Below are 57671 nucleotides of genomic sequence, written 5' to 3' on the forward strand. Positions count from 1 at the left end.
AAACCGATTAACCAATTACATCTGCAACAGCTTTTACAAAAAGCTTTGCATGTACCACAGTTAAGAGAAACGATCAGCGATGCGCCGCTTGAGGAATCAATGCTCATCGGCGATTCACAGGTGATACGTAAGTTAAGAGAATCGATTAAAAAAATTTCCCGTTCACAAGCACCTGTGTTTATCACCGGTGAATCTGGAACAGGCAAAGAGGTTGTTGCTAATCTCATCCATCTACTCAGCAACCGCAGTGATAGCCCTTTTGTTGCGATTAATTGTGGTGCAATTTCTGAAGACTTGATGGAGAGTGAGCTGTTTGGGCATAAAAAAGGCTGTTTTTCAGGTGCAACTCAAGACAAACAAGGCCTTATTCAAGCTGCCAATGGTGGTACTCTGTTTTTAGATGAAATTGCAGAACTTTCTTTGGCCATGCAAGCCAAACTGTTACGAGCTTTACAAGAAAAGAAAATTCGTCCTTTAGGCAGTGATACCGAAATCGAAGTTGATTTCCGTATTATCAGTGCTACACATCAAGACATTGAAGCATTCGTTGAACAAGGCAAATTCCGCCATGATCTGTTCTTTAGAATTCATGTGATGGATATTGTCCTGCCACCATTGCGCGAACGTGATTGTGATATTCTGATTTTAGCCAACCATTTTCTTCAGCAAATTTGTACAGAGTGGCGTATTTCAACAAAGTCTTTTACTGAACAAGCCAAAGCTTTTCTTTTGCAACAGCATTACTCAGGCAATGTTCGTGAATTACGCAATATCATTGAAAAAGCCATTACCATGAGTGATGAAGACTATATTGATATTCAACAGCTACAACCTGCTCCACATCGTGGTATCAACAAAGTCGAATCACGTGATCCTATCCAAAGTCAAGTCTTGCCTATCGTCACCGCGAATAAAGCCCAAAACATTCCAGAAGAAGGGTTGGAGCAATATTTGGAAAAAGTCGAAAAAGAAGTGTTGTTATCTGCATTAAATCAAACCCATTGGAACCGCACTTTAGCTGCTAAGAAATTGGGCATGACATTTCGCTCTTTACGCTATCGTTTGAAAAAGTTTGGTTTAGATACCGATGATGATGAATAGAAGCAACCTATAGCCATCAACATCATAATATCAACCAACTCAAGCGCTTTTGCTTTTTACATGGTTACAGCGTGGCGACATGGATGTCGTCGTTGAGTAGAGGTACTGAATCCAGCCCTTACTCAACATAAGATTTGGTCATGTCCAGTCTGAGCAACAAGCAAGCATTGTATTAGTTTACAGTACAAGCTAAAGGATCACCGAAACAACGTGATTTAAATACGTAATGTCAGATGTAGTAGCACAAACTGCTACAGTGTTATGAATTCACTTTTACATTCAACTTTATCTATCACGATGTTTTAATAGTTGATCTGCAACATTATTTAGATAGGTTTCTTCTTTTTGATCTAAAGTCCATGGATATTCCAAATTAGGCCGAATACCCTGCCCATCAATCATATTGCCATTTGGCGTATAATAATGCGAAACCGTCATTTGCAAAGCAGCCCCATTTGGCAATGGAAATAACTTCTGTACAACGCCTTTTCCATAGCTTTTTTCACCTATAACCCAAGCACGTTGATGTTCTTTCATTGCAGCGGTAAAGACTTCAGCTGCAGATGCTGAACGACCATTAATCAAAATACCTAATTTAGTATTGGACGACTCATCACCCGGTAAGGCTTGGAATTGTTGATTGCCTTCTGAACGACTTTTGGTAGAAACAATCGTTCCCTGAGTTAAAAAAAGATCAGCCGTTTCAACAGCGGCTGAGAGTAAACCACCTGGATTATTGCGTAGGTCGAATAATACAGCTTTCATTTTTTGGGTACTGTATTCTTCAATTAAACGTTTAATTTCATTGGCTGTATCTTGTTGAAAAACTTTAACTTTAAGCACTAAAACCTGATTATGCAACATAATCGGCTCTATATCAGCCACTTCTAATTTGCGATTTCTGACCACCGTGATTGCTGGGCTTTTTTCATTCAGTTGCAACTGAAAAGTTGAACCAATTGAGCCATGTAATAAATCTTCGACTTGTTGGGCATTTAAATTTTTAAGTTCTTGATTTTCAATTTTAAAAATGGTGAATCCATTTTTTAAACCGAGTTTAAATGAGTCTGAATTATCGCGTAAATTCTTGACTTTCCATTGATGAATATGACTATCAAAAGCCAATTCAAAGTCAGCAGTCGCAAGGTCACTTTCCGTATATTGCATCAACTGTTTATATTCTTCAGGACTTAGATAACGCGAATAGCGATCTAAACCACCCACCAGCCCTTTGATTGCCTGCAAAAACAGAACATCATCAGGTTTTTCCTGAACATAATTGTCTTTGACGATGCCGTAGATTTGTACAAATTGCTCAATCGATTCAATGGGCACTTCAGCAATACTTTCTTCGACATCACCATCAAAATCAAGTGCGGCAGCATTTTCTGCTGCCCGAACGGAATGGCTTCCACAGACCAACAATCCTGTTAATACAGCAATATATTTCCAAGCTTGAGCCATTCACACACCTAGTTTTTAATAATGATAATTTTATGCTTTCAATGTAATCAGATTACGGCCTTGCATTTCTGTCGGTACAGGGAGATGCATTAAACTTAAAATAGTCGGTGCAACATCTGCTAAAACCCCACCTTCAGCAATCGTGGCTGAGGTTGGTCCAACATAAATGAAAGGTACAAGTTCAGTGGTATGCTGCGTATGTACTTGACCACTTACATAGTCCTGCATTTGCTCTACATTACCATGATCAGCAGTAATCAACATATGACCATGCTTTGCCATCACTGCTTCATATAAACGACCAAGACTGATATCAACAGCTTCAACAGCCTTCACTGCTGCATCAAACACGCCAGTGTGACCTACCATATCGCCATTGGCATAGTTCACCACCAAGAGATCAAACTCACCTGAATTGATTGCATCAACCAACTTGTCGGTGACTTCTGGTGCGCTCATTTCAGGTTGTAGATCATAAGTTGCAACTTTTGGTGATGGGATTAGAATCCGTTTTTCACCTGGATACTCATCTTCACGACCGCCACTAAAGAAGAAGGTCACATGTGCATATTTTTCTGTTTCTGCAATACGTAACTGAGTTTTGCCTAAAGAAGATAAGTATTCGCCAATTGAATTTTTTAAACCTTCTGGCATATATGCCACTGGTGCATCTATCGTCGCTTGATAACGCGTTAACATCACAAATTTAGATAGATGGGGTACAACTTTGCGTTCAAAACCTGCAAAGTCTTTTTCTACAAATGCTTTAGTAATTTCACGTGCCCGATCCGCACGAAAATTCATAAACACCACACTGTCGCCATCTTGGATTTTGGCCATTTCACCAATACGGGTTGCTTTAACAAATTCATCATTTTCATTGGCTGCATAGGCTTGCTCTAAGCCCTCAACGGCTGAATCAACAACACGTAAAGCTTCTCCTTCAGTCATCAGGCGGTAAGCTTGTTCCACACGATCCCAACGATTATCACGATCCATTGCAAAGTAACGTCCAATCATGGTGGCAATACGCCCCTGATTTGGATACTGTGCAAATACCGCATCGAGTTTTTCTAAAGAAGGTTTTGCACTCCGTGGTGGTGTATCACGACCATCTAAGAACGCATGTAAATAGACTTTTGCCCCACGCTTCAAAGCAAGCTCACACATTGCAATAATATGATCTTGGTGAGAATGGACACCGCCCTCTGACAATAGTCCCATAATGTGCAATGCACCATTTGCCGATTTGGCTTTTTCTACAGCATCAATCAGAATTTCATGCTCGAAAAAATCGCCGGTCCGAATATCTTTGGTAATACGAGTAAAATCTTGATACAGCACACGACCTGCACCCAAGTTCATATGACCAACTTCAGAATTACCCATTTGTCCATCTGGCAAACCGACATCTTCACCTGAGCCAGAAATTAAACTATGCGGATGCTTGTCTTGCATCATGGTTAGATTCGGCGTTTTTGCTGCTAAAAACGCATTATCTTCGACCGCTTCACGATGACCCACACCATCCATAATCACTAGAACGTGAGGGATTTTGCCAGCAGTTGCATCCGTCATGATTTACACTCTTTACTGTTTACAAATTAATCGTTACATCTTACCGTTTTTTTACGGCAGACTCTATCCTCAGATTATGGCAAAAACAAGTTGCCATGATCTAAACTTCTTATCTATCTGAAAGATCATTGTTCAAAAAAACAGATCCATTAAGTTATCTTGCTCTATACAACAAATAACTTCCGATGCCAAACATCAATATAATTGGTAAGAATACAAACCAAGCAGGAGAAGGTGCATAGACCAAACTTGCATAACCCAAGAAGTCTTGTATGTAATAAAAACCTAGACCAACAAATAATGCGATCACTAAGCGAAAGCCCATCGATTGTTGACGTAATGGCCCAAAAATAAATGAACATGCAATCAAAACCAATGCAAGCAAAGCAAATGGTGAACCGACATTTTTCCAAAAAGCCAAAAGATAAGTCTTTGGTACTTGACTGTATTCATGCATATATTGCATAAAACTCAATAACTGCGTAGGTGCTAAGTCTTCTGGATTAATGGTCACCATATGCACATATTTAGGTTGCAATGCGAGTGCTAAATCCTCTTGATTTTTATTTACAACTTGAGCTTGACCATTGGCCAATAAATTGACTTGAGCACTTTGTTTTAAATTCCATTGTCCTTCTTTTAAGAACTGCCCTTCTTCTGAATTTAACAAAGATTTCATTCGATAATTATCGTCAAAATCGACAACTTGAACTTGTTTTAATGTCCCTTTTGAATTGGCATAATCAATATAAATAAAGCGTTGTCCTTCGCGTGTCCAATAGCCTTTCACCTCTCCTAGCGCTGCTACACTACGATGGCTTTTAATACTTTTCGCCTGTTCATTGGTATAGGGAATAACGAATTGAGTTAATAAAAACGAAAGGATCACCAAAAGCATAGCAGAACGCATGACCCAACCGACAATACGCCATAAGCTAATGCCTGCTGCTCGCATCACAATTAATTCACTGTTCGAAGCCATTGAACCTAAACCCAGTACAGCACCGATCAATGCTGCAATAGGAAGAATCTCATACAAATAACGAGGTGCACCCCATAAAACATATTGCAATGCATTCCAAGCCGTATAGCCTTGTTTTAGATCACCTAACTCACCCAAATAGGTGAATAAAATCTGTAAGCTAGCCAGTACTGCCGTAGCACCCAACATGGCAAGCAATGTGGTTTTAGTCACATGTTTTGCGACAATTCTACGTGCTAACATTATGATTTTACTCGCTGTATTTGCTTTTTAATTTTAGGTGCTAATTTCTGCTTTCTTGAAAATAGAGCGGCAGCGGCAGCATAGAATAATAACACTGCAGGATATGCCCAAACACCCACCTCATCTTTACTAATACGGGTTCGTATTGCCATGAGCGCCACAATTAAACTGGCAAAAATTAATAATGCTGGGAAAAGTTTGAGATAACGACCTTGTCTTGGGCTTACTTCACATAGTGCTGTTGCTAACATTAAGGCGACAATGATAGAAAACGGAACAAATAAGCGCCATCCCAATTCACTTGCCACAACAGGGTCATTTTTATTTTCAAGCAATTTACCAAAAGTTAGCCCTTCTACTTCATCACTTTCAAACTTAGCTTCTTTATTATTTTCTAAACGCAAACGATAAGTTTGGAATTCAGTTTGACTGTATTTTGGTGTTCCAGGGTAAATTTCATAACGGCGGCCTTGAACTAAATCGACAACACTTGCTGTTTCATTGGCAATTTCAATTCGTGTTGCTTCCTTCGCCAAAATCATAACATCAGGTTTACCTTCTTTTTCAGCACGTTGATAAAAGAAAATATCTTTAAGATTTTTGCGATCTTCGGATAAAGAGCCGGCATAAATTGTATAAGCCCCTGAGGAAATAAACTCACGTGGCCGAACCAAATCAAAGCCCGTTCGGACTGCTTGGGTAGAAATCAGTTGCTCATATTGACGGATTCCCCACGGAGACATCCAGATCATTAAAACAGTTTGTACACACAAATAAATAACAGTCAGTGGAATCAATAATCGAGCGACTTGAATACGGCTAATACCACTACCGTTCAGTACAGCCATTTCATGATCGACATATAATCGGCCAAAAACCAGCATCAATCCAATAAAGAAACCCAAAGGAAGAATTAAAGTCAAAAACTCAGGTAAACGAAAACCGATAATACTCAACAGAATACTCGGATCTACACGCCCCATAGCAGCTTGACCAAATCGTTTAATCAATTGCCCACCCATCATAATGACTGTCAATAATGTGACAACCACAAGAGAGGTCGAAACGACTTGTTTGACAAGGTAACGTCGAATAATCAAATTAATCTTCCAAATAAGGGTAATATCGTGATGTAGCGCTAGTTTACCCGAAGTTAAAATTATAAAACTAGATTGAAATTCTACCATTTGAAGTGGTTCAATGGTTTAATGATTTGAAATGTACAAAAGGCACAAAGACAACACATGAAACTTACGATCAATACGTCATTTTCAGCGTCTACATCTAGCCAGTCGTTATTTATTCTGGTGGATTCTGAAAACGCTAAACAAGCTCAAGAAATATATAAAATCAATGACTTGAGCAACATAATTGAAAACACTCAATTCAAAGCAAGTTTAAACGAAACTCTACCACTTATCGGAAAGCTAACTCAAGTTACGCAATGTACTTTAGTCGGCATAGATAAAGCCTCCGAAATTAAAGCCGCGAAATTAGCAAAAATCGCACAAACCATTATCAAAGCTTCACAAAAAAAATTCCAAAAAATCAGCATTGATATTTCGGCTTTGCCGTCTGAGTTACATTATCTATTTGCATTAAATTTGACGCAAGCTGCGTATGCTTATGATGAATTCAAATCGAAGAAGAATGAATTTACTTTAGAAAATATTGAATTTATTGCAACGCAATCGAGTCTGAGTGCAGAGCAGATCACGCTTATTCAAGCTGTTCAAAAAGGACAAAACTTTGCTCGTGACTTAGGCAACTGCCCTCCTAATATTTGCTTCCCTGAATATTTAGCAGAACAAGCACATGCTTTAGCAGCTGAATTCCCTGAGCTTTTACAAGTGACTGTACTTGAAGAACAACAACTTGCTGATCTAGGCATGCATGCTTTTCTTGCGGTAAGCAAAGGTTCTGATCGTCCAGGACGTGTGATTACGCTTGAATATAAAGCCAATCCTGATCAAGCACCGATCGTGCTCGTGGGTAAAGGTGTGACTTTTGATACAGGTGGTATTTCATTAAAACCAGGCTTAGGCATGGATGAAATGAAATTTGATATGTGTGGTTCAGCATCTGTACTGGGTACGATTCGTGCACTTTGTGAAGCGAAACTCCCGATTCATGTTGTCGGTGCAATTGCCGCTGCTGAAAACATGCCTTCTGGTCATGCAACTCGCCCTGGTGATATTGTAACCACCATGAGTGGGCAAACGGTTGAAATCCTGAATACTGATGCCGAAGGGCGTTTAGTCCTTTGTGATACCTTAACCTATATTAAGCGCTTTAACCCTGCATTAGTGATTGATATTGCAACACTGACTGGTGCTTGTGTGGTGGCTTTAGGTTCAGTCGTTTCTGGTTTATTTACACCAGATGATGAACTTGCAGAAGAAATTACAGCAGCAGGACACACTGCATTTGACCGTGTATGGCGTATGCCCGTATATGACGATTATCAAGAACAACTTGATTCGCCATTTGCCGATATTGCCAATATTGGTGGTCCAAAAGCTGGCGCAGTTACAGCAGCCTGTTTCTTACAACGCTTTACCCGTGACTATCGTTGGGCGCACTTAGACATCGCTGGTACAGCATGGAATTCTGGTGCAAATAAAGGTGCAACCGGCCGTCCAGTACCATTGTTGATGCAGTTAATAGCCAACCGTGTACAAAAGAATGGCTAAAATTAGCTTTTATTTATTTGAAAAAAGCCCTGAGCGACAGGTAGAAAGTGCCTGTCGTTTATGTCGTAAAATTTTACGAAATGCAGCCAAAGTTTGGTTGCATTGCCCTGATGTAGAAATGCAGCAACAACTGGATGAACGTTTATGGAGTTTTGATCCGACCAGTTTTATTGCGCATGGAATTGATCAAATTGATGCACCGATCTGTATTTCTTCAAGATTACCTGAGTCTTTAGACTGGATTGTGTTTAATTTTAACAATCAAGCACTTGAACAAGTGACACAATTTAGTCACATTATAGAAATTATTGAAAATGCTGAATCAGCAAAACAAATTGGTCGAGAGAAATATAAAGCCTATCGACGAATGGGTGTTTCGCCTCAAACATTTAAACTTTAATTCTTCATTCTCATTTTATATCAAGGAGATGCGTGGTGACATTAAATGTCGGTCAAGATTTTAAAAAGCGCTGGTTAGATACGCCTGAAGCCGTACGCCAAACTTTTGTAGATGACCTTAACCGCATCTGTGACCTTCTCAGCCCTACAACAAATGTACAGGACTGGCTAAGTAATGACCAACGCCAAATGCAAGTGGCGCAACTCCAAGTTGAACAAGCCTATGCTGAGCTAAAAGCCCAGCTGATTGAAGAAGCACGTATCCGTAGACAATTGGCACTTGAAAAATCTTTAGCTGAAAAAAGAGCATTACAGCACGCATATAATTTAGAACTACAACAAGATGAAATTCAGCAGTTTGAACATCAAAAATTGACCTTACAAAATTTACGTCAACAAATTGATATTGAAATTTCAGAATATAGTGAAAAATACACTAAAAATCCTGATTATCCAGCAATAGATTATGCCAATGGGCAATTCCGCATCACAGATGCACAAATGACTTCAGAGTTGGAAAGTGTTCGTCTACGTCTTGAGTTAGAAGCAGAAACGCTAATCGAAGAGAGCTTAAATGCTTTACGTAGCAAACTGCAAACTGCGGCAAAAGAAGAGATTGAATATATTTTGGCAAATTCGAATTTCTCGGCAGACAAAAAATAATAAAGTTTATTTATTTTAATCGGATATCCAAGTTTACTTGTCACGAAAATGCAATATTAATGTCACATGATAGTCATCTCGGATGGCTTTAATGCTTATGTGTACAGGTTAAAAATATTTTAAGTGATCAATTCAGTGAATTTTTATTTTCAAGATAAAAATTTCCAATCACTTGAATCAGGATGAATAAAATGGATCTGCTTAACCATATTTCGAACCAAATTGCGCGACTACATTCAGGTGAAAAATGGACTGTTTCTATACAAGACTTACTGATTAGCCGTGTAGATTTTCAATCACTTTCAGTATTTCTTTCTCGGGAGTCTGAAAAAGGGATGTTCTCACTGACAGATACACACAAACTAAAATCACGCTTTGAACATACCTCTTTGACCATTATCAAAAACTAATTAAGCCTGATACTTTGTCTCTTTCTCAAAGCAAATTCTAAGATAAACCAAAGTCTCATTTCGGCTTTGATTTATCTAAATGTAGTGTGGAAAAACAAGACCTCAACAGATAATTTTTGAAATTAGCTTTGCTTCAACCCTCAAGGTCTCATTGTTGTTTTGATCAATTTCAACCAAATATTTTCCATTGGAATAAAAAATAGAATTGTCTTTTAAAGCAAAACTCATCACACCTTTTTTTAATACAATCATTTCACCAGAAGCTGTCATTTTGATCAACTCCCACGAATTTGGAATCATCCCAGGATATTTTTCGCCCGCCTTCTGATTACGTTCTAAATTTTGCTGAGCCTTAATCAAATTACCTTCAACAAATAGTTCTTCTTCTGACTTTTGCTGCGATTTGGCTGGATTATTTCCAGACGTTGTTTTTAATGATTCACCTGTATAGCGTTGAGTAAAGAAATCTAACCACCCTACAATCGCACGAATAATTTTAAAAGGAGCAACAATAATATCTTTAAATGTCGTTAAGGGAGATTGAGGAGAACCATCACGGGAATAGGGGCGTTTAATAAAATACAAATTACCCAGCCCATCCATTTTTGGTTTAAAGAAATCAAACTTTGGATCTGAAGCGATTGTTTGCAACGCGCCTGTTGCCATATCCAAATGAAAAATTTCTTTGGGACTATAGGCAATACGGTATTCACCATAGGCTAAACCACACGAATCATAATATAACTGCATGGTATCTCGTGGATCAAAACATGGATTTGAATCCTGACAATCTCCTTCGGTCAAATACTGTGTTCGATTGGCGTCTAAAGGTAGAATACAAATATGTCGTTCATAGCCCTGTGTGTTAACAGATAGTGCTAAACGCTTTTTGGACTCATCATAAGCCATGTCCTGCACCACAAAATCATTCTTTCTTAACACTAAGCCTTCGGTTTCTTGTAAATCTGTCAATGATTTGATGTTGATCGAAGTGCCTTCTTGCAAACAAGCAGTATAAATCATTTTATGATCAGCGGTCAGAGCTACATCTGTTGGGAAAATATGGGTTAAATCCACCTCATCATCTTGTGAAGATGTTCGCATGAACTGTGCACCCGTACCTTTGGTTTTCCAATCTTTACGTTGTTGAATCTCAACTAAATTCTTTTTATATAAGTCAATGGATTGGCATTGAACCGTAATACTTTTATTTCCATCCAATAAATACAAATTTTGATTCGATAAATAAAGCAATGCTGCCATGTATATTCCTTAATTTTACCTGCACCTGCAATGACGTGTTTCTCAATATTCCAGTTACAGTGTTTCTTGTAATTTGATTAATTTTCAATATAGCACAAGGTGATGTTTAGCGATTTGTATTGGTTTTCATCAATCTTTCTATTGTACTAACTTTCAAGCGCAAAAAAAGCCTTTCACGAGAGAAAGGCTTTGATCTATATACTGCATTATATTGCGCAGATTAAGGCTGTTTTAAATATGGCCACGCTGCTTTTAAATAAATAAACATCGACCAGAGTGTCAAAATGACAGCGGTATATAACAAAGCATAAGCCAATATTTCAAGCGGTTGCCAATTTAATAAAAACACCGTGATCGCAATCATCTGAAAGGCTGTTTTATATTTACCTACCGTGGAGACTGCTACATTGGTACGCGCACCTAATTCAGCCATCCATTCACGTAGTGCTGAAACTGTAATTTCACGTGAAATAATCACAATTGCAGCAAATGCCATAGTGATTGATGGTTGCCACTGCACTAACACAATCAGTGCTGCTGCCACCATTAATTTATCTGCAACTGGATCTAAAAACCGCCCAAAAGCTGAGGTCTGATTTAAAGTTCTTGCTAGATAACCATCAAACCAATCTGTGACTGCAGCAACAACAAAAATTGCAGTCAAGATAATATGACGCGTCATACCACCTGTATGTCCAGCCACTCCAATTGCAGGTGGCCAATAGGCAATAATTAAAAAAACAGGAATTAACGCGATTCGAGCAAGCGTCAAGATATTTGGAATATTCAGGATACGACCTGTAGTCATAGACACCGCCAGTGAGTCCCCTACTTACCCGAATGAAGGTAAATAATAATTTAGAGTAAAGCTCTATTTCCTTAGTACTTTAAACGATTCACATTAAACTGTCGACTAGGTAAATACCGTAACCGTCTGTCTTGCAATCGCAATGAGTCGATTTTGTTCATCCCAAAGATAGGCATGTTCAGTTGCATATCCATGCTCAGCAAAGTCTGTAAACACTTTATACTTAAACCAATCATTCAACTGATTTTGTAATGGATGGATAAACGTCACATGCCAAGTTAGTGTACTTGCAGGTGCTGGCAATTTAAACATCGGCAATACACCAGGTGGCCAAACATCCATTAAGGTCATGATATCTGAAACATTCATTGCTCGATTGGCATGTAGCTCAGGGTCAAAACGACACCAACCTGAAAAATCAGGCTGCTTACTGCCTGACATTGGATAATTCCCTTCAGTCCATGCCAGCTGGAAGTTCTTTACACACTCAGGAAAGGGTAAATATTTAGGGACAATATTAATCTGGTCAAGTGGCGGAAAATCAGGGGCTTGAGGCTCTAAAGATACTTGAATTTTAGAATCGCGTTGGCTACCAAAACTTGCAATTAAAATACTTTGCACAGCCTCATTCTGCCACAGTCTGACTTCAATTGTAGTGACTGATTTACCCTGTCTCAAGATTTCAGCAGTTAATTTCACTGGTGTTTCTTCAACAGGCCCAGCAAAAGTGACACTACAACTCAACAACTTTTTAACTGGATCGTGAATGGTTGCAATTGCTTTATAAACCAACATACCCGCTACAAGACCGCCAAAGATCGTGCGCCCCTGCAACCACCCTTGAGGAATATCAATCCACTCTTCTTGTTCAATCTGCTGAAATAGTGATTCTAATGACATGATCCGTCCAATTTTTCGATCTTTGCTGTACTGTTTCATATTTGACGCGAGATGAAAATGATCAGTGACTCATGCGTCAATGGTTGTTTTGGCAAATGCTACTCATCATCGAAAACAATAACGACGTTATTCATGCAACACTTTATAAATCATTCGTGCCATAACATCACCCAAACCTGGAACATTTTTTAAATCATGTTCAGAAGCTTTAAGTACCCCCTGAATCCCACCAAAATGAGTCAGTAAATCACGACGACGTTTTGGACCTAAGCCCGGAATAGCCTCAAGTACCGATCCTCCACGACGTTTATCTCGCTTAGCACGATGCTTGGTGATTGCAAAACGATGCGCTTCATCACGGACTTGCTGAATCAAATGCAGTGCTTTATGGTCTTCGGGAAGCTGAATCTTAGTGCCGTCGGTAAAATGTAGTGTTTCTAAACCGGGTTTACGTCCTTCACCTTTGGATACACCCACCATAAATGCATCTAAGCCAAGCTCTTGCATAACATCCATCGCCATATGAAGTTGCCCTTTGCCCCCGTCAATCAGTAACAAATCGGGTAACATGGCTTTTTTATAACGGCGTGTTAACGCTTGCCGCATCGCGGCATAATCATCACCACCTGTAATATCTTCAATTGCAAATTGACGATAATCTCGCTTACGTGCTCCGCCTGCATCAAAAACTACACATGATGCAATGGTCGCTTCACCCATCGTATGAGAAATATCAAAGCATTCAATACGATCTATAGGACGACCACAGACTTGTTCTAGTTGATGAAAGCGTTCATTTAATTCTAAATGATTGGCTAGTTTTCCTTTAATCGCATGCTGAACATTCATCTCAGCCAATTCCAGCCATTCAGCACGAGTTTCTCGAACATTATGTTTAATCTGAATTTTCTTTTCAAATTGCTGATGTAAAGCTTCTTCCAATTCTTTTCGATCTGTAACATTTACATTAACAATGAGTTCGGCTGGAACCTCGTCTGCAACTTGGAAATAGAAATTGGCGATAAAATCAGACAGCATTTGACTCAAATCATCATCCAACATATCTGGAAAATAACTTTTCCCGCCCAGCATTTTCCCATTACGTACATGCATAATCTGTACACATGTCACACCCGCTTGATAGGCAATCGCAAGAATATCAGCTTCACCTTTGACTTTATAAATGGCTTGTTGTGCTTGTACATCACGGAGTAAGGCCATACGATCCCGAAAAAAAACTGCTTTTTCAAATTCTAGATTTTCTGCTGCCTGTTCCATTTTTTGGATCAATTCTTGGTTCAGCTCTTTGGTATCACCATTTAAAAAACGAATCGAATTTTGTACATCTTCATTATAGGCTTCAGGTGAAATCAAACCCACACAAGGCGCAGTACAACGTTTAATCTGATATTGTAAACATGGAAGTTTGCGTTGTGAAAAATAGCTATTTTCACATTGCCGGACATTAAATAGTTTTTGTAGTACTAAAAGTGTGTCTCTTGCATTATAAGCACTTGGATAGGGTCCAAAAAACTTACCTACTTGATGTTTGCCTTTGCCTCGTCCTGAAGCAATCCGTGGATAAGGTTTATCTGCGGAGACAAAAATATAGACATAAGATTTATCATCGCGCAACATAATGTTATACGGTGGGCGATGCAGTTTTATCAGATTCTGTTCGAGTAATAAGGCTTCAGTTTCAGAACGGACTACGAGAGTTTCAATATTATAAATACGTGCAACCAAAGCCTGTGTTTTCGGGTGTTCAATGGTTTTTACAAAATAACTCAGTACGCGATTTTTTAGATTTTTGGCTTTTCCGACATATAATAATTCACCATCTTTTCCCAGCATTTTATACACACCAGGTAGCGTCGTCATATTGGCTAGAATCTTTTCGATATTTTCACGTGCGTTTTCGTTCACAGTAGGCTTTTAAATTTGGACTATAAATGGATGATGTAGTTAGATCATGCATTTTTCAAGTCTACTTGAGTGAATTACTTTTTCTTTCTATTGAATAAGATCTTGATTTTTATTTTTCAAATGACTGATAGATAAGCAACTTATCCTTAATATTGCAACTAAAATCTAAACAATCGTATTACTGTTGATCTGACAGATTAGATTATGAATATCTTTTGTGATCGATTCACATAAAACATCAACTTTCTTATAGAAATGAAATAAAACCAAAATTTCGAGAAATATAACCACTCTATAAATATTTGAGTTCTTCAGTATCAAATGTTACTCATCCACTAAAAAATATTTCATCCAATGACCAAGGAGCATAAATATAAGAACTCCCTCTCTAGTCAGATAATATTATGCAGCTCCTTCTGTAGAAGTACTATTAACCAAAAGCTTTCTGCCATTCATATTGTATTTTTCCGCTATTAAACCTTCATATCGGAAATGTTTTGTTTGGTATATTTATGTGCAAGAATCAAAAAAAGGATTATTTACAACCTTACTGAAAGCCTGCTGATCTCTTGGAGAAACAAGGACCTGTTTAATTTTCCCATCCTTGATATATTCAATTTTCAAACGATCTAAAGATAATGCAGGTGATGAAATCGAATTATTAGTTTTACTTATTTTCTGAATATTTGCCAATGGAATACGCCATTTTAAGAATAGACTATGAATCGTCAGTATTTCATCTTGAATGATATAACGTGTATTTAAAACTGGCCACCAAATCACCGCAATGGTTAAAATATAAACGACCGAATGCTCAGGATATTCAACCATTGTGCCCTTAGCATACATGGTAAAGAGTAACTGAATGAGTAGGCCTGTCATCGCGATTATAAAGCCTAAAATCCACCAATCAATTTTAGTATGAAATTTTTGCATAATGTGCTTCAAAGTTCCCCCATACAAAATACTATTTTACCTGAATTCTGACTAAAACATGACTATAAAATCATTGATTTACATAATAGAAAACGCCCTTACGAGCGTTTTAATTCTTGACTAAATTTCTAAAAAATCAATTTTTCAAATAACGATCAAAAATTTCAGAAAAATCATAATTTTCGATTTGTCGAATACGCTGATTCGCATAGTCTTCAACTTGTTGTGCAGTCTGGTTAATGATTTCAGGTAAATTTAAAATTGCCTGCTCACTGAGCTCTCGCAAGTTAAACATTTTCTGAACATTGTCAGTACTTTGTAATAGCACATTACGTTTACGATTGATTTCTTTGCAGGTCTCACCAATGGTGAATAATGCTTTATATAGATCACGAATTTTCTCTATTTGCTTTTTATCAATATCAATAGAGAAGTGCTGATCACCTAACTGAAACTTAATTTCAGCATCTAAATCCACGGTACCTGCTGTTTCTAAAAGAACATTTTTCACAGGATTATGTTTGTACAAATAGCGGTACAACATGCGCTTTTTACTGATTGCACTTTTACCATCGAGATGCATAAAGGCGACATTAGTAAAGCAATATTCATCTGTTTTACTTTTGATTACAAAGAAAATTTTCTCGTTATCTTCATGAAAAATATAATCATCAATATCTGTTTTATTGAAATCATGCGGTTCAATAATTGTTCCAATATCACTCATACCCATCATTTCTGAGGCTAAATTTTTAAACATTTTGTGTTTTCCAGCACTTTTATAAATTATGAAAGTAAATTAAAAAAATCGAGCGTTAAACTCAAGTCAAAATTTGTTATTAAAAAACGCCCTGACGGGCGCTTCAAATCAAACCATTTTTTCAAAAAATGCAATGATCTGTGACATATATGGTCGAATAAAAATCAGGAAGAAAATCCCTAACATCAAGAACCACTTTAAAAAGTAATACAACTGACGATTGGATTTTTTCAAGGCTTTGGCTTTAATACGAATTTGATACACATAACCAAAAACTTTGTTTAACCCTCCTGTTTGATCCCCTGCTTCATTTGGAGAGCTGGCAGCAGTCATCACTTTTTTACCGAACCAGTGATTAAAGCGCTGCATAAATCTTGTTTTTAATGGGCGCTCTACATCAGCAAAAAAGATAATACGATTTTGGTCTGTAGTATTTTCTGCATAATGAATATAAGTTTCATCAAAAACCACACTTTCACCATCACGCCATGAATAACGCTGACCATCTACATCAATAAAGCAACGATCATCATTTGGCGTAATGAGCCCCAAATGATAACGCAATGAACCGGCATAAGGATCACGATGGCGTACTAATCGACTATCAGGTGCAAGCTCCGTAAACATTGCCGCCTTGATAGTTGGCAAATTTTTCAGCAATTCAGTTGTTTTTGGACAGAGTTCTGTTGCTGATGGATGCGCTGAATCATACCATTTTAGGTAAAAACGCTTCCAACCTGTTTTAAAAAATGAATTAAAGCCTAAATCATCATATGTACTTGAAGCCTTAATTCCACCTTTGGCATATAACGCTTGCGCCTCTTCACGAATCATTTCCCAGTTTTCATCTAACACTTTTAAATCTTTAAAATGTTGCGTGTCGATATACGGTTGATTCGGCACTTTTGAAAACATATACATGAGAAAGTTAATTGGTGCGAGTATCGTTGAATGGTCAAAAAATTGACGATAAAACGAATGTCGCACTTTACCGCGATTTTGGATATACAAAGCAGAAATCACAAAAATCGCCAATATGATCCATTTAATCATACAGCACTCTTTTCATTAATCAGGTTAATCAAGCAACATGTGCTGATAGAATTTTAAATCTCAAAAAGGGAGAATGTTTCTACAAATTATAACAAATCTATAAATCAAAAAGCCAATCGCATTAAAGCCTAAACTTTATAAACTACCTTACACAGCTTAAAATTGTTTAATAAAACACTCAATTGACCAAAATGACTAAAAATTCATTGGTAAAACCAGTCTATTACAATGTTCTTTTTCGATATAAAAGTCTTATCTTATGATTAAAAAAATTAATTTAAACATATGCTTCATTACATCATTTGAAATAACTACCTATTCAACACATAAATGGATAAGTTTCTGCAACAAAAAAATTGATGACCCTTGCGTCACGGCTTGATACAACTTGTTAGGTTATTTTTAGATATAGTTATCGTAAGATTAGTGAAGTCGAAATGTGTGCGGGAATTGCATACACACTTCAAAACATCAACTTAAGAAGTCCTCCAAAAAAGGAGATCAGGGCATGATCCACGCTGGCAATGCCATTACCGTCCAATTGCTTTCGGACGGAATTGCAGAATTCCGCTTTGACTTACAAGGTGAGTCGGTTAACAAATTCAACCGTGCAACGATTGAAGACTTTAAAGCTGCTATTGAAGCTGTAAAAAATAACAGTGAAGTGAAAGGTCTAATCGTAACCTCTGGTAAATCAACATTTATCGTTGGTGCAGACATCACTGAGTTTGGTGAAAATTTTAAGCAAGGTGAAAGTGCAATTGTAGAATGGGCAATGCCTGTTCACGAGATTTTTAACGCTTTTGAAGATCTAGAGATTCCTAAAGTTGCTGCGATCAATGGTATTGCATTGGGCGGCGGTTTTGAAATGTGTTTGGTATGTGACTACCGCGTAATGTCAAATGCTGCAACAGTTGGCTTACCAGAAGTTAAACTGGGGATCATTCCTGGTTTCGGTGGTACTGTTCGTCTAAGCCGTTTGATTGGTATTGACAATGCGGTTGAGTGGATCGCGACTTCAGCAAACAAACGTCCAGATGCTGCACTGAAAGACGGTGCTGTAGATGCAGTGGTTGCGGCTGACAAACTCCAAGAAGCTGCGATTGATCTTGTTAAACAAGCAATCTCTGGTCGTTTAGACTGGAAAGCAAAACGTCAAGAAAAATTAGAGCCTGTTAAATTAGACATGCTTGAACAAATGATGGCGTTTAACTCATCTAAAGGTGTAGTCCTTGCGAAAGCAAACCCTGCTCAATACCCAGCACCAAAACTTCTTCTTGATTCACTTCAAGCTGGTGTAAGCCAAAAACGTGATGAAGCGTTAAAAATTGAAGCCGAAGCGTTTGCTAAAGCTGCTATTACACCACAAGCTGGCGCATTGATCGGTTTATTCATCAATGACCAAGTTGTAAAAAAAGCATCTAAAAAACATGAGAAAGGTGCTCACCCGGTTAACCAAGCAGCTGTTTTAGGCGCGGGTATTATGGGTGGCGGTATTGCTTACCAAGCGGCAAGCAAAGGCACACCAATCATCATGAAAGACATCGGTAACCCACAGCTTGCTTTAGGTATGTCTGAAGCAAATGGCTTATTGACTAAACAAGTTGAACGTAAAAAGATGACACCTGCAAAAATGGGTGAAACACTTGCACGTATCCGTCCTACTTTAAGCTATGACGAGTTTAAAGAAGTCGACATCGTGATTGAAGCAGTCACAGAGAATCCTAAAATCAAGGAAGCTGTGTTACGTGATACAGAAGCAAAAGTTCGTGAAAATACGATCATTGCTTCAAATACTTCTACGATTTCAATCACGCGTCTTGCAAATGCATTGACTCGTCCTGAAAACTTCGTAGGCATGCACTTCTTTAACCCAGTTCACATGATGCCTTTGGTTGAAGTGATCCGTGGTGAGAAAACATCTGAAGAAGCAATTGCGACAACTGTTGTTCTTGCTCAAAAAATGGGTAAAACACCAATCGTTGTAAACGATTGTCCTGGCTTCCTTGTAAACCGTGTATTGTTCCCTTACTTTGGTGCGTTTGACCTTCTGCTTAAAGATGGCGCAGACTTCCAACAAGTTGACAAAGTCATGGAAAAATTCGGCTGGCCTATGGGACCTGCTTATTTGATCGACGTTGTGGGTATCGACACTGGTGTGCATGGTGCTGAAGTTATGGCTGAAGGTTTCCCAGACCGCATGAAGCCTGACTATAAAGGCGCGATCGAAATCATGTACGAAAACAAACGTCTTGGTCAAAAAAATGACATCGGTTTCTACAAATACGAGCTTGATCGTAAAGGTAAGAAAGCGAAATCTATTGATCCAACTGCGTATGAGCTTGTTGCAACGATGGCAACAACTGAAAAGCACGAGTTTGATGCTCAAGAAATTATTGACCGTATGATGCTCGCGTTCTGTAACGAGACTGTTCGTTGCTTAGAGGACAACATTGTTTCTACTGCTTCTGAAGCAGATATGGCAATGATCATGGGTGTAGGTTTCCCTCCATTCCGTGGTGGTCCAGCGCGTTACATCGACCAAACAGGTGTTGCTGAATATGTTGCGCTTTGCGACAAATATGCACACTTAGGTAAGGCTTATGAAGCGCCACAAATGTTGCGTGACATGGCTGCAAACAACAAAAAATTCTACGGTTAAGGAGCAACGTGAATGGCTACTTTAAATCCACGTGACGTTGTCATCGTTGATGGCGTACGTTCTGCAATGGGTAAAACCAAAAACGGTATGTTCCGCAATGTACGTGCTGACAGCTTATCTGCTGAATTGGTTCGTGCTTTAGTTGCTCGTAACCAGTTTGATGTAAATGAAGTTGAAGATTTGATCTGGGGTTGTGTGAACCAAACCCTAGAACAAGGTATGAACATTGGCCGTAACATCGTGTTATTGGCTGACTTGCCGAAGACTGTTGGTGGTCAAACTGTAAACCGCCTCTGTGGTTCTTCTATGCAGTCAATCCATACTGCTGCGGCGCAAATTGCAACCAACCAAGGTGATGTATTCATCATCGGTGGTGTAGAGCATATGGGTCACGTTGGTATGATGCATGGCATCGATCTTAACCCAGAAGCATCTAAGCATTATGCGAAAGCATCTAACATGATGGGCTTAACTGCTGAAATGTTAGGTCGTATGAACGGCATTAGCCGTGACGAACAAGATGCGTTTGGTGTTGAATCTCATCGTCGCGCTTGGGCTGCAACTCAGGAAGGCCGTTTCAAAAACGAAATCGTGGGTGTTGAAGGTCATGATGCCAATGGCTTCAAAATCCTTTGCGACATCGACGAAGTAATTCGTCCAGATGCAAACCTTGAAGCATTCAAAGCGTTACGTCCAGTATTTGACCCTAAAGGTGGTACTGTGACTGCTGCGACTTCTTCTGCATTGTCTGATGGTGCATCAGCAATGTTGTTGATGTCGGCTGAACGTGCTCAAGCTTTAGGTCTTAAGCCACGTGCTGTGATTCGCTCTATGGCGATTGCAGGCTGTGATGCTGCGATCATGGGTTATGGTCCTGTCCCTGCAACACAGAAAGCGCTTAAACGTGCTGGCTTAACGATGGAAGACATCCAAACCATCGAGTTAAACGAAGCATTTGCTGCTCAAGGTCTTTCTGTAATGAAAGGCTTGAACATCTATGACAAGCAAGACAAGATCAACTTAAACGGCGGTGCGATTGCATTGGGTCACCCATTGGGTTGTTCTGGCGCACGTATCACCACTACATTGTTGAACGTGATGGAACAACAAGATACGCAAATCGGTCTTGCAACCATGTGTATCGGTCTTGGTCAAGGTATCGCGACAATTATCGAACGTGTTTAATTCTTAATTAAATACCAAGATATAAAATCCCCGCTTAATGCGGGGATTCTTTATATTTATCAATCTCTACAATTAATCTCTGATACAAGTCCTTATATTCTTTTACACTAACTAAATCATTTTTTCTATTCGCGACATAGGCGCTTAATTTATCCAAGTCCAAAAGTTCAATATTATTATTAATATTTTGGTAAGGTGATAAAATACCTAACTCACCCAAATACTCTTGATGCTTAAAGAGAAGTTTTTCGAATTTTTTTAGTAAACCTATCTTATCATTACTATTATTCAAATACTCTGTAAATATAGCATTAGATTCCACTTCATAAGTATTTTGCCTTCTCAGACTCACCCATAGACTTTGGAATACATTATCCTCTTCATGATTATGATGTAAATCTTTCTTTTCCCAAACCAAATCGTTATACTTATTATCAGGTTCAATAGATTTACTATAAAATGTTAAACCAAGAGGCTCAGGATAGCGATATGCATTTTCTGACAATCTTAAGGTATAAATATTATATCTTTGTATATCACAAAAATTATCTAGAGAATATAACATCAACTCATCAAAATATTGCCTCCCTTCTAAAATAATATAATCATCAAACAATTTTATTAGATTATCTCTTTTATTCTCATAATCTTCCGGATTAGAATTTATTTTAATTATATAAAATCCATCTTGACTTAAAATATCTTGTACTTTATTCCCATTTATTATTTGACTCTCCCACTCCTTAGACAATTCAAAATCAACATTATAGTCAACACAATAAGTTAATTTCAAAAGATCAGTTTCAAATGTTTTAATTTTTGAAATATGCTTATCAAATAATTCTTTTAAATAATCTGCATGTCTATATTCGAAATCCACATTCCAAAAATCTCTACTTATATTTAAAATCTCTTTAGCATTACTACCATATATATCAACCAGATAGTCAAAATAACTATAACTATGAAGACTATAGCCTCTATAATCATTTATTTCTACTTTTTGACCTTTAAATAAAAACTCATATCTACCCTCATTATTACTAGTTTTAGCTTTTATATAAAATGCTACATTTTTTTCCTTATCCCAAATCACATCTGGTATTACTTCCTTTATAAATCCAAAAGTATAAATTGGTGCATTTTTTAAAATTCGCTCATATATTTTTCCTTTTTGATAATCACCCCATTTTTTTTCAAAAACATCTATATCTATCAAATTAAAATCTTTATTATTCTCTACTTTATCTAGATCAAAATTACTTCTGATATAAAAATTTGTCGTTGTGCCAACTTTTCTAGTATCACTGATATTTTTTGTTATAAAACAATAACCTTGCTTTCCACCTAAGGGTGAAAACATTTCAATATCTAAACTCTCATGTGAAAAATAGCTATACGTATTAAATCTAATACTTTGCATTTCATCAGATAAATCTTTTGTAAGCAGAAATGCGCTATGTAAACCTATGCCAAACTCACCCGAAGGTCGCATCCACTGAGGCATTTCATTAATAATTTTCTTTTTATGAATATTTTTGCTCGATCCTGCCATAGTCTGCATATAGCCAAGATCAATCATACTCATTCCAATACCTTGATCTATAATCTGAAACTCCCAAATACTATCCAATGTTCCTTCAATATTTTTAACCTTATTAATTTCTAATCGAAGCGGATATTTTTGGAGAATTTTTAGAAAGTCTTCATGGTAAGGATGTAATTCTTTAAGAATTTCTTGATCTTCTTCAAGCCATATTCTTAACATTGTTGCATCAATAGAGTTTTGAATAAGTTCACGATAAATACTGTACTCATCACTATACAAGTTTGCTCCTTGTAATAGCTCCATAGCATTTTTTTCATCCAACTTAAATTTCATTGGCTTATTATTTAGAAGTAATTTTTCTTTCTTAACCCCATTTTCGTATTTTATCTCCATTTTTACATCTAATTGTTCAATAGTAGGTAATGAGCCAAATTTCAGACTTGGTACAATTAAATTCCATTGTGACATTTGATTTTGAAATTCTTCACGTATCCATCCAAACCAGTTTTGAGTTTCAACATAAGACATTTCATCAGGACATTCTGCGACAAGTTTTACAGTTCGTTTATCAAGCTGAAATTCACGTAAAGATAGATGCTTATCATAATGATGCTTACTCACTGAAGGCATATTACTAACGTGCTTTGCCATCACAGGGCAAAAACGATTATCATCTAAATCAAATAAATCACCTAAACGAAGTAAACATCCTATAAAACGTGGGTGACAATCTTCCGTACCTAAACCAGTTTGTTTATAAGGAATTGTTTCCATCAAAGTATCAAAATTCATTCCATGAGAAACACAAATTTGTCCTAAATAACGATAAATTCGATTTGGTAATAGTTCAGTTCTAGGTGAAGTTATTCCCAAATCCTTAAAAGGATCCTCAACAATTTTACCAACTCGTTTATCATGACCTCTTCTAAACCACTCCGCGACTAATTGACGATATTGTTCAATTCCATCAAAAGGATGATCAACAGTGCCAATTGCTGATAACCAATTTTGTTCAACATAAGCTTGACAGAATTTTTGAAGATCATGTCCCTTTTCATTCGCTATCGTTTGGATCATGAAATTAAAATCTGGATTGGAATGTACTTCTTTAGCATTTTTTGCATCGACTAACATTCCAACATCATGCCAATATGCTGCTTCAAGAATTAACCATGTATCTGTAGCACTTAATAATTCAATATCGTTACCTAGAATTCGTTCAATATTGACTAAAATTTGCTGTGAATGTGAAGCATTATGATTGCTAAAATGTGGATAAAAACCACCAATATTTTCTAAAGCTTTACCTACAAGCTTTTGATCAAATTCCCACTGCGACAGTAAAATTTTTACATTGTCATCTTCTTCACATTTCTTTTTTAAATGGGCAATTAAATTAGTGCTCATAGCTATTCATCAATTATTATAAAGTTATTGATATACTAACAAATATTCTAATTAAATCACTATTTAGGCGATTATTCTTTTCACTCAAATTTAGATTCATAATTAACAAAAAGCCAATCAATAGATTGGCTTAATGAAATAATGAAAATTTTAAATAACGAATCACTTAGGCAGAGCACTTCGCCATTTATCACCTAACATCAAATCTAAACGGTCAGCATCGATATTCAACTTAAAAGTTCCATTACGAACTGCTTCTAAAGCTTTCTCGCGATTCATACCCATCGAAAGTGGTTCCATCATGGTAAACAAACCTGATGTCGGGTCAGAAGACTGCAAACCAGCAGCCACAGCTAAAACATACTTTCTAAGTAATGGTGAAGAAATTTGATTTATATTCGGTTCAGAGGCTTTGGGCTGTATATCAAGCGTAGTAAAATTATCGCCAATCACATAATTTTGGATCTCATTATCTTTTTTAATGATCTGATGCTGTAACGCCTTACGTACATCTTTATCTTCTTGATAAGGAACAACACCTACAGCTTCTTGACGCAGTTCAGAATCCGCCATCACTTTAATCGTAGGCAATGAGGCAACTTCTTCTGCCTGTACAGTGGGTAACCAAACAGAAAGAGCAGTTACAAGTATCGAAACTTTGATAAAGTTCATACATTTCACCTAAAAAATAAATCATCGTATATATTCAATAAAATGATTCAATACATTTAATATTGTCTATTAAACAGGCTATAACAAATTATAGCGAGATTCACTAAAGCTCAGATAAACGGTAAATACTGTTAAAATTCTGAAATAAAGATTAAATAGGTTTTGCTCATTCAACAGCTTAAATAGAGCCACCAATAATTTTTTTTCCAACTGGTCCGTTTTAGTTTATAAGAGGTCTATTATGAATCTTGCTAAAGTTGCTGAGATAACTCAAGTAAGCCCGCGTATGTTACGTTATTACGAAGAGCTAGGATTAATTCGCCCGCAACGAACAGCGAATCACTATCGAGCTTATAATCAAGCAAACATCGAGGATATTCAAAAAATTAAAGTTCTCAATGATGCCGGCATGCATTTAAAAGACATTAAATTATTATTGCCATGTTTCGATTTGGGTGAGGAAAAATTTACCTTATGCCCTGTTGCCAAAGAAACATTAAAAATAGAGTTAGAACATATTTCAGAAAAATTAGTCAAACTCAAAAAATCTCAAAGCCTATTAACATCTTTTTTAATGCAAGGAAAAGCTGAAGAAACCAAGCGTTAATCGAGATCAATCTTATTGAAGCGCCTGGACCCGCTCTTTTTCTTCACTATTCATATCTTTCCAAGCTTTTCGATTATTCCAAAACCAATAGCCATTTTTATCCTGTGCAACGCATCCCATATCAGATTTGGTTTTAAAACTTGCATAATCTGCACCCTCAAGTTCGCCAAAACGTTCTTCATAAATATGCTGCTTGTCTTTTGCGTAGCAATCTCCGAGTAGTTCAAAACTACTGGCATCTGCACCCTCTAAAATCGAAAACATGCCCCCATCCAGCATGCTAAAGTAGTGATAAACATGCCGTTTATCTTTATACAAATTAGAAGGGTTTAACTGCTTAAAGCTCGCTAAATCTATAGTGTCATTCAAAGAAGGCCCATCTTCACCACCAAAACCCAAATGTCGATAAAAACGCTCACCCATGATCGACAGGCTTTTGCTGGGCAGAACATGTTCAGATAGAAACACGCTACAACGATTTGCATAAGGAAACTTTAACGCCAATTCTCGTTGAGGATTGATATATAAATTGTCCCGCACAAGGCTCCATTGCTGTTTTTCCTGCTCAGCATTTAACCCCGCTTGCTTTTCCTCCACGACACATTGGTCATACTCAATTTGTTCAGCACATAAAATAGGGGCTAAGCCTAAAAAATGCTTCCATCCATAAACCTTTTTATAAGTATCGGCATCCAGCATTGTGTCTTGATCAATTTGATAAACACCAAAATGATAGCGATATAAAGCAACGCTTTTACAATCTTGCTGAACGAGAAATGGCGTCTGGTAGACATAGCCAATCCCACCCAGCAATAGCAGTATAAACATTGTAAAAAGCAAACATATTTTTATATTTTTCATTCATCTACTTCTAAAATTTACAAGGCTTCTTCTAATACTTCCGCATTTTGCTCTTTTTTCTGATTGATTTGGCTATTCAATTTCAGCACATCCTGAAACAACTGGTTAAACTGTTTCACTTGAGCATCGTCTTTAAACAAAATTTGATTACCCTGCTTCTGCCACTCATATTTTTTTAACAAATCAAACATGGTTTCAGCTTTACCTAAAATTTGTAGCTCATTTAGGATTAGGGTATTTTCAGGGTCAAGTTCAACATTCTGTTCGAGCTTATCCTGTAAGGGTTTCTTGAGGTCCTTGCGCAAATCTATTTTTTTTAATTCGTTTAAAGCCTCGGTTTTATTTTGTCTATTTTTTTGCTGATATTGCTGCATTGCTTGTCGTACAGTCACCAGCATCTGTGTTGTTTCTACATAGTTCTGTTTACGGTCTGCATCCAAACGATTTACATCTAAAAAATGATCCCATTTGGCCGCTGCGAGCTGATTTAAATAAGTGTTCCGTGTATCAACATTCTTGGCCCAATATTTCAATAAAAACTCAGACAAGGTTTTGTAATCACCTTTGAGCCGATTATCATGAATATCAATATTTACGGGTTTAGAACGGTCTTGGGCTTGTTCAGAAAGTTGCCGCATTTTTTCAGTCATCACCAAATCAAATGCTTGGCGATTGGCGTCTTCATTCTTTATTGAAGTATGGTCATAGTAGAAAAATCCAATAACAGCCAGAAAGATGATACCGAAAACAATCAAAAGTCGACGCATACCAAACTCCGAACATCCTTATAGATTACTTAGAATATCCTAAGCGACTCTTTTTTGTATATTAATTATGCAAAATAACAATAAATAACCTTTGTTGAATCACCTTAAAATAAGACTGCTTAAAAGTTTCACTTTAAATTTATGCAAACAAACCCCATCATAATCCAAAATTAGATTGTAGAGATTTCCCATGCGCGTAGATATTTGGTCAGATGTGGTTTGCCCTTTTTGCTATATCGGTAAAAAACGTTTAGAAGCTGCTGCTGAACAAGCAGGTATTGAGCTTGAAGTCCATTGGCACAGTTTTGAACTTGATCCTGAAGCACCTACGCGTCAAGAAGTTTCAAACTCTGAACGTCTTGCGCAAAAATATGGGCGTAGTATCCCTGAAGTCGAAGATATGCAACGCAATATTGCAGCAATGGCAAAAGAAGAAGGCATCCAATTTAACTGGGAAAATGCCAACTCAGGAAATACCTTTAACGCCCATCGGATCATTCACCTTGCACAAAGTAAGGGTTTAGGTTCAGAAGCAGAAGAAGCTTTTTTCTATAGCTATATGACTCAAGGTTTACCGATTGGTGAACGGGAAACAATTGAAGATGTCGCATCTCGTATTGGCTTAAATCCAATAGAAGTTGATGATGTTCTAGACTCTGAAGAATATGCTGACTTTGTAAAATTCGATGAACAAGTTGCTCATGAACAATTAAAAGTAACAGGCGTACCATTCTTTGTCTTTGATCAACGTGTGGCTTTAGCGGGTGCTCAACCACGTGAAGTCTTTGTACAAGTGTTAGAAAAAGCCCTTGAAACTGCGAATGATGCTGAAATCGAGCAACAGGATGGCCCTGTTTGTGCTGATGAGTCTTGTGAAGTTCCCAACAAATAAAATCAGCTACTGGAGAAATTCCTTGAAGGAGTTTCTTCAGTATTCAATAAGCATAATAATATTTAAGAAAATGATTAAAAAACCAACCGAAACAGATCATAAAAAATATACTGAATGATTTCTATGTCTTATTTTTAATGAGTCATTTTTTAAATTTTACGTGCCATTTTTGCAATACAGCGTTGCAGAAAAGCAACTATTCATCACCTTTTTCTTAGACTAAGATCAATAAATATTTTTCGTTCCCACGAAATTCATGCGCTGTAGTTTCTTTTTTAATTTTCTTATTTTTTAAGACACAACACCTCCTCTTTTGGAGGTGTTTTTGTTTATGCCGCAATAAAATAGGCTTTGAGGATAAAATTAAAGTTATCCACAACAGCGTATAATTTTTCTTCATTCTCGCTTTTCAAAAGTGCATTGCTACTATAGTCAACCTGTCAAAAACTCATACACAAGAATATAATTTCTCTTGATTAATATTTTCAACTAAATCAATTGCCTTAGGAAATAATTTGTTTGATTATAAAAAGCTTGCAATGCCGTACCATACATTCAAAGCTTAAATACCTTTGCGTAGGCGATGCCTCACTTTTCAGAGATGAAAAGATACCGTCTTAACTGTCAAGCAAATTATTTAAGGATTCATGCCTTATAATTTGCCTGATAAGGTTGTTGGTTTTTAAGAACACCATAGCAAAGATGAATTAACTTTCGCATAGCAGCAGCAATCGCTACCATTTTAGTTTTCCCTTTCGCTAAGAGCCGTTCGCTCAACTCTTTAATGTGAGGATTGTACCGAGTTGCAACAATGGCAGCCATATATAAACCCGATCGAATTTTAGGTGAACCGGCTTTAGATAAGCGACTTTTTCCAAGCACAGAACTACCAGATTGTCTATGAATGGGAACTAAACCCACAAATGCAGCAGCTTGGCTTGCTTTTTCAAAAGAATGAGCACGTAAAAAAACAAGCATTAATAAACTGGTACGCTCAGCAATTGCTGGAATGCTTTCAAGAAGCTTTTGATCACGTTTAAGCTCATGGTCTTGATCAATATGGTTTTGAATTTGTGTATCTAGATTCTGAATTTACCGAGTTAATGATTTAATATTAGTCTTAATAGACTTTAAAATTGGTACAACTATTAGAGTGGAGTTTGCTTTTTCCAAACGATTTTGTTCACGTTTTAAGCCGTTCGCAAGACTTGACCTTCTATCTAATAAAGCATTGAGCAATCGGATATTATCAGGAGTGGGTTGCCATAAATGTAAATCTACAGTCATTGCAAATCGCGCCAATACTTCACTATCGATTTTGTCAGTTTTATTAAGCTTAGAGATACTTTGAGCAAAATATCGAGTACGGGCTGGGTTAGCCACACAAACTTGAAATTTTAAATCAAATAAAAATTGAGCTAACATTTCATGATAGACGGATGTTGCTTCCATTAAGGCTCTAGTTTCTTCAGCAACAAGACCAAAACGATTTAACCATGATAACAATTGATGAAATCCTTTATTGCTATTGGAAAAGCATTTAGTTTTTATTTTTCCACTAGAGTCATCAAGAAATAAACAACAATCGAATTTAGCTTTAGAAACATCAATGCCAAGATAAAACATAGCTTCACCTAATTATTGATTGAATTAATATTAAAAAACCACAGTCTTTTCTTGTGAATGCAGCATCAAAGTGCTTAGTTACCGTCCAGATTTATGTCAGTGGTTAGGTGTAAATTGTAGGTTTAATCTTTTCAGGAAACTCGAAGTTTTGATGACAAACCAAACTCTACAATTTACGTGTAGTGATAGCTAATCACTACAAAGAACAAGATACAAGATGACAAAAATCTTTCGTTTAACAGGGCTCTTGCGCTGCAAACAAAGCAGTGCTTTATTTTTGCTCATATACCCCCGCCCAACGGCGACATCCATGTCGCCACACTGTAGGGCAACTATTTATGATTCAAAAGCACAAAAAATGAATTGATAACCCATAGTTTTTAAAAAGTTCATAAAAGATACATGCTTCATGTCTAATCAATGACTTGAAGCAAATCACTTGCATGAATAATTATGCAGTTTGACTATATTTAAAATCGCTTATCTATTCTTGGATAAGTGTAGATTTTGTCTCCAAAGAATTTTTAGCGTAAAAGCTTTACCATAATTGAGCTTTGGATAAAAAAGCGCTTATTTATTAAAAAATAGCTTAAGTCACGCTTTGATTCGCGATAATGTGGATAGAATACGCTTCATTTTAAATAAATTTATGTTTTTTGTACTTAAAATAGCGATTCCATTGAAATTTAGTGTTTTTTTAAGGCATAGTTATATCGAAAATGAAGTACTGAATGACTCAAAGTTTAAGAAGTGGGCATATGAATAAAATATCAATCTTCTCAAAACTACCTTATGTCTTAATATTAGGCGGTTTTTTTGGGAACACTGCGTTTGCAGAAGTAAATAGCAGTCTTGAAGCGAATGCTAAAACGGGGAAAGTCGATCAGCAACCTTCTTTAGCCAGCGCCAAAGAAAATGAGATGGGCTTGCTCAACTATATTCCAAAAATTGTTGACTCAACACCGACCATTTTCCCAGAACAATCTAATCAAGTTATTGTTCCCCCAACGGATGCAACAGAAGATCAAACTTGGGCCGACAAAAAGCAGAAAAAGATTAGCAATTGGGCAGACCGTACAGCCAATAAAATGGACAACTGGTTTGGAAAAACTGATCCTGCACATCCAGCGTCAGCAACGTTGCGGATCATTGTTGATAATCAATGGAATAAGCATGATGGTTATGATGTCAATCCTCGGATACGAGGAAAAGTTAAATTACCCACACTTGAAAACCGTTTAAGTGTGGTCTTTGGTGATGATTCATTAGATGATGAAATTACAAATAATATAGCGATCAACAATAATCATGCTGATGGCGATCCAGATAAACGAGTGGATGGTAAACAAATTCGTGATGATAACAGCTCGATTGCTTTACGTTGGTCACAGCTTTCTAAACGCTTACCTTTTGACTTAGATGCAGACCTTGGTATTCGTTCAGGTGATGATATCTATGCACGTTTAAAGGCTCAAAAGGATTGGAAACTGGGGAATGATTTTACTTTTCATGCGGAACAGATTTACCGCTATGGGATCGACAGTGAAAACTATTTGAGAACCAACTTAGAGCTGACCCATGCTCGCCCCAATCAGCCCTTTATTTCCAACCAATTCTATGTGACGTATGCAGATGAACAAGACGATGATTTAACTTGGGATAACCGTACTTATCGACAACATCAGTTCTTTAAAAATAATCGCTTTAACTATGGTATCTATACTGGCGGTTATTATAATAATAATGACCTTAAGCTCAACAGTTGGGGGCCTTTTGTTTCTTGGCGACAACCTGTTTGGCGTGAATGGTTTTACGTACAAGGCGACTTAAATTATTTTAATGATCGTCGTGAAGATCGTAGCCATTTCCCAAGCGCTTTGGTACGTTTAGAAGCGTTATTTTAAGCATAAGCTGAATCTTTAAGCTGAACTGTGGATAAGTTTCGACTTATCCACTGATGTTGGTAAAATGCCTGCCACACCCTTTTAATTCAATGGGGCAATTGAAAACAATTCAAAAGTAAAACTATAAGCGGGACCAAAGTCGCTAGAATTGGGCATATACATTGTTTCATAAGTCATTCGCCCAATCGCCCTAACTTCTTTATCGACTAAAGCATCGTCTATTTTAAGGCTTGGATGTACCGCTATCGGTAACGCCATTCCCCCTTTCCCATCGCTAGCAGCAAGTTCATAGTTCTGGCCATTTTTTTTCAATATACCCATCACAGCAGCCTGTGTATTTTGTCTTAAGAACATGGCGTTATGTACTGAAATATCTGTGGTATTTGCATTACGCTTTTCAACTGGTGGAAGTTCATATGCCATCACAACTGTTGTAGCTAAACTGAGCAATACAAAACAACCTATACATTGAATTCTTTTAAAATTATTCATTGAATGTGTTTATATAAAAAAGCCTATCTTAAAGATAGGCTCTGTTAAAACAAATTACGACTTATTTAAGCAATAAATTGTTAATACGTTTTACATATTCAGCAGGATCATCAGGTAAACCACCCTCAGCAATTACTGCCTGATCAAAGATCACATTGGCTAAATCATCAAACTGGGCTGAACTTTCAAGTTTTTTTACTAAAGGATGTTCAGGGTTAATTTCCAGAATTGGTTTAGATTCAGGTACAGCCTGACCCGCTTGTTTTAACATACGAATTAACTGCGGCGAAAGCTCACCATCGCTGGTCACTAGACATGCTGGTGAGTCCACTAAACGCGTTGTCACACGCACTTCTTTGGTCTTGGCTTTTAATGAATCAGAGAGTTTTTCAACCACAGGTTTAAACTGTTCTGCGGCAGCTTCGAGTGCTTTTTTCTCTTCCGCATCTTGTAAATCACCAAGATCGACTGCACCCTTTGCAACATTTTGCATAGGAGTGCCATCAAAGTCATGCACAAACTCCATCGCCCATTCATCAACACGATCTGCCATAAGCAAAACTTCAATGTCTTTTTTACGGAATAATTCAAGTTGCGGAGAGTTTTTCGCAGCCGCTAAGCTATCGGCAGTCACATAATAGATAGCTTTTTGCCCTTCTTTCATACGTGCTTTATAAGCTTCCAATGATGTTGATACCTCATCATTGCTCGAAGTAGAGAAGCGTAAAAGTTTTAGAATACGTTCACGATTACCAAAGTCTTCACCTAAACCTTCCTTGATCACTGAACCAAATTCAGCATAGAAAGTTTTAAATTTGTCTTGATCAGCTTGATCTTCTGATTTTGCTAAAGCATCCAATGTTGTCAATACACGACGTGCATTACCTTCACGGATGGTTTTCACATCACGGCTTTCTTGTAGAATCTCACGGCTTACATTAAGCGGCAGATCAGCACTATCCACCACACCTTGTACAAAACGTAGATAATTTGGAATCAGATTATCTGCATCATCCATAATAAATACACGTTTTACATAAAGTTTGATGCCTGCTTTAGCTTCACGCGTGAAAATATTACTTGGTGCTTTACTTGGAATATAAAGCAATTGGGTATATTCAGTACTGCCTTCAACTCGGTTATGTGCCCAAGCCAATGGTGCATCAAAGTCATGAGTTAAATTCTTATAGAATTCTACATACTGCTCTTCAGTAATTTCGCCTTTGCTACGTGTCCACAAGGCACTTGCTGAGTTAATCGCTTCCCATTCATCTGTTTTAACATAATGACCTGGTTTTTTCTCTTCACCTTCAGCTGCTTCTTCTTCCTGCCAAACTTCCTTCTGCATTTCGATAGGTAAGCTGATATGGTCTGAGTATTTATTGATAATTTGTTTAACTTTATAAGATTCTAAATAATCCAGTGCGTCATCACGTAAATGTAAAATAATCGACGTTCCACGTGAAGCCTTCTCAATTTGTTCGACTTCAAAGTCACCCGTACCACCACTGATCCAACGTACACCTTCTGATGCATCTAAACCTGCACGGCGAGATTCAACGGTAATTTTATCAGCAACGATAAAACCAGAATAAAAACCTACACCAAACTGGCCAATCAGTTGTGCATCAGCTTTTTGGTCACCAGATAACTTTGACATAAAGTCTTTGGTGCCTGATTTAGCAATCGTTCCTAAGTTATCAATTGCTTCTTGTTGGCTTAAACCAATACCGTTGTCTGAGATGGTGATTGTTTTCGCATCTTTATCTAGGCTTACACGAACATGTAAGTCTGGATCATTCTCATAATATTCAGGATGGTTAATTCCTTCAAAACGTAACTTATCACATGCATCTGAAGCATTTGAAATCAGCTCGCGTAGGAAAATTTCAGGGTTAGAATAAAGTGAATGCGTCACTAAATGTAAAAGCTGAGCCACTTCTGCTTGAAAGCTATGCTTTTTTGAACTGTGTTGTACGTTCTGTTCACTCATAAAATCACTCCGTAAATTCATAACGCTTTTTTATTGAATGCATTAGAAATGGAGTGGTTTAAGCATATTTCAATAGGCAAATTTAATTTTTTTTAAAATGGACCTTGTTGGTAAACTCGATTCATATAAATCTCTAGTTTTTGCTGGCGCATCTGATACGCATCGGTTAAACAACGTAGATTGTCCTGACATTGATTGCGCAGTTGTAACCATTTCACTTGCTGATCCTGTATCACACCCCGTGTTCCCATCGGAACAAGTTTACGGATAATGGTATAGGTGGTCGCCATTTTGACATCTGCATCGTTTAAACTGCGATGCTCACAAATGGCATGTTCGCTTTTGGTCTGAGCATGCTCACAATTAAAACTTGCTGCATTGGCTATTGTGCTGCTACTTAACCCTACCAATATTATAAAAATTAAATTTTTCATATCATGTCAAAGTCTTATTGATGTTCTGATAGATTAAATGGATTTAATCAGCGCTTATATAGCTAAAAATAACTATTTTTTATTGCTTCTTGTTTCAATATATAAGGCTCTGTAAAAATAAAAAAACTCGGTAAATTTACCGAGTTTTTTATGAGTCTAAAGCGAACTTAGAATCTATAGCTATAACCCAAAGTATAGATAACTGGATCAATATCTAAATCAAATTTTGCAGCAGTAGTATTACCCGCTTTAACAGTCACTTCTGGGCTTAATTGAGCATAACGGGCATCAAAGAAAACACCCCAGTTTTTTGCATCAGCAGGTTGGAAGTTAAAACCGATTTGACCAGCAAAACCAAAATCATCTTTAACTTTAACCTTAGTGCCCGCCAATGCCCCAGATGATTCCTCATCCCATGCAAGGAATGCTGTACCACCAACACCAATATATGGTGTAAAACGTGTAGAGTTTTTGAAGTTATATTTAAACGTTACAGTTGGTGGTAAGTGTTTAAGGTTAACTGCTTTTTCACCATCTAATTTCACATCGTGGCTAATTGGTGTAGCTAATAAAACTTCCGCAGAGAAAGGTGTTTCACCAAAGATATATTCTACAGAAGGCGTAAAAGCATATTCATGGTCTGCTTTCACAGTACCAACACCAGCAACTTTGGTGTCTTGTGTTGGTGCAATCACCGAACCACCAACCTTGACTTGCCAATCTGCAAATGAAGCAGAAGAAATTGCCATTAATGCAATAAGAGCAGTTTGCTTTAACATTATAAATACCCCAGCGTTGTTATTAATAAACATTAAACATAGGTATTAATAATATTGCAACATTTATTTAAATTAAGAATTAATATATATTTTCAAGTAACTGTTATACAATAAAATTTATTTTAATCATATCAAAACAGTTGGTTTTAAAACCCAACCAAATTAATCAGGATTATTGAGTGAAATTTAATATAAAATGGATTCTTTATTATAAATTAATAATATCTATAAAATAAATTTAAACCTCATTTTCAGGGCTGTATCTTCAGAGAAAAATCTTGCCTCCATGTCCTAGATGATAGATTCAGCCAATCAGATTGGCATCTCTGAATTTTTTATCGAGAAAGATAAAAGTGTATTGAAAACAGAGAGTTCATCGAAAAATTGGTTTTTTGTTATTTTTATAAATTAGGAAATTAAATCAACCTATACTGTCAATAAAACATCAATATAAAGTTATGTTACATAGTCTAAATCATATTGTTTAAAGATAAACAGTTCATTTTAAGATAAAAGAATTAAAGTATTTTAATCAATAAAAAAATATAGTAATTTATATATACAAACGAATTTCATTATAACCTTTTGGAATCATAGTACCTTGCTTAATATCATTTACTAAATTATTCCATTTATTTTCAACACAGTTCTCCAAAGGTTCTGGATAATTTCCTGTTCGATTAAAATTTTCCCATCCATCTATTGAAACCCCTAAAAACTGTTCAATTGACTGTATCGCTTTATCTAATGATTCATATTTAAGATTAATATCTATCCCTGTATCCTCATCACTTTCATCATAATAAAAGTAGGATATTAATATTTGTTCTTTGTCCAAAAAACCAATTACTCTCATATAATTCCCATACTCTTCTAATAAAACTCTATCTACTACAACAGGTTTGGTCATACCAACTTCAATATAACTCACTAATTCACATATATTCATATTTACTTTTTCCAATAATTACAATGATATCTTATTACCATCAGGTATCTCTATGCAGTGATCCTGAAGTATTTTTATGAATTGAGGCAGTATGATCACAAAGGTTTATAACTCACCTTTATATGTATCTCTTTGATCAGCCAAATCCCCACTCACCTTATTATTTAGGCTTAGATAATTGATAATCTTGATCTGCTGATCTTAATTCAGGCATATTATTTAAGATTTTTCCTGCTGTTTAAATATCAAAAACTAGAATACTCCCATTTTTACAAAGAATATCAACCCATCTATTTAAATGATTTTAGTCGAACAGATATAAAAAAGGCTGTTTAGATCTCATCATAAACAGCCTTAACTAAAAAAATAAACGCTACAGCACCATCGCAGCAATCCAACCAAACACCAATAATGGAATATTAAAATGGATAAATGTTGGAACAACCGTATCCCAAATATGATCATGTTGCCCATCTACGCCCAAACCAGCAGTAGGCCCCAAGGTCGAATCTGAAGCTGGTGAACCCGCATCTCCTAATGCTGCCGCAGTACCAATCAGAGCAACGGTTGAAAGTGGAGAGAAGCCGAATTGTACACATAAAGGAACATAAATGACTGCAAGTACAGGCACACTTGAAAATGATGAACCAATTCCAATCGTTACAAATAAACCAATAAATAACATCAAGAAAGCAGCTAGCGCTTTATTGTCACCAATCAAATGAACAACACCGTTGACCAACTGATTAATATCCCCAGTATGGGTCATCACGGATGCAAACCCCGCAGCAGAGATCATGATAAAACCGACCAATGCCATCATACGCATCCCTTGTACAAAAACATCATCCGCTTCTTGCCATTTAAAAATCCCTGCGGCAGATAAGACAGAAAAGCCCACTAATCCGCCAAGGATCATTGAGCCTGAATACAATTGAGAGATCAGGGTTAAAATGATTGCCAGCAATGCCATAAGAATAGTTTTCTTGGCAATCACAGGGGCTTCTTGCTTGGCTTCTTGCTCTAAGGCTATGCCATCAGCTTTTAATACCTCAACATTTACCGCACGAAGTGGTTTATCTAAATCAATCGTGGTAATTGGTGCAACATTACGATCAACATAAATACGCGGTTTACGATAACTGACAAAAACGGCAAATAAAGTACCAATCACCATACCCAATACAGGAATAGCCATCCCCATAGGCATCATGCTTCTTTCAACATGCAGATGATAAGCAGCGCCAATTTTGTTGATATTCCCCATCAGAATTTGTTCAAGAAAAATTGCACCAAAGCCTACAGGCAAGAAGATATATGTGCCGACTAAACCTAAGGTCAGTACACATGCTGCGGCACGACGGTCGAGTTTCAAGTGATTCATCACTTTTAAGAGCGGTGGAACAAGCACAGGAATAAACGCAATATGCACAGGAATTAAATTTTGTGAACAAATCGCGGCAATCAGTAAAATACCCAATAATAAGAATTTTACTTTGGTTGCTTGTTTCTGCGTGGCTTCCATACCGAGTAAGCCGATCAGTTTATAGGCCAATAAATCAGGCAAGCCTGACTTTGAAAGTGCCAAAGCGAAAGCGCCTAATACCGCATAGGCCAAGGCAACTTCTGCACCATCACCCAAGCCCGCATTAAATGCTGTAACAGTATCTGACAAGCTTAAACCTGCAACCAACCCACCTATAATTGCTGAAATAACCAATGTTAAAACAACAGAAACTCGTGCCAGTGACAAGATAAACATCACGGCAATCGCAATAACGACAGCATTCATGGAGAAATTTACGAAAATTTGAAAGCCGATATTTTATCAGATTCACTTCAATGAAGCTGTAATTTAGTCGAACTGGTCATAAAATGAATAGGCCATTTGAAAACATGGCCTATTTTTATAAGAGCTCACATCACTTTAAGCGAATCAACTCTCACTATTTTTGAGTGCAAATGTTTCAATATATTGTGCAATCTCTTGTGGTTGACTAAGTACTGCCCAATGGTTTGCATCAACTTCTACACGTTCAAAATCTGTTGCCCATTTAGGCACTTCATCAATCAATTCTGGACTTACAAATTTATCTCTTAACAGTACAACCGCCTGTACAGGACATACTGCATAACGCTCACGTGGACGAGTTAAACGTGGAAGAAAGTTAGCACGGTATAGTCCGATACCATGTTCACCATCTTTTGCAATATTTTGGTTTAAGGGTAAGCCTTTCTTTTTCTCAAGTTGCGTTAAAATTGCGCCCCAGCGTTGTGGGCTAAAAAAATGCCAAACGGTCGGGGCAAGAAATGGTAACTGGAATGCAACGATATACCAAGATTTAAATAACTGCTTAAAAAATTTAGGCTTTTCATGTAAAAACTGTTCACGCATCCAAAAAGCCGCATGATCTAAACAAGGTCCAGACATAGTGGTATAAGACAAAATACGATTTTTAAATTTAGGTTCAGTCACAGATTCCCACGACTGAATCGAGCCCCAATCATGCGCTGCAAGATGAAAATTACGATTGGGCAGTAGCTCATTTACCACGCACTCTAAATCCAAAGATAAGCGTGCTAAAGCATAATCACGAATTCGTTTTGGTACAGAAGACTGCCCTGCCCCACGTACATCATAAGTAATGATGTAAAATTTTGAGATCAATTGTTCAATAATCGGTTCCCAAACTTCTTGATTATCGGGATAGCCATGCACCAAAACCAACGCAGGGTTTTCAGCATTACCCCATGTTTTTGCATAAAGTTTTTGTTTGTCTTGGGTGGATATCCAATAAGTTTGCACTTGCATTGAGTCACCTTTTATTGTTTTACCATTGGCTGTGATTTCGTTGTAAAGGGCATTTAGATCAATGCCACATTCCATTCTGTTCTTTATTATGGTTTAAAAATCGATAACTAGAATTGACCATGAATGCGCTAATCAAAAAACTACAGACAATCCCATTTGTTTCCAAATTTATGTTGAATCATTTTTCTCCATATAAAGGTGCAGGGATTGAAATCGAAAAAATTGATCTAAAAAACTATCACGTTCGGGTCAAAATGCCACTGACGCATAGCAATCAAAATATTGTTGGCGTGCACTTTGGCGGTAGTTTGTATTCAATGGTTGATCCATTTTATATGCTTCTTTTAATGCATCATTTGGGCCCGAAATATATGGTTTGGGACAAAACCGCAAACATCAATTTCCTTTCCCCTGGTCGCAGTACGGTTTATGCAGATATCCGTTTAGATGCGATTGAAATCGAACATGTGAAGAACTTGGCCGAAAACTATAGTCCAGTCTATCGTAACTATACAGTGAATATTTTTGACGACTCGGGCTTAAGAATTGCTGAAGTACAAAAAACGGTGTATATCCGTCGTAAAAACCCTCACCCATTAAAACGCTAAAGTCTGTTTGAATGAGCCATTTTAAAGCCAAATAGTCAATAAATTATGTAATAGTGAAGAGATGCCGAACTCTTCTAAAATTAGATATTGATAAAAAAATAAGCGCATGACGTTATAAACGTTGCGCTTATTTTGATTTGGTTTTAACGACTATTTATTTTGCTCAATTGCAGCACCAGCACCACCACCGATCGCACCACCAATGGCAGCGCCGGCATCACCGCCGAGTACACCTTTACCAATGACTGAGCCAATACCTGCACCTATACCACTATATGTTGCATTACGGTTTGAACCATTGTTGGCTTTGCTTCCTACAGCAGCACCACCACCTGCACCAACAGCAGCACCCACACCATTACCAGCATGATTACCTATACCACCACCAACAGCACCACCAAGTGCCGCGGAAGTAATACGCTTATCATTTGCTGACATGTTTTCACAACCTGTAAGCATCACAATAGGTAAACTCACACACATCATAGTCATTACTATTTTTTTCATGTTATTCATCCTTTCTATCTGAACTTACAAATGCAATTAATTACAACTGATTTTATGAAAACACTAATTTATGGATTAAATTAAATTTTCATGTTGCTATTTGTAGTCTTTAATTATCAAAGATGCACAGTCGAATTTAAATAACATTCATGTTAATAAGAAATTATCATTGAATGACGATGTCCTCATAAAGCATTAACTTAATCACAAGATTTTTAAAACTAAAAGCATCATTCTATTCTTTTAAATTTTTCTTTGAGAAAATGATAACTTGCATAAACAAGCATTAAGATTGCCAGCTGGCTGAATACCAAGAAAAGCATAAAAAAGAGTTCAGCAAAGACAACACCAAGTTGATAGTGATACAAGGATTGGAATAAATAACCATTTCGACCTAAACCTATGGTCATATCTTGTTTCGCGAAATGCCATTGCATCATCGAAAAACTAAACCAGATAAATCCAATAACACATACAACCATAATTACCCCATCCAACAACTTAAATTGCATTGTCTGAGTGGTTGTTTGAGGTGCAGTTTCACGCTCTTCTTGCCAAATCATGCAAAATAAAAAAACGGCCCAGATGCTGCTCAATAGCGAAAAATATGCAGTAATCGATACTGTATAAAAACCCAAGGGGCCAAACATTCCCGTTTGAACCTTTAATTTTTCTGTGATGAATTGAAATACATTATGCTGCCAATTCATTTCTGGCTGAGCTGGTAAAAACATCAACAAACAGGCGGGAACCAACATGACTGCCAGTAAAACCATCAATGTATGTCTAATTTTTATTGCCATTTTAAATGCTTATGACTTGAGTCTACTCAGTATATAAAAAAAGACGCCCTAAGGCGTCTTCTTCATTTCAAAAGCTGTTTAACTTAGAAAGTATCTTCATTTAAAGCTTGAGAGAATGCTTGATCAACTTCAGAGAAGTCATTTACAAGCTCATGCTCTGCAGCTTCTGCTTCTTGACGACGACGTTCTAAATGGTATGCAAGACCAGTACCAGCTGGAATCAAGCGACCTACAACAACGTTTTCTTTCAAACCACGTAACTCATCTTCTTTCCCTGTTACAGCAGCTTCAGTTAACACACGTGTTGTTTCCTGGAACGATGCAGCAGAGATGAACGAATCAGTAGAAAGCGATGCTTTCGTAATACCCATCAATTGACGTTCATACTTCGCAGGGAATTTGTTCTGAGCCAATACTGCTTGGTTTTCACCCACAACGCGGATGTAATCCACTTGTTCACCTTTGATAAAGCTTGTATCGCCACCGTCGGTAATGTCTACTTTACGCAACATTTGACGAACGATTACTTCAATATGCTTATCGTTGATTTTTACACCTTGTAAGCGGTAAACGTCTTGAACTTCGTTCACGATGTAGTTGGTTAATGCAACTTCACCTTTCAAACGTAAGATGTCATGTGGATTTTGTGGACCATCAGAAATGGTTTCACCACGGTTAACATGCTCACCTTCAAACACGTTAATGGTACGCCATTTTGGAATCAACTCTTCATAAATTTCAGAGCCATCATCTGGTGTAATCACTAAACGGTTCTTACCTTTGGTTTCTTTACCAAAGCTTACAACACCTGAGATTTCAGCAAGAATTGCATGTTCTTTCGGCTTACGTGCTTCGAACAAATCAGCTACACGTGGTAGACCACCGGTAATATCACGAGTACGTGAAGTTTCTTGTGGTACACGACCAATAACGTCACCAACACCAATCGTTTCACCATCACGAACAGTAACGATCGTGTTCTGTGGCAAGAAGTAGAACTGTTCGCCGCCATCTGTTGTATCCAACACGATTGCAGGACGCAAATCTTTACCAGAAGCAGGACGCGCTGTTACAGGTAAGATTTCAACAGTCGTCATACCCGTTGCATCATCAGTTTTAGATGTTGCAGTTACGCCATCCGAAATTTGGCTGAAGCGTGCTTTACCAGCAACTTCTGTCACCAATGGATGTGTATGCGGATCCCAAGTCGCAACAATACCGCCGCCTTCTACAGGTTGACCATCTTTAATCAAGATAGACGCACCGTATGGAAGTTTATAACGTTCACGTTCGCGACCTAAGTCATCTGCAATACCGATCTCACCTGAACGTGAAACAGATACCAAATGGCCTTTAGCATGTTGAACAGTTTTAACGTTATGAAAACGAACCGTACCTTTATTACGTACTTGTACGCTATTTGCAGCAGATGTTCGGCTTGCAGCACCACCCACGTGGAATGTACGCATGGTTAACTGTGTACCAGGTTCACCAATTGATTGTGCAGCCATAACACCAACAGATTCACCTGGATTTACCAAGTGACCGCGAGCCAAGTCACGACCATAACATTTCGCACATACACCGAAAGTGGAAGCACAGTTTACAACTGAACGTACTTTAACTTCATCAACACCAGCATCTTCAATATATGCAGCGATTTTTTCATCAATCAATGTGTTACGTGGAAGAACAACTTCATCTGAACCCGCTTTTTTCACGTCTTCAGCAGTTACACGTCCTAATACACGTACACTTAATGGCTCAATAACGTCGCCACCTTGAATGAACGGAGTCATTACAAGACCTTCAAGCGTACCGCAATCTGGCTCTGTAATAACCAAGTCTTGTGCTACGTCTACAAGACGACGAGTCAAGTAACCAGAGTTCGCAGTTTTAAGTGCTGTATCGGCCAAACCTTTACGTGCACCATGTGTTGAAATGAAGTATTGAAGTACTGTCAAGCCTTCACGGAAGTTCGCTTTAATCGGCGTTTCAATAATCGAACCATCTGGTTTCGCCATCAAACCACGCATACCCGCAAGCTGACGAATCTGAGCTGCCGAACCACGGGCACCTGAGTCAGACATCATGTAGATACTGTTGAATGATTTTTGCTTCTCGTCTTCGCCCTGTTTATTTTTAACAGTTGTGAAGGACAAGTTATCCATCATCGCTTTCGCAACTTGGTCGTTGGTACGCGCCCAAATATCGACAACTTTGTTGTAACGCTCACCTGCCGTTACGAAACCTTGCTCAAATTGTTGTTCAATTTCACGAACTTCAACTTCTGCTTTTTCGATAATTGCTTGTTTTTGTGGTGGAATCAACATGTCTTCCATACCCACAGAAACACCTGAACGTGTTGCTTGACGGAAGCCCAAGTACATCAATTGGTCAGCAAAGATAACAGTATCTTTCAAACCTAATTTACGGTAGCAAGAGTTAATCAATTTAGAGATGTTCTTTTTCGTCATCTCAACGTTGATTTGTTGGAAATCCATACCTTCAGGCACAACTTCCCAAAGTAAGCAACGACCAGGCGTCGTATCTACAACAATTGTTTGATGCTCACGGTTACCGTTTTCATCAATCACTGTTTGGTGCACACGTGCTTTTACACGCGCATGTAAGTCAACTTGACCAGTTGCAAGTGCACGGTTTACTTCATGAGTATCCGCAAACACCATGCCTTCACCTTTGGCATTGATTGCATCACGTGTGATGTAATACAAGCCCAAGACAACGTCCTGAGAAGGTACAATGATCGGCTCACCATTTGCAGGTGACAAGATATTGTTAGTCGACATCATTAACGCACGAGCTTCTAATTGAGCTTCAAGTGTTAATGGAACGTGAACCGCCATTTGGTCACCATCGAAGTCGGCGTTAAACGCAGCACAAACGAGTGGATGTAAACGGATCGCTTTACCTTCAATTAAGATAGGTTCAAATGCTTGAAGACCTAAACGGTGAAGTGTTGGCGCACGGTTCAACATGACTGGATGTTGACGAATTACAGATGCAAGAACGTCCCAAACTTCAGGGGTTTCACGCTCAACCATTTTCTTCGCAGCTTTAATGGTTGTTGCTTGGCCAGAAGCTTGTAGCTTAGCAAAGATAAAAGGCTTGAATAATTCAAGAGCCATTTTCTTTGGAAGACCACATTGGTGTAAACGTAAAGTTGGACCTACAGTAATTACCGAACGACCAGAATAATCGACACGCTTACCAAGTAAGTTTTGACGGAAACGACCTTGCTTACCTTTGATCATATCTGCCAAAGATTTAAGCGGACGTTTGTTCGAACCAGTAATTGCACGACCACGACGACCATTGTCCAATAACGCATCCACAGACTCTTGTAACATACGTTTTTCGTTACGTACGATAATGTCTGGTGCAGCAAGGTCAAGAAGACGTTTTAAACGGTTGTTACGGTTGATCACACGACGATAAAGATCGTTCAAGTCAGAAGTCGCAAAACGACCACCTTCAAGCGGTACCAACGGACGAAGATCAGGTGGAAGTACAGGAAGTACATTCATCACCATCCATTCAGGCTTGTTGTTCGACTCTTTGAACGCTTCCATCAACTTCAAACGTTTAGAGGCTTTTTTAAGCTTCGTTTCTGAAGTCGTGTTCGGAATTTCTTCACGTAAACGAGAAATTTCAGCTTCAAGATCGATGTCTTTCAACAAATCTTGAACTGCTTCTGCACCCATTTTCGCGCTGAATTCATCACCATGTTCTTCTAACGCTGTGAAGTATTCTTCATCGTTAAGAAGTTGGTACTTTTCCATTGGCGTCATGCCAGGATCAGTGACCACGTAAGATTCGAAGTACAATACACGTTCGATATCACGTAAAGTCATATCAAGTAATAAACCGATACGGCTTGGTAATGATTTCAAAAACCAAATATGCGCAACTGGAGAAGCAAGCTCGATGTGACCCATACGCTCACGACGAACTTTTGCAGTTGTTACTTCAACGCCACATTTTTCACAAATGACGCCTTTATATTTCATACGCTTGTATTTACCACACAAGCATTCGTAATCTTTTACTGGACCAAAGATTTTGGCACAGAATAAACCATCACGTTCTGGTTTAAACGTACGATAGTTAATGGTTTCTGGCTTTTTAACTTCACCGTGAGACCATGACTTAATCATTTCTGGTGACGCAAGACCAATACGGATACGGTCAAACTCTACTGGAGCGTGACCATCTGAATCCGTCTTTTTGCGCATGATATCGAGCAAGTCTTTCAATTTTTTTCTCCGTGTGTCGAAGCGCTTTTCAGGCTACGACTGGGTCACAAATATTGTTTTTTCACTGAGATTTGGCATCTCCCCTACCCCCTCTTTCTTAAAGAAGGGACATTCCCCCCTTTAACAAAGGGGGAATGGGGGGGATTTAGTCACCATTTTTCAGTTCAATGTTGATACCTAAAGAACGGATCTCTTTGGTCAATACGTTAAACGATTCAGGCATACCCGGATCCATATAATGGTTACCATCTACAATATTCTTATAGATGCGAGTACGACCTTCAACGTCATCCGACTTCACAGTAAGCATTTCTTGAAGTGTATAAGCAGCACCATAAGCTTCTAGTGCCCAGACTTCCATCTCACCGAAACGCTGACCACCGAATTGTGCTTTACCACCAAGCGGTTGTTGAGTTACAAGTGAATAAGAACCAGTAGAACGCGCATGCATCTTGTCATCAACCAAATGGTTCAACTTGAGCATATACATATAACCAACAGTTACTGGGCGGTCAAAACGCTCACCTGTACGTCCGTCATACAATACTGTTTGACCTGTACGTGAGATACCACCAAGCTCAAGCAACTCTTTGATCTGACTCTCTTCTGCACCATCAAATACTGGCGTAGCTAAAGGAACACCTTTACGCAAGTTACCTGATAACACCAAGATTTCTTCATCGGTCAAGCTATCAAGATCTTCTTGCTCGCCACCAACTTTGTTATAAATCTTGTCTAAGAAATCACGAAGCTCAAGAACAGTACGTTGCTCTTTCATCATCTTGTCGATCTTATCGCCAAGACCTTTTGCAGCCATACCTAAGTGAGTTTCAAGAATCTGCCCCACGTTCATACGTGATGGTACACCCAATGGGTTAAGTACGACATCAACTGGAACACCATGGATGTCATGCGGCATGTCTTCAACAGGCAAGATGTTTGATACAACACCTTTGTTACCGTGACGACCCGCCATCTTATCACCAGGCTGGATACGACGTTTTACAGCTAAGTAAACTTTAACAACTTTCAAGACACCTGTTGTAAGCTCATCACCTGTAGAAAGTTTGCGTTTTTTCTCAGCAAATTTCTCATCGATCTCGTAGCTCTTCTCTTTCAAGAACACTTGAATTTGAGTTAAGCGTTCAGCAATACCTTCATCTGTTGGTTGAACTTCTAAAAGATCAACAAGCTCTAAACCAGACAATACATCTTCAGATAGCTTATCACCACGCTTCGTAGTACCGCCGCCATTCGACTCTTGGCCTTTTAACAAACGGATAATACGTTCACGAGCAGCTTCTTCGAAAATTTTGAATTCTTCTTTCAAGTCTTTACGGTAAGCATCAAGTTGCGCTTTCTCAATCGCTTGAGCACGTTCATCTTTCTCGATACCGTCACGTGTAAACACTTGAACGTCGATGACTGTACCTTTAACGCTTGAAGAAACACGTAAAGATGAATCTTTAACGTCTGCCGCTTTCTCACCAAAGATTGCACGAAGTAATTTTTCTTCAGGAGTTAATTGTGTTTCACCTTTAGGTGTCACTTTACCAACAAGAATATCACCCGCTGCAACTTCAGCACCGATATAAACAATACCTGATTCATCAAGTTTAGATAACGCTGCTTCACCTACGTTAGGAATATCGGCAGTGATTTCTTCCGCACCTAACTTCGTATCACGTGCAACACATGATAATTCTTGAATATGAATTGAAGTTAAACGATCTTCTTGAAGAACACGTTCAGATAATAAAATCGAGTCTTCGTAGTTATAACCATTCCAAGTCATGAACGCGACACGCATGTTCTGACCTAGTGCTAATTCACCACCATCAGTTGATGGACCATCAGCAAGAACGTCACCACGACCGACTTTATCGCCCATGCTCACAAGCACTTTTTGGTTAATACATGTATTTTGGTTTGAACGCGTGTATTTGATCAAGTTGTAGATATCTACACCTGCTTCACCCGCGATCATTTCATCTTCATTGACACGAATAACCACACGTGATGCATCTACAAACTCAATGCGTCCACCACGTTTCGCAATCACACATACACCAGAGTCGTGCGCTACGTTTGCTTCCATGCCGGTACCCACAAGTGGTTTATCAGCAAGCAATGTAGGAACAGCCTGACGTTGCATGTTTGAACCCATCAAGGCACGGTTAGCATCATCGTGTTCAAGGAATGGAATAAGAGATGCAGCGACAGAGACAACCTGTTGAGCCGATACATCCATATGCGTCACTTTTTCAGGCGGCATACGAACGAAGTCACCTTGGTGACGTACTGAAACGAAGTCTTCAGTTAAATGTCCATCTTTATCCAATGCCGAATCGGCCTGTGCAATCACAGTACCAACTTCTTCAATTGCAGATAAATATTCAACATCATCTGTTACACGACCATCAACAACGCGACGGTATGGTGTTTCCAAGAAACCGAAGTTGTTCGCTTTTGCATAAACAGAAAGCGAGTTGATCAAACCAATGTTTGGTCCTTCAGGCGTTTCAATTGGACATACACGACCATAGTGAGTTTGATGTACGTCACGTACCTCAAAGCCCGCACGTTCACGTGTCAAACCACCAGGCCCAAGCGCAGATACACGACGTTTGTGTGTAATTTCTGACAATGGGTTGTTTTGATCCATAAACTGTGACAATTGGCTTGAACCAAAGAATTCTTTGATTGCAGCAGCAACTGGTTTCGCATTGATCAAATCTTGTGGAGACAAGTTATCTGTTTCAGCTTGGTTTAAACGCTCTTTAACAGCACGCTCAACACGAACCAAACCAACACGGAATTGGTTTTCTGTCATTTCACCAACAGAACGTACGCGACGGTTACCCAAGTGATCGATATCGTCGACTTCACCTTTACCGTTACGAATTTCTACCAATGTTTTCAGTACATCGATAATGTCATCGTTAGAAAGAATACCTTCTACTTCACGAGACTTCTGATCTGTACCCACTTCGTAAGGACGACCCAAACGACGGTTAAACTTCATACGACCCACAGGCGATAAATCATAACGCTCTGTAGAGAAGAATAAGTTATTGAATAAGTTTTCAGCCGCTTCTTTCGTTGGTGGCTCACCTGGACGCATCACTTTGTAGATTTCTACAAGTGCTTCTTCACGGCCAGATGTTGTATCTGCACGTAAGGTGTCAGCAACAAAAGAACCGCGATCGATGTCATTGGTGAACAGGATATTAAATTGTTTAATACCACCTTCAGCAATTCTGACCAAAATCTCATGACTTAATACAGTGTTAGCAGTAATCACTTCACCATCTTTAAGCACGATATCTTCAGCAGTAATACGCTCATACAAATATTCATCTGGAACTGGAAGTTTAGTTAAACCAGCAGCTTCCATTTGACGTACATGGCGAGCATTAATACGTTTACCTTGTTCAACAATGGCTTTACCATCATTGTCCACGATATCAAATTGAGCCATTTCACCACGAAGACGTTCAGGCACAAGGTCAATCTGATAGCTACCCATATCAAGATATACAGGTACTTTTTCGTAGAACATATTCAGAATTTGTTCATTGCTATAGCTCAATGCACGTAACACAACAGTCGCAAGCAATTTGCGACGACGGTCAATACGTACAAAGACTAAATCTTTAGCATCAAACTCAAAATCTAACCATGAACCACGATAAGGAATAATACGTGCTGAATAAAGCACTTTACCGCTTGAATGCGTTTTACCTTTATCATGGTCAAAGAATACGCCTGGTGAACGGTGTAATTGAGATACGATTACACGCTCAGTACCATTGATGACAAAGGTACCATTCTCAGTCATGAGTGGCATTTCACCCATGTACACTTCTTGTTCACGTACGTCTTTAATAGATTTCGTTTCACGATCTTTGATGATCAAACGAATTTTAACGCGCATTGGTGCCGCAAAGGTTGAGCCACGAAGAATACATTCGCGAACATCAAACTCTGGTTTACCAAGACTATACTCAACGAATTCTAAAGCAGCATTGCCCGAATAACTTTCAATAGGAAAAACTGAACGAAATGCAGCTTGGAGACCGATATCTTCGCGATTTTTTGGAGTTTTGCCATCTTGCAAGAATGTTCTGTACGAGTCGACTTGAATCGAGAGCAGGTACGGAGCATGCATGACTTGGGGCAATTTACCAAAATTCTTACGGATCCGTTTCTTTTCGGTATATGAGTATGCCATCTGGAGTCCTCGGAAAGTAAACTAAGTCCGCCTGCAGAACGAACTTAGAAGGAATTACGCAGGTCGATATGACCACCACTTTTATACAAATGCTGCAAATTTCAGTGGTACAAAACGCTTAACAATATTTTTAAAGTGGAAAAATATTGGTAAGCGTTTGATTATGTTTATTTATTTTAAAAATTGATGGTTTTTCTACCAATCAATCTAAAATCGAGCCGGTTATTGTAACGCAAAAAGGCTGATGACCCAAGAGCCATCAGCCAATTTTTGGGGTCAAATTAAAATTCGACCCCTAGCGAAATTACTTAACAGTAACTGTAGCACCAGTTTCTTCAAGTTTTTTCTTAAGTTCTTCAGCTTCTTCTTTAGAAACGCCTTCTTTAAGATTTGAAGGAGCGCCTTCAACTAAGTCTTTAGCTTCTTTCAAGCCAAGACCAGTAACTTCACGTACTGCTTTAATTACAGCAACTTTGTTAGCACCGAAAGAAGTCAATTCAACATTGAATTCTGATTGCTCTTCAGCAGCAGCAACAGCAGGACCTGCAGCTACAGCTACAGCAGCAGCTGATACATTGAATTTCTCTTCGAAAGCAGAGATAAGTTCAACAAGTTCAAGAACAGTTTTTTCAGCAACTGCGTTTAAGATTTCTTCGTTAGTTAAAGCCATGAGAATAACTCCAAATGGATATTGAATGGTGTGTGAAATTTATTAAGCTTATGCAGCTTCTGACTCGTTTTTCTCTTTGAGCGCTGTAATAAGGCGACCCAATTTCGAAATAGGAGCTTGAAGAACATTGGCAAGCATAGTAAGTGCTTTTTCTTGGTTCGGAAGATTCGCGATAACGCTAACTTCAGCACCTTGATAAAGTTTGCCATCAAATGCAGCAGCTTTAAGTTCAAATGCTTTGTTAGTTTTAGCAAATTCTTCAAACAAGCGAGCAGCTGCGCCCATGTCATCTTCAGAAGTTGAAAAAGCTAGAATAGTTGGACCAACAAGGTTTTCGTCTAAGATATCAAATTGAGTACCTTCGAAAGCACGTTTAGCCAAAGTGTTACGCACGATACGTGTCTTAACACCTAACTTACGAGCTTCAACACGAAGTGTAGTCAATTGTTCAACTGTTAAACCTTGGTAGTCAGCAACAACAGCAGCAAACGCGGTAGAAGCAACTTCATTTACTTCCGCAACGATCTGTTTTTTGTCTTCGATAAGAAGAGCCATTGTAAAACCTCCTAACGGTGATTTATGCAATCCACGGACTGCACTCCCAATTCGTAAATCAATCTCTTGACTTACACGCGGAGGAGGAATCAATCACACCACCGCGTCTACTCAGACTGGTATTTTAAGAAGCGAATCCGAAGACTCCCCTCGCCTGAGGTCTTTGACGCTGATAAATTTACATCTATCAATTCAAAGTCCGCCTGATGATTAACAAAGCAATGCTTTATCAATCCACAAGAAGAAAAGCTCAACCTCAATAGAAGTCATCACTCTTTCTTGCGTAAAATTTGAAGTAACACTTCAAATTTCACTCAGGACTTTAAAATTCTTTTATCTCAATATAATTATTGAAAAATAATTATTTAGAAACGTTTTGTACATCAACAACAAGACCAGGACCCATAGTTGAGCTCAAAGTGATCTTTTGGATGTAGATACCTTTAGAAGTCGCAGGTTTTGCTTTCTTAAGGTCAGCGATAAGCGCTTCAACGTTTGAACGAACAGCTTCAGCAGTGAAACCTACTTGACCGATCGCAGCATGGATGATACCCGCTTTGTCTACACGGTAACGTGCTTGACCAGCTTTTGCATTTTTAACTGCAGTTGCTACGTCAGGAGTTACAGTACCCACTTTAGGGTTTGGCATTAAGCCACGTGGACCAAGGATCGTACCCAACTTACCAACAACACGCATTGCATCTGGAGCAGCAATCACAACGTCGAAATCTAAGTTACCCGCTTGAATGCTTTCAGCAAGATCATCAAAACCAACGATGTCCGCGCCTTCAGCTTTAGCAGCTTCAGCAGCAGCGCCTTGAGCAAACACAGCAACACGTACAGTTTTACCAGTACCTGCAGGAAGTGTAGTCGCGCCACGAACAACTTGGTCAGATTTACGAGGATCAACACCTAGATTTACCGCAACATCCAAAGATTCTTTGAATTTTGCAGCAGGTAGGCTGCTAAGAACTTGTACTGCTTCTTCCAAAGTGTAAACTTTGTTTGCTTCAATAGCTGCAGCAATGGCTTTTTGACGTTTAGTTAACTTTGCCATGTCTTATAGCTCCACTTCCAAGCCCATAGAACGCGCAGAACCAGCAATGGTACGTACACGTGCGTCTAAATCAGCACCAGTTAAATCTGGTTCTTTAGTAGTCGCAATTTCTTCTAACTGAGCGCGAGTCAACTTACCAACTTTAGTTTTGTTTGGTACAGCAGAACCCTTTTGGATACCAGCAGCTTTCTTAAGAAGAATCGCAGCAGGTGGAGTTTTCATGATGAATGTGAACGACTTATCGTTGTACACAGTGATCACTACAGGAATTGGAAGACCTTGTTCAACTTTTTGTGTCGCAGCATTGAATTCTTTACAGAATGCCATGATGTTAACACCACGTTGACCTAGTGCAGGACCAATCGGTGGAGATGGATTCGCTTTACCAGCTGGAACTTGCAGCTTGATATAGCCGTCAATCTTCTTAGCCATTTCAAATTACCTCTGGGTACAAACGCCTTTTAGAGCTCCCCAACATTTCAAGTAACGATACCGTTACAACAACAATGCCCGATCCATAACAAATCGGGCGCTTTCAAACAGTGCAAATTAAATTGTTTTTTCGACTTGGCGAAATTCCAATTCAACTTGAGTTGGTCGATTAAATACATTAATCGTCAACGTTAAACGTGATTTTTCGTACTGAACTTCTTCCACCACACCTTTAAAGTCTGTGAATGGACCGTCAGTAACAAGTAATTCTTCACCCGGCTCAAACATCGTCTTAGGACGAGGTGCTTCGCCTTTGTTGTGTACACGTGCAAGAATCGCATCAGCTTCTTTTTGCGTAATTGGTGCTGGCTTTTCAGCTGTACCACCGATGAAACCTAATACTTTTGGACATTCTTTAACAATGTGCCAAGTTTCATCATTCATTTCCATTTCGACTAACACGTAGCCAGGAAAGAATTTACGCTCTGATTTACGTTTCTTACCATCCTTCATCTCTACCACTTCTTCGGTAGGAACAAGGACTTCACCAAAACTATCAGCAACAGCGCTACGCTGGATTCGATCATTAAGTGAACGCATCACTTGTTTTTCATAACCTGAATAGGCATGAATAATGTACCAACGTTTCATAGCTCTCTTACCCGATAATAAACTTCATAAACCAACCGATGATATAGTCAAAACACCACAAAATAATTGCGGCAACTACAACAACGAGGAGAACTTGCCATGAAGTGGTTACTGTTTCATGTTTCGTAGGCCATGTAACTCGACGCAATTCGATACGAGAGTCTTTAAGCAAACGAACAAAGCCTTTGCCTTGATGGGTGGCGTATAATAAACCTAAAGCTACGATGATACAAGCTAAAATTACCCCAATACGCACCCAGACACTATTTGCAGGTGCCCAATACGCTGGAAGATATTGATTTGTCATCAACGCACCGCCAAATAAAGCCAATGCAATGATCCACAAAATAAAATCAAATGGAGAACTTGTCTTCACCATTTCAGCAGAATTGTTGCTTTGAGGAATTGCCGCGCCGCCCATTGCGTCACGTGATTTATCATTCGACATTTTTGTACTCGTCGTAGGTTTCGCGACTTATTATATGACCAGTTTAGCCGACATCAAGTTTTTTATTTAAAAAATGGCAGGTCAGGAGGGACTCGAACCCCCAACATTCGGTTTTGGAGACCGACGCTCTACCAATTGAACTACTGACCTATAAACAAACCGAGAGCCTAAACTCTCGGTTAGAATAAACATATTAGCGGTTATGCAGTTACTTTAGCAACTACACCAGCACCAACTGTACGACCACCTTCACGGATCGCAAAACGTAGACCTGGGTCCATTGCGATTGGGTGGATAAGTTCTACTGACATTTCAACGTTGTCACCTGGCATAACCATTTCAACGCCGTCTTGTAATTGGATTGCACCAGTTACATCAGTTGTACGGAAGTAGAACTGTGGACGGTAACCGTTAAGGAACGGAGTATGACGACCACCTTCTTCTTTAGAAAGTACATATACTTCTGCGTCGAATTTAGTGTGCGGCTTGATTGTACCTGGTTTAGCAAGTACTTGACCACGTTGTACGTCTTCACGCTTAGTACCACGTAAAAGAACACCACAGTTCTCGCCCGCACGACCTTCGTCAAGAAGTTTACGGAACATTTCTACGCCAGTTACAGTTGTTTTAACTGTATCTTTAATACCAACGATTTCAACTTCTTCGCCGACTTTAACGATACCAGACTCTACACGACCTGTTACCACTGTACCACGACCAGAAATAGAGAATACATCTTCGATTGGCATCAAGAATGCTTTATCGATAGCACGTTCTGGTTCTGGGATATAAGAGTCAAGCGCTTCAACAAGTGAAAGTACAGCTGATTCGCCATATTGACCAGCATCACCATTAAGTGCAGCAAGTGCTGAACCACGGATGATAGGCGTGTCATCACCTGGGAAGTCATAAGTAGATAGAAGTTCACGAACTTCCATTTCTACCAATTCAAGTAATTCTTCATCATCAACAAGGTCACACTTGTTAAGGAATACAAGAATATAAGGTACGCCTACTTGGCGAGAAAGAAGGATGTGTTCACGAGTTTGTGGCATTGGACCATCAGTCGCAGCACATACAAGGATCGCACCATCCATCTGAGCAGCACCAGTGATCATGTTTTTAACATAATCGGCGTGACCTGGGCAGTCTACGTGAGCGTAGTGACGAATTGGAGAATCGTATTCTACGTGTGAAGTATTAATTGTAATACCACGTGCTTTTTCTTCTGGTGCAGAATCGATTGCTGCGTAGTCTTTAGCTTCACCGCCGTAAGTTTTTGCACAAATTGTTGCAATTGCAGCAGTTAAAGTTGTTTTACCATGGTCGACGTGACCAATTGTACCCACGTTTACGTGTGGCTTATTACGTTCAAACTTAGCCTTAGCCATTTGCTCTTCCTCGTTTATGTCGAACACGAGTTAAACAACTCAGCATCGACAATCGTCTAAAAAACTAGACACCTAATACTTGAAAAGCAGACTAATAAGCCTGCTTTTGAGAAACTGGTGTAGAATAATCTACCAAATTGTATCTGGAGCTCTTATCGAGATTTGAACTCGAGACCTCTCCCTTACCAAGGGAGTGCTCTACCACTGAGCTATAAGAGCATCATCTTCGATGGAGCGGGAGACGAGGGTCGAACTCGCGACATGTAGCTTGGAAGGCTACCGCTCTACCAACTGAGCTACTCCCGCTTAATGTTGGTAATTAACCACTTATCGAAGTAATGGTGGTGAGAGAAGGATTCGAACCTTCGAAACTTTCGTGGCAGAGTTACAGTCTGCTCCCTTTGACCGCTCGGGAATCTCACCTTTACACTTACTTTCAGTGTCGTTCTTCAACATTATAACACAAAACCTTAAGATGGTGCCGGCACACGGATTCGAACTGTGGACCTACTGATTACAAGTCAGTTGCTCTACCAACTGAGCTATGCCGGCGTTTCTTAGTGTTTCGTACGTTTCGTATCGGAACGGTGTGCAGTTTAGCAAAACTCAGAATCCTTGCAAGTGTTTTTTGCAAAAAAAACCTCAAAAACTCATAAAATCAATCCGTTTGACGATAATTCAACCGCTTTGATCACTGCGCGAGCTTTTATTTGGGTTTCATTCCACTCTGATTCAGGATTTGAATCGACAACCAAGCCTGCGCCAGCCTGTACATAGACCTTATTTTCACGAATAACACAAGTTCTGATCGCAATCGACATGTCCATTTCACCATGCCAACCCAAATAACCCACTGCACCACCAAAAATTCCACGTTTTACTGGCTCAACTTCGTCAATAATTTCCATTGCACGAATTTTTGGCGCACCTGAAAGCGTCCCTGCTGGAAAAGTTGCCTTAAAAACATCCAAAGCATCGACATCATCCAACACTTCACCTTGTACATTGGAAACAATATGCATGACATGTGAATAACGTTCGATCACCATTTGATCAGTCACTTGCACTTTACCGATTTTCGAGACACGCCCCACATCATTACGACCTAAATCAATCAGCATTAAATGTTCCGCAATCTCTTTTTCATCGGAAAGTAAATCTTTTTCAAGTGCCAAATCTTCTTCTTTGGTTTTTCCTCGTGGACGTGTACCTGCAAGCGGACGTACAGTCGCGATCCCATTTTCCAGTCGAGAAAGAATTTCCGGTGAAGATCCGACGATATGGAACGGCTTTTGATCTAAAAGGGTCTGCCCTTGTACCAAAAATAAATACGGTGATGGATTGAGATGTCGTAATGCACGATAAACCTGTAAGGGCTCACCATCAAAATCCGACACCATACGATGCCCAGGGACAACCTGCATTACATCACCAGCACGAATGTATTCTTTAACTTTCTCGATCGATTCAAGGAATTTGTCGTGTCCAGTCAGTGACTCAAAATGCGGAGCGCTATGTTTTTTGGCAACCAAGCTAATTGGCATAGCCAATAATGCCTCAATCTCATCCAGCTGTTGCTGAGCCTTGGCATAAGCCTCTTTATCATTAACATCTGCATGCACAATTAAAAACAAAGTATCTTTTAAGTTATCAAATACAATGACGGTTTTAGATAACATCATCCATAAATCAGGTAGTCCAACTGGATCTGCCTCAGGCACATTCTTTAACCGTGGCTCAATATAGCGTACTGCATCATAACCAAAATAACCCACCAAGCCGCCGGTAAAATTAGGCAGTGCAGGTAAATCTTGTTGTGTGGGTACTTTAAACTGCGCTTGAAAATCGCGGATATATTGAAATGGATCTGCGCATGGCTGGGTATCTATCGAGCCATCTACCGATTTTATCGTGAGCTGTCCTGCATTACAGGAAAATACGATTGACTCACCCAGTCCAATAATTGAATATCTTGCCCAGTTTTCGCCACCTTCAACAGATTCAAAAAGATAAGCTTGTTGATGCTGTTTTAAACGTGCAAATACAGATAATGGCGTATCCGTATCGGCTAAGCGTTGGCGATATACGGGGATAAGGTTATAACCCGCTGATTTTAATTGTTCAAACTGCGCTAAGGTTGTCATCAGGAATTCTCTCTATTTTCGATAATACTAAGTATGGATGTCTCTGCATTTCACTTAGTGACGCCATCGAAAAGTGCGTTTGCTATTCATTCCTCTTCCCTTTTTTTCGCAACAATTTAAATATACAGGTATTAAGCCAAAAGCTCTGTTAAATCATCCACTACTTGTTGTGGCTGACAGAGTTGAATATCTTCACCGTGATTATAACCATAGCTGACCACAATACAATCAACCTCTGCACGGCGTGCAGCCTCCACATCATTACTTGAATCGCCGATCATCAAGGTTTTGTCAGTTGATGACTGATAAGTTTCAACACAATACAATAATGGTTTTGGATGTGGTTTACGCACTTCAAAACGATCACCACCTATTACATCGACAAAATAGTGATCCATTTGCAAGTCTTCTAGAATTTTTCGTGCGGGTTGCTCTGGTTTATTGGTCACACAAATCAATTTCTTATTGTTTTTAATTCCCCATTCTAAAAATTCTAAAATTCCAGAGAATGGCTTGGTATCGACACAAGGCTCTGCATTGTAAATTTCCAAGAATGTATCTAAAAGCTGTTGATGCAGTACAGGATCCACTTCACCTTTTAAATACTTCAATGTACTTTCACAAAATAATGAAGTGCCTTTACCAATCCAAACCCGAACCTGTTGTTCAGTGACGTGGGGTAAGTTCAAACGCGCTAGACTTAAATTCATGGCACGATATAAATCAAATGCTGAATCAACCAAGGTCCCATCCAAATCAAATAAAATCAGTTCGCGTTGGTCTAGCTTTGCCACATTCATGATTTACACCTAAATCGAGTTTTAAATTTAAAAACGAAAATACAAAAAACAAAGGCATGCGATTGCATGCCTTGAGTTTAGCGCATTTGCCAATTATTTGAACAATAGCCATGCAATAATTGCCAAAATGATCAAAATCACCAGTGTTGCCAAACCTAACTTTGCATTTTTCTGGGTTTCAACATGTTCGTCTGCCACAAATTCAGGTGCTTTGACCTGCTCTACTTTGAGCTGTGTAGCCGCATGAATATCCACACCTTCTGGAATTGGGGCAGGTTTAGGGATTGCTACACCAGAGGGCATACCTTCACGGTTGATTTGAAC

At 38.5% G+C, this 57671-nt stretch carries 47 protein-coding genes, 5 tRNA genes and 1 pseudogene (2 of these 53 cut by a window edge); 11 read left to right on the forward strand and 42 right to left on the reverse strand.

Translation table 11 applies throughout. From position 1 onward, the window contains the following. A protein-coding gene (locus AC2G3J_RS18480) for a sigma-54-dependent transcriptional regulator (RefSeq protein WP_336952336.1) crosses the window boundary here: on the forward strand, positions 1-1101 show its 3' portion. Its footprint begins 315 nt before the window's first position; 1101 of the gene's 1416 nt are visible here — the last part of the coding sequence; its start codon lies beyond the left edge, outside the window; its stop codon occupies positions 1099-1101. 285 nt (positions 1102-1386) lie between these two features. Here the strand turns inward: AC2G3J_RS18480 and AC2G3J_RS18485 are convergent, their stop codons facing one another. The 4 genes from AC2G3J_RS18485 to lptF form a co-directional block, all read right to left on the reverse strand. Beyond that, positions 1387-2565 carry a S41 family peptidase gene (locus AC2G3J_RS18485; protein WP_483770420.1) on the reverse strand — a complete coding sequence of 393 codons (1179 nt, stop codon included), beginning with the start codon at positions 2563-2565 and terminating at the stop codon, positions 1387-1389. Positions 2566-2595: 30 nt separating this feature from the next. Then, complete coding sequence (gene gpmI / locus AC2G3J_RS18490) at positions 2596-4143, reverse strand: 2,3-bisphosphoglycerate-independent phosphoglycerate mutase (protein ID WP_336952339.1); 1548 nt, start codon at positions 4141-4143, stop codon at positions 2596-2598. 154 nt (positions 4144-4297) lie between these two features. After that, positions 4298-5368 carry an LPS export ABC transporter permease LptG gene (gene lptG, locus AC2G3J_RS18495; protein WP_419326997.1) on the reverse strand — a complete coding sequence of 357 codons (1071 nt, stop codon included), beginning with the start codon at positions 5366-5368 and terminating at the stop codon, positions 4298-4300. Continuing rightward, on the reverse strand, positions 5368-6468 hold the full coding sequence (gene lptF / locus AC2G3J_RS18500) for an LPS export ABC transporter permease LptF (protein ID WP_336952342.1): 1101 nt from the start codon (positions 6466-6468) through the stop codon (positions 5368-5370). Before lptF ends, lptG begins: the two co-directional genes overlap by 1 nt. A 144-nt stretch (positions 6469-6612) precedes the next feature. Here lptF and AC2G3J_RS18505 point away from each other — a divergent pair, with 144 nt between their 5' ends. The 4 genes from AC2G3J_RS18505 (at position 6613) to AC2G3J_RS18520 (ending at position 9533) form a co-directional block, all read left to right on the forward strand. Further along, a complete protein-coding gene (locus AC2G3J_RS18505; protein WP_419326996.1) occupies positions 6613-8061 on the forward strand; it encodes a leucyl aminopeptidase in 1449 nt (482 codons plus the stop codon). Then, positions 8054-8461, forward strand: coding sequence for a DNA polymerase III subunit chi (locus AC2G3J_RS18510; protein WP_004718406.1), 408 nt, complete (start codon positions 8054-8056; stop codon positions 8459-8461). Before AC2G3J_RS18505 ends, AC2G3J_RS18510 begins: the two co-directional genes overlap by 8 nt. 32 nt (positions 8462-8493) lie before the next feature. After that, entirely contained in the window at positions 8494-9123 is a 630-nt protein-coding gene (blhA, locus tag AC2G3J_RS18515; protein ID WP_419326995.1) for a cell division protein BlhA, read from the forward strand. A 191-nt stretch (positions 9124-9314) separates the two neighbouring features. After that, positions 9315-9533, forward strand: a complete 219-nt coding sequence (locus AC2G3J_RS18520) for a hypothetical protein (protein WP_336952344.1) — start codon at positions 9315-9317, stop codon at positions 9531-9533. A gap of 102 nt (positions 9534-9635) precedes the next feature. On the opposite strand, the gene AC2G3J_RS18525 is transcribed toward AC2G3J_RS18520, so the two are convergent. The 7 genes from AC2G3J_RS18525 to lpxO form a co-directional block, all read right to left on the reverse strand. Beyond that, the gene (locus AC2G3J_RS18525; RefSeq protein ID WP_419326994.1) at positions 9636-10796 is read right to left on the reverse strand and encodes a hypothetical protein; all 1161 of its coding nucleotides are present in this window, start codon (positions 10794-10796) and stop codon (positions 9636-9638) included. Between the two features lie 220 nt (positions 10797-11016). Beyond that, positions 11017-11604 carry a CDP-diacylglycerol--glycerol-3-phosphate 3-phosphatidyltransferase gene (gene pgsA / locus AC2G3J_RS18530; RefSeq protein WP_004718416.1) on the reverse strand — a complete coding sequence of 196 codons (588 nt, stop codon included), beginning with the start codon at positions 11602-11604 and terminating at the stop codon, positions 11017-11019. 105 nt (positions 11605-11709) lie between these two features. Further along, positions 11710-12504, reverse strand: coding sequence for a thioesterase family protein (locus AC2G3J_RS18535; RefSeq protein WP_336952346.1), 795 nt, complete (start codon positions 12502-12504; stop codon positions 11710-11712). 126 nt (positions 12505-12630) lie between these two features. Further along, entirely contained in the window at positions 12631-14430 is a 1800-nt protein-coding gene (gene uvrC / locus AC2G3J_RS18540) for an excinuclease ABC subunit UvrC (protein ID WP_483770421.1), read from the reverse strand. A 510-nt stretch (positions 14431-14940) separates the two neighbouring features. Then, positions 14941-15366: a PH domain-containing protein gene (locus AC2G3J_RS18545; RefSeq protein ID WP_336952348.1), complete on the reverse strand. Its 426-nt coding sequence runs from the start codon at positions 15364-15366 to the stop codon at positions 14941-14943. Positions 15367-15502: 136 nt separating this feature from the next. Beyond that, positions 15503-16126 (reverse strand): PH domain-containing protein, encoded by a 624-nt coding sequence (locus tag AC2G3J_RS18550; protein ID WP_336952349.1) that lies wholly within the window; start codon positions 16124-16126, stop codon positions 15503-15505. A 108-nt stretch (positions 16127-16234) separates the two neighbouring features. Beyond that, entirely contained in the window at positions 16235-17179 is a 945-nt protein-coding gene (lpxO, locus tag AC2G3J_RS18555; RefSeq protein WP_483770422.1) for a lipid A hydroxylase LpxO, read from the reverse strand. Between the two features lie 508 nt (positions 17180-17687). On the opposite strand from lpxO, the gene fadB reads away from it, so the two are divergent. Beyond that, a complete protein-coding gene (gene fadB / locus AC2G3J_RS18560; RefSeq protein WP_004818537.1) occupies positions 17688-19841 on the forward strand; it encodes a fatty acid oxidation complex subunit alpha FadB in 2154 nt (717 codons plus the stop codon). A gap of 12 nt (positions 19842-19853) precedes the next feature. Next, entirely contained in the window at positions 19854-21026 is a 1173-nt protein-coding gene (fadA, locus tag AC2G3J_RS18565; protein ID WP_004718442.1) for an acetyl-CoA C-acyltransferase FadA, read from the forward strand. A gap of 34 nt (positions 21027-21060) precedes the next feature. Here the strand turns inward: fadA and AC2G3J_RS18570 are convergent, their stop codons facing one another. Beyond that, positions 21061-23982, reverse strand: a complete 2922-nt coding sequence (locus tag AC2G3J_RS18570; RefSeq protein WP_419359040.1) for an HD domain-containing protein — start codon at positions 23980-23982, stop codon at positions 21061-21063. A 162-nt stretch (positions 23983-24144) separates the two neighbouring features. After that, the gene (locus AC2G3J_RS18575; protein WP_483770423.1) at positions 24145-24654 is read right to left on the reverse strand and encodes a hypothetical protein; all 510 of its coding nucleotides are present in this window, start codon (positions 24652-24654) and stop codon (positions 24145-24147) included. Positions 24655-24895: 241 nt separating this feature from the next. Here AC2G3J_RS18575 and AC2G3J_RS18580 point away from each other — a divergent pair, with 241 nt between their 5' ends. Further along, on the forward strand, positions 24896-25261 hold the full coding sequence (locus AC2G3J_RS18580; protein ID WP_419359044.1) for a MerR family transcriptional regulator: 366 nt from the start codon (positions 24896-24898) through the stop codon (positions 25259-25261). A gap of 12 nt (positions 25262-25273) precedes the next feature. On the opposite strand, the gene AC2G3J_RS18585 is transcribed toward AC2G3J_RS18580, so the two are convergent. Then, complete coding sequence (locus tag AC2G3J_RS18585) at positions 25274-26089, reverse strand: DKNYY domain-containing protein (RefSeq protein WP_419359045.1); 816 nt, start codon at positions 26087-26089, stop codon at positions 25274-25276. 50 nt (positions 26090-26139) lie between these two features. Further along, positions 26140-26889 carry a hypothetical protein gene (locus AC2G3J_RS18590; RefSeq protein WP_419326989.1) on the reverse strand — a complete coding sequence of 250 codons (750 nt, stop codon included), beginning with the start codon at positions 26887-26889 and terminating at the stop codon, positions 26140-26142. A 190-nt stretch (positions 26890-27079) separates the two neighbouring features. On the opposite strand from AC2G3J_RS18590, the gene AC2G3J_RS18595 reads away from it, so the two are divergent. Next, positions 27080-27781: a DsbA family oxidoreductase gene (locus tag AC2G3J_RS18595; RefSeq protein ID WP_004818526.1), complete on the forward strand. Its 702-nt coding sequence runs from the start codon at positions 27080-27082 to the stop codon at positions 27779-27781. Positions 27782-28426: 645 nt separating this feature from the next. Here AC2G3J_RS18595 and AC2G3J_RS18600 read toward each other — a convergent pair. Next, positions 28427-29407: pseudogene (locus AC2G3J_RS18600) on the reverse strand (IS110 family RNA-guided transposase). Between the two features lie 758 nt (positions 29408-30165). On the opposite strand from AC2G3J_RS18600, the gene AC2G3J_RS18605 reads away from it, so the two are divergent. Further along, positions 30166-31311, forward strand: a complete 1146-nt coding sequence (locus AC2G3J_RS18605) for a hypothetical protein (RefSeq protein ID WP_336952361.1) — start codon at positions 30166-30168, stop codon at positions 31309-31311. A gap of 81 nt (positions 31312-31392) precedes the next feature. On the opposite strand, the gene AC2G3J_RS18610 is transcribed toward AC2G3J_RS18605, so the two are convergent. From AC2G3J_RS18610 to AC2G3J_RS18640, 7 genes are all read right to left on the reverse strand, one after another. Further along, the gene (locus AC2G3J_RS18610) at positions 31393-31803 is read right to left on the reverse strand and encodes a hypothetical protein (protein ID WP_336952362.1); all 411 of its coding nucleotides are present in this window, start codon (positions 31801-31803) and stop codon (positions 31393-31395) included. 61 nt (positions 31804-31864) lie between these two features. After that, positions 31865-33796: a molecular chaperone HtpG gene (gene htpG, locus AC2G3J_RS18615; RefSeq protein WP_336952363.1), complete on the reverse strand. Its 1932-nt coding sequence runs from the start codon at positions 33794-33796 to the stop codon at positions 31865-31867. Positions 33797-33888: 92 nt separating this feature from the next. Continuing rightward, on the reverse strand, positions 33889-34230 hold the full coding sequence (locus AC2G3J_RS18620; protein WP_336952364.1) for a lysozyme inhibitor LprI family protein: 342 nt from the start codon (positions 34228-34230) through the stop codon (positions 33889-33891). 167 nt (positions 34231-34397) lie between these two features. Further along, positions 34398-35009 (reverse strand): OmpW/AlkL family protein, encoded by a 612-nt coding sequence (locus tag AC2G3J_RS18625; RefSeq protein ID WP_034617314.1) that lies wholly within the window; start codon positions 35007-35009, stop codon positions 34398-34400. Positions 35010-35562: 553 nt separating this feature from the next. Beyond that, the gene (locus AC2G3J_RS18630; protein ID WP_419326988.1) at positions 35563-35958 is read right to left on the reverse strand and encodes a hypothetical protein; all 396 of its coding nucleotides are present in this window, start codon (positions 35956-35958) and stop codon (positions 35563-35565) included. A 373-nt stretch (positions 35959-36331) separates the two neighbouring features. Continuing rightward, positions 36332-37750, reverse strand: a complete 1419-nt coding sequence (locus AC2G3J_RS18635; RefSeq protein WP_483770424.1) for a Na+/H+ antiporter family protein — start codon at positions 37748-37750, stop codon at positions 36332-36334. A gap of 144 nt (positions 37751-37894) precedes the next feature. Then, positions 37895-38770, reverse strand: coding sequence for an alpha/beta fold hydrolase (locus AC2G3J_RS18640; protein WP_419326987.1), 876 nt, complete (start codon positions 38768-38770; stop codon positions 37895-37897). A gap of 119 nt (positions 38771-38889) precedes the next feature. Here AC2G3J_RS18640 and AC2G3J_RS18645 point away from each other — a divergent pair, with 119 nt between their 5' ends. After that, a complete protein-coding gene (locus tag AC2G3J_RS18645) occupies positions 38890-39378 on the forward strand; it encodes a PaaI family thioesterase (RefSeq protein ID WP_336952368.1) in 489 nt (162 codons plus the stop codon). A 150-nt stretch (positions 39379-39528) separates the two neighbouring features. Here the strand turns inward: AC2G3J_RS18645 and AC2G3J_RS18650 are convergent, their stop codons facing one another. The 19 genes from AC2G3J_RS18650 to AC2G3J_RS18740 form a co-directional block, all read right to left on the reverse strand. Beyond that, positions 39529-39885, reverse strand: coding sequence for a YMGG-like glycine zipper-containing protein (locus AC2G3J_RS18650; protein WP_336952370.1), 357 nt, complete (start codon positions 39883-39885; stop codon positions 39529-39531). Positions 39886-40115: 230 nt separating this feature from the next. Further along, positions 40116-40688 (reverse strand): hypothetical protein, encoded by a 573-nt coding sequence (locus AC2G3J_RS18655; protein WP_336952372.1) that lies wholly within the window; start codon positions 40686-40688, stop codon positions 40116-40118. A gap of 83 nt (positions 40689-40771) precedes the next feature. After that, positions 40772-44965, reverse strand: coding sequence for a DNA-directed RNA polymerase subunit beta' (rpoC, locus tag AC2G3J_RS18660; protein WP_336952374.1), 4194 nt, complete (start codon positions 44963-44965; stop codon positions 40772-40774). 145 nt (positions 44966-45110) lie between these two features. Continuing rightward, on the reverse strand, positions 45111-49199 hold the full coding sequence (gene rpoB / locus AC2G3J_RS18665) for a DNA-directed RNA polymerase subunit beta (RefSeq protein WP_004718475.1): 4089 nt from the start codon (positions 49197-49199) through the stop codon (positions 45111-45113). Positions 49200-49503: 304 nt separating this feature from the next. Continuing rightward, entirely contained in the window at positions 49504-49869 is a 366-nt protein-coding gene (gene rplL / locus AC2G3J_RS18670) for a 50S ribosomal protein L7/L12 (RefSeq protein WP_004818508.1), read from the reverse strand. 48 nt (positions 49870-49917) lie between these two features. Continuing rightward, a complete protein-coding gene (rplJ, locus tag AC2G3J_RS18675; protein ID WP_336952377.1) occupies positions 49918-50424 on the reverse strand; it encodes a 50S ribosomal protein L10 in 507 nt (168 codons plus the stop codon). 361 nt (positions 50425-50785) lie between these two features. After that, positions 50786-51481, reverse strand: coding sequence for a 50S ribosomal protein L1 (rplA, locus tag AC2G3J_RS18680; protein WP_004718482.1), 696 nt, complete (start codon positions 51479-51481; stop codon positions 50786-50788). A gap of 3 nt (positions 51482-51484) precedes the next feature. Then, positions 51485-51913, reverse strand: a complete 429-nt coding sequence (gene rplK, locus AC2G3J_RS18685) for a 50S ribosomal protein L11 (protein WP_004718484.1) — start codon at positions 51911-51913, stop codon at positions 51485-51487. Between the two features lie 117 nt (positions 51914-52030). Further along, positions 52031-52564, reverse strand: coding sequence for a transcription termination/antitermination protein NusG (nusG, locus tag AC2G3J_RS18690; protein ID WP_004718486.1), 534 nt, complete (start codon positions 52562-52564; stop codon positions 52031-52033). A gap of 7 nt (positions 52565-52571) precedes the next feature. Continuing rightward, positions 52572-53012 (reverse strand): preprotein translocase subunit SecE, encoded by a 441-nt coding sequence (gene secE, locus AC2G3J_RS18695; protein ID WP_004718489.1) that lies wholly within the window; start codon positions 53010-53012, stop codon positions 52572-52574. Positions 53013-53086: 74 nt separating this feature from the next. Continuing rightward, positions 53087-53162, reverse strand: a tRNA-Trp gene (locus AC2G3J_RS18700). A gap of 50 nt (positions 53163-53212) precedes the next feature. Further along, positions 53213-54403: an elongation factor Tu gene (gene tuf, locus AC2G3J_RS18705; protein WP_004723653.1), complete on the reverse strand. Its 1191-nt coding sequence runs from the start codon at positions 54401-54403 to the stop codon at positions 53213-53215. 144 nt (positions 54404-54547) lie between these two features. Next, a tRNA-Thr gene (locus tag AC2G3J_RS18710) sits at positions 54548-54622 on the reverse strand. Positions 54623-54633: 11 nt separating this feature from the next. Next, positions 54634-54709, reverse strand: a tRNA-Gly gene (locus tag AC2G3J_RS18715). Between the two features lie 33 nt (positions 54710-54742). Then, positions 54743-54826: transfer RNA gene (locus tag AC2G3J_RS18720), tRNA-Tyr, on the reverse strand. A 53-nt stretch (positions 54827-54879) separates the two neighbouring features. Then, positions 54880-54955: transfer RNA gene (locus AC2G3J_RS18725), tRNA-Thr, on the reverse strand. 98 nt (positions 54956-55053) lie between these two features. Beyond that, positions 55054-56547, reverse strand: coding sequence for an anthranilate synthase component I (trpE, locus tag AC2G3J_RS18730; RefSeq protein WP_419326984.1), 1494 nt, complete (start codon positions 56545-56547; stop codon positions 55054-55056). A gap of 131 nt (positions 56548-56678) precedes the next feature. Continuing rightward, entirely contained in the window at positions 56679-57347 is a 669-nt protein-coding gene (locus AC2G3J_RS18735; RefSeq protein WP_336952381.1) for an HAD-IA family hydrolase, read from the reverse strand. A 93-nt stretch (positions 57348-57440) separates the two neighbouring features. Further along, on the reverse strand, positions 57441-57671 hold the 3' portion of the coding sequence (locus AC2G3J_RS18740; RefSeq protein WP_419360878.1) for an FHA domain-containing protein. 492 nt of this gene lie beyond the right edge of the window; 231 of the gene's 723 nt are visible here — the last part of the coding sequence; the start codon falls outside the window, past its right edge — the gene reads right to left on this strand; it ends in the stop codon at positions 57441-57443.

Source organism: Acinetobacter legionensis, assembly GCF_057165765.1.

What these genes read in the sequence shown, in the direction of transcription:
- AC2G3J_RS18610 (WP_336952362.1), bottom strand. Translation starts at nt 31,803, where the DNA reads ATGAATAATTTTAAAAGAATTCAATGTATAGGTTGTTTTGTATTGCTC.
- AC2G3J_RS18590 (WP_419326989.1), bottom strand. Translation starts at nt 26,889, where the DNA reads ATGCGTCGACTTTTGATTGTTTTCGGTATCATCTTTCTGGCTGTTATT.
- AC2G3J_RS18645 (WP_336952368.1), top strand. Translation starts at nt 38,890, where the DNA reads ATGAATGCGCTAATCAAAAAACTACAGACAATCCCATTTGTTTCCAAA.
- trpE (WP_419326984.1), bottom strand. Translation starts at nt 56,547, where the DNA reads ATGACAACCTTAGCGCAGTTTGAACAATTAAAATCAGCGGGTTATAAC.
- AC2G3J_RS18545 (WP_336952348.1), bottom strand. Translation starts at nt 15,366, where the DNA reads ATGCAAAAATTTCATACTAAAATTGATTGGTGGATTTTAGGCTTTATA.
- fadB (WP_004818537.1), top strand. Translation starts at nt 17,688, where the DNA reads ATGATCCACGCTGGCAATGCCATTACCGTCCAATTGCTTTCGGACGGA.
- AC2G3J_RS18605 (WP_336952361.1), top strand. Translation starts at nt 30,166, where the DNA reads ATGAATAAAATATCAATCTTCTCAAAACTACCTTATGTCTTAATATTA.
- AC2G3J_RS18640 (WP_419326987.1), bottom strand. Translation starts at nt 38,770, where the DNA reads ATGCAAGTGCAAACTTATTGGATATCCACCCAAGACAAACAAAAACTT.
- AC2G3J_RS18580 (WP_419359044.1), top strand. Translation starts at nt 24,896, where the DNA reads ATGAATCTTGCTAAAGTTGCTGAGATAACTCAAGTAAGCCCGCGTATG.
- tuf (WP_004723653.1), bottom strand. Translation starts at nt 54,403, where the DNA reads ATGGCTAAGGCTAAGTTTGAACGTAATAAGCCACACGTAAACGTGGGT.
- rpoB (WP_004718475.1), bottom strand. Translation starts at nt 49,199, where the DNA reads ATGGCATACTCATATACCGAAAAGAAACGGATCCGTAAGAATTTTGGT.
- AC2G3J_RS18630 (WP_419326988.1), bottom strand. Translation starts at nt 35,958, where the DNA reads ATGAATATATGTGAATTAGTGAGTTATATTGAAGTTGGTATGACCAAA.
- AC2G3J_RS18550 (WP_336952349.1), bottom strand. Translation starts at nt 16,126, where the DNA reads ATGTTTAAAAATTTAGCCTCAGAAATGATGGGTATGAGTGATATTGGA.
- rplK (WP_004718484.1), bottom strand. Translation starts at nt 51,913, where the DNA reads ATGGCTAAGAAGATTGACGGCTATATCAAGCTGCAAGTTCCAGCTGGT.
- AC2G3J_RS18575 (WP_483770423.1), bottom strand. Translation starts at nt 24,654, where the DNA reads ATGAACTTTATCAAAGTTTCGATACTTGTAACTGCTCTTTCTGTTTGG.
- AC2G3J_RS18485 (WP_483770420.1), bottom strand. Translation starts at nt 2,565, where the DNA reads ATGGCTCAAGCTTGGAAATATATTGCTGTATTAACAGGATTGTTGGTC.
- AC2G3J_RS18625 (WP_034617314.1), bottom strand. Translation starts at nt 35,009, where the DNA reads ATGTTAAAGCAAACTGCTCTTATTGCATTAATGGCAATTTCTTCTGCT.
- rplL (WP_004818508.1), bottom strand. Translation starts at nt 49,869, where the DNA reads ATGGCTTTAACTAACGAAGAAATCTTAAACGCAGTTGCTGAAAAAACT.
- AC2G3J_RS18620 (WP_336952364.1), bottom strand. Translation starts at nt 34,230, where the DNA reads ATGAAAAATTTAATTTTTATAATATTGGTAGGGTTAAGTAGCAGCACA.
- rplA (WP_004718482.1), bottom strand. Translation starts at nt 51,481, where the DNA reads ATGGCAAAGTTAACTAAACGTCAAAAAGCCATTGCTGCAGCTATTGAA.
- AC2G3J_RS18650 (WP_336952370.1), bottom strand. Translation starts at nt 39,885, where the DNA reads ATGAAAAAAATAGTAATGACTATGATGTGTGTGAGTTTACCTATTGTG.
- htpG (WP_336952363.1), bottom strand. Translation starts at nt 33,796, where the DNA reads ATGAGTGAACAGAACGTACAACACAGTTCAAAAAAGCATAGCTTTCAA.
- AC2G3J_RS18505 (WP_419326996.1), top strand. Translation starts at nt 6,613, where the DNA reads ATGAAACTTACGATCAATACGTCATTTTCAGCGTCTACATCTAGCCAG.
- nusG (WP_004718486.1), bottom strand. Translation starts at nt 52,564, where the DNA reads ATGAAACGTTGGTACATTATTCATGCCTATTCAGGTTATGAAAAACAA.
- AC2G3J_RS18520 (WP_336952344.1), top strand. Translation starts at nt 9,315, where the DNA reads ATGGATCTGCTTAACCATATTTCGAACCAAATTGCGCGACTACATTCA.
- gpmI (WP_336952339.1), bottom strand. Translation starts at nt 4,143, where the DNA reads ATGACGGATGCAACTGCTGGCAAAATCCCTCACGTTCTAGTGATTATG.
- AC2G3J_RS18735 (WP_336952381.1), bottom strand. Translation starts at nt 57,347, where the DNA reads ATGAATGTGGCAAAGCTAGACCAACGCGAACTGATTTTATTTGATTTG.
- lptG (WP_419326997.1), bottom strand. Translation starts at nt 5,368, where the DNA reads ATGTTAGCACGTAGAATTGTCGCAAAACATGTGACTAAAACCACATTG.
- lpxO (WP_483770422.1), bottom strand. Translation starts at nt 17,179, where the DNA reads ATGATTAAATGGATCATATTGGCGATTTTTGTGATTTCTGCTTTGTAT.
- rplJ (WP_336952377.1), bottom strand. Translation starts at nt 50,424, where the DNA reads ATGGCTCTTCTTATCGAAGACAAAAAACAGATCGTTGCGGAAGTAAAT.
- AC2G3J_RS18525 (WP_419326994.1), bottom strand. Translation starts at nt 10,796, where the DNA reads ATGGCAGCATTGCTTTATTTATCGAATCAAAATTTGTATTTATTGGAT.
- secE (WP_004718489.1), bottom strand. Translation starts at nt 53,012, where the DNA reads ATGTCGAATGATAAATCACGTGACGCAATGGGCGGCGCGGCAATTCCT.
- AC2G3J_RS18635 (WP_483770424.1), bottom strand. Translation starts at nt 37,750, where the DNA reads ATGAATGCTGTCGTTATTGCGATTGCCGTGATGTTTATCTTGTCACTG.
- AC2G3J_RS18585 (WP_419359045.1), bottom strand. Translation starts at nt 26,089, where the DNA reads ATGTTTATACTGCTATTGCTGGGTGGGATTGGCTATGTCTACCAGACG.
- fadA (WP_004718442.1), top strand. Translation starts at nt 19,854, where the DNA reads ATGGCTACTTTAAATCCACGTGACGTTGTCATCGTTGATGGCGTACGT.
- pgsA (WP_004718416.1), bottom strand. Translation starts at nt 11,604, where the DNA reads ATGACTACAGGTCGTATCCTGAATATTCCAAATATCTTGACGCTTGCT.
- AC2G3J_RS18655 (WP_336952372.1), bottom strand. Translation starts at nt 40,688, where the DNA reads ATGGCAATAAAAATTAGACATACATTGATGGTTTTACTGGCAGTCATG.
- AC2G3J_RS18570 (WP_419359040.1), bottom strand. Translation starts at nt 23,982, where the DNA reads ATGAGCACTAATTTAATTGCCCATTTAAAAAAGAAATGTGAAGAAGAT.
- AC2G3J_RS18535 (WP_336952346.1), bottom strand. Translation starts at nt 12,504, where the DNA reads ATGTCATTAGAATCACTATTTCAGCAGATTGAACAAGAAGAGTGGATT.
- AC2G3J_RS18510 (WP_004718406.1), top strand. Translation starts at nt 8,054, where the DNA reads ATGGCTAAAATTAGCTTTTATTTATTTGAAAAAAGCCCTGAGCGACAG.
- AC2G3J_RS18595 (WP_004818526.1), top strand. Translation starts at nt 27,080, where the DNA reads ATGCGCGTAGATATTTGGTCAGATGTGGTTTGCCCTTTTTGCTATATC.